The 56,339-nt window shown below is 61.2% G+C and carries 53 protein-coding genes, 1 tRNA gene and 1 pseudogene (1 of these 55 cut by a window edge); 35 read left to right on the top strand and 20 right to left on the bottom strand.

What is annotated here, in order from left to right:
- Nucleotides 1-111, top strand: the 3' end of a protein-coding gene (gene ypfJ / locus CRO46_RS04595; RefSeq protein WP_097105455.1) for a KPN_02809 family neutral zinc metallopeptidase. The gene continues 801 nt to the left of window position 1, outside the view; the window shows 111 of its 912 coding nt (coding positions 802-912); the start codon falls outside the window, past its left edge; the stop codon is at nt 109-111.
- A 427-nt stretch (nt 112-538) separates the two neighbouring features.
- Entirely contained in the window at nt 539-2,791 is a 2,253-nt protein-coding gene (locus CRO46_RS04590; RefSeq protein ID WP_179758949.1) for a methyl-accepting chemotaxis protein, read from the top strand.
- Between the two features lie 130 nt (nt 2,792-2,921).
- On the opposite strand, the gene CRO46_RS04585 is transcribed toward CRO46_RS04590, so the two are convergent.
- Nucleotides 2,922-4,244, bottom strand: coding sequence for a mechanosensitive ion channel family protein (locus CRO46_RS04585; RefSeq protein WP_097105451.1), 1,323 nt, complete (start codon nt 4,242-4,244; stop codon nt 2,922-2,924).
- Between the two features lie 150 nt (nt 4,245-4,394).
- Here CRO46_RS04585 and CRO46_RS04580 point away from each other — a divergent pair, with 150 nt between their 5' ends.
- From CRO46_RS04580 to CRO46_RS04570, 3 genes are all read left to right on the top strand, one after another.
- Complete coding sequence (locus CRO46_RS04580; protein WP_097105449.1) at nt 4,395-5,783, top strand: MATE family efflux transporter; 1,389 nt, start codon at nt 4,395-4,397, stop codon at nt 5,781-5,783.
- Between the two features lie 113 nt (nt 5,784-5,896).
- Nucleotides 5,897-6,478: a hemerythrin domain-containing protein gene (locus tag CRO46_RS04575; protein WP_097105448.1), complete on the top strand. Its 582-nt coding sequence runs from the start codon at nt 5,897-5,899 to the stop codon at nt 6,476-6,478.
- Nucleotides 6,479-6,628: 150 nt separating this feature from the next.
- Nucleotides 6,629-7,015 carry a hypothetical protein gene (locus CRO46_RS04570; protein ID WP_097105446.1) on the top strand — a complete coding sequence of 129 codons (387 nt, stop codon included), beginning with the start codon at nt 6,629-6,631 and terminating at the stop codon, nt 7,013-7,015.
- A 143-nt stretch (nt 7,016-7,158) separates the two neighbouring features.
- On the opposite strand, the gene CRO46_RS04565 is transcribed toward CRO46_RS04570, so the two are convergent.
- The 3 genes from CRO46_RS04565 to CRO46_RS04555 form a co-directional block, all read right to left on the bottom strand.
- Nucleotides 7,159-8,451 (bottom strand): PQQ-dependent sugar dehydrogenase, encoded by a 1,293-nt coding sequence (locus CRO46_RS04565; RefSeq protein ID WP_097105444.1) that lies wholly within the window; start codon nt 8,449-8,451, stop codon nt 7,159-7,161.
- Nucleotides 8,452-8,729: 278 nt separating this feature from the next.
- The gene (locus CRO46_RS04560) at nt 8,730-9,104 is read right to left on the bottom strand and encodes a c-type cytochrome (RefSeq protein ID WP_097105442.1); all 375 of its coding nucleotides are present in this window, start codon (nt 9,102-9,104) and stop codon (nt 8,730-8,732) included.
- Between the two features lie 265 nt (nt 9,105-9,369).
- Nucleotides 9,370-10,143 (bottom strand): helix-turn-helix domain-containing protein, encoded by a 774-nt coding sequence (locus tag CRO46_RS04555; RefSeq protein WP_097106498.1) that lies wholly within the window; start codon nt 10,141-10,143, stop codon nt 9,370-9,372.
- Nucleotides 10,144-10,261: 118 nt separating this feature from the next.
- Between CRO46_RS04555 and CRO46_RS04550 the strand changes: the two genes are divergently transcribed.
- Complete coding sequence (locus CRO46_RS04550) at nt 10,262-10,687, top strand: hypothetical protein (RefSeq protein ID WP_097105440.1); 426 nt, start codon at nt 10,262-10,264, stop codon at nt 10,685-10,687.
- A 372-nt stretch (nt 10,688-11,059) separates the two neighbouring features.
- Here CRO46_RS04550 and CRO46_RS04545 read toward each other — a convergent pair whose 3' ends face one another.
- Complete coding sequence (locus CRO46_RS04545) at nt 11,060-12,136, bottom strand: hypothetical protein (protein ID WP_097105437.1); 1,077 nt, start codon at nt 12,134-12,136, stop codon at nt 11,060-11,062.
- Between the two features lie 403 nt (nt 12,137-12,539).
- Nucleotides 12,540-13,736, bottom strand: coding sequence for a glutamine-hydrolyzing carbamoyl-phosphate synthase small subunit (gene carA / locus CRO46_RS04540; protein ID WP_097105435.1), 1,197 nt, complete (start codon nt 13,734-13,736; stop codon nt 12,540-12,542).
- Nucleotides 13,737-14,041: 305 nt separating this feature from the next.
- On the opposite strand from carA, the gene CRO46_RS04535 reads away from it, so the two are divergent.
- From CRO46_RS04535 to CRO46_RS04505, 7 genes are all read left to right on the top strand, one after another.
- Entirely contained in the window at nt 14,042-14,491 is a 450-nt protein-coding gene (locus tag CRO46_RS04535; RefSeq protein WP_097105432.1) for a GatB/YqeY domain-containing protein, read from the top strand.
- 187 nt (nt 14,492-14,678) lie between these two features.
- Nucleotides 14,679-15,143, top strand: a complete 465-nt coding sequence (locus tag CRO46_RS04530) for a PAS domain-containing protein (protein WP_097105430.1) — start codon at nt 14,679-14,681, stop codon at nt 15,141-15,143.
- Nucleotides 15,144-15,146: 3 nt separating this feature from the next.
- Nucleotides 15,147-15,887: a helix-turn-helix transcriptional regulator gene (locus CRO46_RS04525; protein ID WP_143438952.1), complete on the top strand. Its 741-nt coding sequence runs from the start codon at nt 15,147-15,149 to the stop codon at nt 15,885-15,887.
- 270 nt (nt 15,888-16,157) lie between these two features.
- Nucleotides 16,158-16,973 carry a helix-turn-helix transcriptional regulator gene (locus CRO46_RS04520; RefSeq protein ID WP_143438950.1) on the top strand — a complete coding sequence of 272 codons (816 nt, stop codon included), beginning with the start codon at nt 16,158-16,160 and terminating at the stop codon, nt 16,971-16,973.
- Between the two features lie 155 nt (nt 16,974-17,128).
- Complete coding sequence (gene dnaG / locus CRO46_RS04515; RefSeq protein WP_097105423.1) at nt 17,129-19,120, top strand: DNA primase; 1,992 nt, start codon at nt 17,129-17,131, stop codon at nt 19,118-19,120.
- 432 nt (nt 19,121-19,552) lie between these two features.
- Nucleotides 19,553-21,598 (top strand): RNA polymerase sigma factor RpoD, encoded by a 2,046-nt coding sequence (gene rpoD / locus CRO46_RS04510; protein WP_097105420.1) that lies wholly within the window; start codon nt 19,553-19,555, stop codon nt 21,596-21,598.
- A gap of 206 nt (nt 21,599-21,804) precedes the next feature.
- Nucleotides 21,805-22,704 (top strand): mechanosensitive ion channel family protein, encoded by a 900-nt coding sequence (locus CRO46_RS04505; protein WP_210421476.1) that lies wholly within the window; start codon nt 21,805-21,807, stop codon nt 22,702-22,704.
- Between the two features lie 72 nt (nt 22,705-22,776).
- On the opposite strand, the gene CRO46_RS04500 is transcribed toward CRO46_RS04505, so the two are convergent.
- Both CRO46_RS04500 and CRO46_RS04495 read right to left on the bottom strand, forming a co-directional pair.
- The gene (locus CRO46_RS04500; protein WP_097105417.1) at nt 22,777-23,400 is read right to left on the bottom strand and encodes a glutathione S-transferase family protein; all 624 of its coding nucleotides are present in this window, start codon (nt 23,398-23,400) and stop codon (nt 22,777-22,779) included.
- Nucleotides 23,401-23,608: 208 nt separating this feature from the next.
- Complete coding sequence (locus tag CRO46_RS04495) at nt 23,609-24,283, bottom strand: SDR family oxidoreductase (protein WP_097106495.1); 675 nt, start codon at nt 24,281-24,283, stop codon at nt 23,609-23,611.
- Nucleotides 24,284-24,534: 251 nt separating this feature from the next.
- On the opposite strand from CRO46_RS04495, the gene CRO46_RS04490 reads away from it, so the two are divergent.
- The 4 genes from CRO46_RS04490 to CRO46_RS04470 all read left to right on the top strand — a co-directional run bounded on the left by CRO46_RS04490 (nt 24,535) and on the right by CRO46_RS04470 (nt 28,634).
- Nucleotides 24,535-25,764: a DUF930 domain-containing protein gene (locus tag CRO46_RS04490; protein WP_097105415.1), complete on the top strand. Its 1,230-nt coding sequence runs from the start codon at nt 24,535-24,537 to the stop codon at nt 25,762-25,764.
- Nucleotides 25,765-26,960: 1,196 nt separating this feature from the next.
- Nucleotides 26,961-27,374: a ketosteroid isomerase-related protein gene (locus CRO46_RS04480; RefSeq protein WP_097105411.1), complete on the top strand. Its 414-nt coding sequence runs from the start codon at nt 26,961-26,963 to the stop codon at nt 27,372-27,374.
- 11 nt (nt 27,375-27,385) lie between these two features.
- The gene (locus tag CRO46_RS04475; RefSeq protein ID WP_244577761.1) at nt 27,386-27,988 is read left to right on the top strand and encodes a GNAT family N-acetyltransferase; all 603 of its coding nucleotides are present in this window, start codon (nt 27,386-27,388) and stop codon (nt 27,986-27,988) included.
- 274 nt (nt 27,989-28,262) lie between these two features.
- On the top strand, nt 28,263-28,634 hold the full coding sequence (locus CRO46_RS04470) for a hypothetical protein (RefSeq protein WP_097105408.1): 372 nt from the start codon (nt 28,263-28,265) through the stop codon (nt 28,632-28,634).
- A 205-nt stretch (nt 28,635-28,839) separates the two neighbouring features.
- Here CRO46_RS04470 and CRO46_RS04465 read toward each other — a convergent pair whose 3' ends face one another.
- On the bottom strand, nt 28,840-29,592 hold the full coding sequence (locus CRO46_RS04465; RefSeq protein WP_097105406.1) for an SIMPL domain-containing protein: 753 nt from the start codon (nt 29,590-29,592) through the stop codon (nt 28,840-28,842).
- Between the two features lie 346 nt (nt 29,593-29,938).
- Between CRO46_RS04465 and CRO46_RS04460 the strand changes: the two genes are divergently transcribed.
- From CRO46_RS04460 to CRO46_RS04450, 5 genes are all read left to right on the top strand, one after another.
- Nucleotides 29,939-30,015: transfer RNA gene (locus tag CRO46_RS04460), tRNA-Ile, on the top strand.
- A gap of 120 nt (nt 30,016-30,135) precedes the next feature.
- Nucleotides 30,136-30,915, top strand: a complete 780-nt coding sequence (locus CRO46_RS19810; protein ID WP_143438948.1) for a hypothetical protein — start codon at nt 30,136-30,138, stop codon at nt 30,913-30,915.
- Between the two features lie 7 nt (nt 30,916-30,922).
- A complete protein-coding gene (locus tag CRO46_RS19805; RefSeq protein WP_143438947.1) occupies nt 30,923-32,530 on the top strand; it encodes a trypsin-like serine peptidase in 1,608 nt (535 codons plus the stop codon).
- A gap of 378 nt (nt 32,531-32,908) precedes the next feature.
- Nucleotides 32,909-33,655 carry a (S)-ureidoglycine aminohydrolase gene (gene allE / locus CRO46_RS04455; RefSeq protein ID WP_097105403.1) on the top strand — a complete coding sequence of 249 codons (747 nt, stop codon included), beginning with the start codon at nt 32,909-32,911 and terminating at the stop codon, nt 33,653-33,655.
- Between the two features lie 23 nt (nt 33,656-33,678).
- Nucleotides 33,679-34,650: an aldo/keto reductase gene (locus CRO46_RS04450; protein ID WP_097105401.1), complete on the top strand. Its 972-nt coding sequence runs from the start codon at nt 33,679-33,681 to the stop codon at nt 34,648-34,650.
- A 73-nt stretch (nt 34,651-34,723) separates the two neighbouring features.
- Here the strand turns inward: CRO46_RS04450 and CRO46_RS04445 are convergent, their stop codons facing one another.
- Both CRO46_RS04445 and CRO46_RS04440 read right to left on the bottom strand, forming a co-directional pair.
- Complete coding sequence (locus CRO46_RS04445; RefSeq protein WP_097105399.1) at nt 34,724-35,701, bottom strand: zinc-binding dehydrogenase; 978 nt, start codon at nt 35,699-35,701, stop codon at nt 34,724-34,726.
- Nucleotides 35,702-35,771: 70 nt separating this feature from the next.
- Nucleotides 35,772-36,359, bottom strand: coding sequence for a TetR/AcrR family transcriptional regulator (locus tag CRO46_RS04440; RefSeq protein ID WP_097105397.1), 588 nt, complete (start codon nt 36,357-36,359; stop codon nt 35,772-35,774).
- 372 nt (nt 36,360-36,731) lie between these two features.
- Between CRO46_RS04440 and CRO46_RS04435 the strand changes: the two genes are divergently transcribed.
- From CRO46_RS04435 to CRO46_RS04420, 3 genes are all read left to right on the top strand, one after another.
- On the top strand, nt 36,732-37,763 hold the full coding sequence (locus CRO46_RS04435) for a Fe(3+) ABC transporter substrate-binding protein (RefSeq protein WP_097105395.1): 1,032 nt from the start codon (nt 36,732-36,734) through the stop codon (nt 37,761-37,763).
- Between the two features lie 403 nt (nt 37,764-38,166).
- Nucleotides 38,167-39,327: an Acg family FMN-binding oxidoreductase gene (locus CRO46_RS04425; protein ID WP_097105390.1), complete on the top strand. Its 1,161-nt coding sequence runs from the start codon at nt 38,167-38,169 to the stop codon at nt 39,325-39,327.
- Entirely contained in the window at nt 39,324-39,776 is a 453-nt protein-coding gene (locus CRO46_RS04420) for a MarR family winged helix-turn-helix transcriptional regulator (protein WP_097105388.1), read from the top strand. Before CRO46_RS04425 ends, CRO46_RS04420 begins: the two co-directional genes overlap by 4 nt.
- Before the next feature lie 36 nt (nt 39,777-39,812).
- Here CRO46_RS04420 and CRO46_RS04415 read toward each other — a convergent pair whose 3' ends face one another.
- Entirely contained in the window at nt 39,813-40,289 is a 477-nt protein-coding gene (locus CRO46_RS04415) for an Lrp/AsnC family transcriptional regulator (RefSeq protein WP_097105385.1), read from the bottom strand.
- Between the two features lie 171 nt (nt 40,290-40,460).
- Here CRO46_RS04415 and CRO46_RS04410 point away from each other — a divergent pair, with 171 nt between their 5' ends.
- The 4 genes from CRO46_RS04410 (at nt 40,461) to CRO46_RS04395 (ending at nt 44,913) form a co-directional block, all read left to right on the top strand.
- Nucleotides 40,461-41,504 carry a pyridoxal-phosphate dependent enzyme gene (locus CRO46_RS04410; RefSeq protein ID WP_097105383.1) on the top strand — a complete coding sequence of 348 codons (1,044 nt, stop codon included), beginning with the start codon at nt 40,461-40,463 and terminating at the stop codon, nt 41,502-41,504.
- Nucleotides 41,497-42,660 (top strand): M24 family metallopeptidase, encoded by a 1,164-nt coding sequence (locus tag CRO46_RS04405; RefSeq protein ID WP_097105381.1) that lies wholly within the window; start codon nt 41,497-41,499, stop codon nt 42,658-42,660. The genes CRO46_RS04410 and CRO46_RS04405 overlap by 8 nt, the downstream gene beginning before the upstream one ends.
- Nucleotides 42,660-43,409 carry a maleate cis-trans isomerase family protein gene (locus CRO46_RS04400; RefSeq protein ID WP_097105379.1) on the top strand — a complete coding sequence of 250 codons (750 nt, stop codon included), beginning with the start codon at nt 42,660-42,662 and terminating at the stop codon, nt 43,407-43,409. The genes CRO46_RS04405 and CRO46_RS04400 overlap by 1 nt, the downstream gene beginning before the upstream one ends.
- 196 nt (nt 43,410-43,605) lie before the next feature.
- The gene (locus CRO46_RS04395) at nt 43,606-44,913 is read left to right on the top strand and encodes a GGDEF domain-containing protein (protein ID WP_097105376.1); all 1,308 of its coding nucleotides are present in this window, start codon (nt 43,606-43,608) and stop codon (nt 44,911-44,913) included.
- Between the two features lie 80 nt (nt 44,914-44,993).
- On the opposite strand, the gene CRO46_RS04390 is transcribed toward CRO46_RS04395, so the two are convergent.
- Entirely contained in the window at nt 44,994-45,398 is a 405-nt protein-coding gene (locus tag CRO46_RS04390; RefSeq protein WP_097105373.1) for a thiol-disulfide oxidoreductase DCC family protein, read from the bottom strand.
- A 232-nt stretch (nt 45,399-45,630) separates the two neighbouring features.
- Here CRO46_RS04390 and CRO46_RS20330 point away from each other — a divergent pair.
- Nucleotides 45,631-46,266, top strand: a pseudogene (locus CRO46_RS20330) (HTTM domain-containing protein); the annotation flags it as partial.
- Nucleotides 46,267-46,299: 33 nt separating this feature from the next.
- Complete coding sequence (locus CRO46_RS20325; protein ID WP_425479232.1) at nt 46,300-46,905, top strand: hypothetical protein; 606 nt, start codon at nt 46,300-46,302, stop codon at nt 46,903-46,905.
- Between the two features lie 175 nt (nt 46,906-47,080).
- Here CRO46_RS20325 and CRO46_RS04380 read toward each other — a convergent pair whose 3' ends face one another.
- Both CRO46_RS04380 and CRO46_RS04375 read right to left on the bottom strand, forming a co-directional pair.
- The gene (locus tag CRO46_RS04380; protein WP_097105370.1) at nt 47,081-47,626 is read right to left on the bottom strand and encodes a YaeQ family protein; all 546 of its coding nucleotides are present in this window, start codon (nt 47,624-47,626) and stop codon (nt 47,081-47,083) included.
- A gap of 124 nt (nt 47,627-47,750) precedes the next feature.
- Nucleotides 47,751-49,421, bottom strand: coding sequence for an ABC transporter permease (locus tag CRO46_RS04375; RefSeq protein ID WP_179758947.1), 1,671 nt, complete (start codon nt 49,419-49,421; stop codon nt 47,751-47,753).
- Nucleotides 49,422-49,607: 186 nt separating this feature from the next.
- On the opposite strand from CRO46_RS04375, the gene CRO46_RS04370 reads away from it, so the two are divergent.
- The 3 genes from CRO46_RS04370 (at nt 49,608) to CRO46_RS04360 (ending at nt 50,816) form a co-directional block, all read left to right on the top strand.
- Nucleotides 49,608-49,853 (top strand): (2Fe-2S)-binding protein, encoded by a 246-nt coding sequence (locus CRO46_RS04370; RefSeq protein WP_097105369.1) that lies wholly within the window; start codon nt 49,608-49,610, stop codon nt 49,851-49,853.
- Between the two features lie 90 nt (nt 49,854-49,943).
- Complete coding sequence (locus CRO46_RS04365; protein WP_097105368.1) at nt 49,944-50,282, top strand: protein tyrosine phosphatase family protein; 339 nt, start codon at nt 49,944-49,946, stop codon at nt 50,280-50,282.
- A 117-nt stretch (nt 50,283-50,399) separates the two neighbouring features.
- Complete coding sequence (locus tag CRO46_RS04360) at nt 50,400-50,816, top strand: VOC family protein (RefSeq protein ID WP_097106491.1); 417 nt, start codon at nt 50,400-50,402, stop codon at nt 50,814-50,816.
- 89 nt (nt 50,817-50,905) lie between these two features.
- Here CRO46_RS04360 and CRO46_RS04355 read toward each other — a convergent pair whose 3' ends face one another.
- Both CRO46_RS04355 and CRO46_RS19925 read right to left on the bottom strand, forming a co-directional pair.
- Nucleotides 50,906-51,319 (bottom strand): thiol-disulfide oxidoreductase DCC family protein, encoded by a 414-nt coding sequence (locus CRO46_RS04355; protein ID WP_179758946.1) that lies wholly within the window; start codon nt 51,317-51,319, stop codon nt 50,906-50,908.
- On the bottom strand, nt 51,316-51,471 hold the full coding sequence (locus CRO46_RS19925) for a hypothetical protein (RefSeq protein WP_179758945.1): 156 nt from the start codon (nt 51,469-51,471) through the stop codon (nt 51,316-51,318). The genes CRO46_RS04355 and CRO46_RS19925 overlap by 4 nt, the downstream gene beginning before the upstream one ends.
- Before the next feature lie 271 nt (nt 51,472-51,742).
- Here CRO46_RS19925 and CRO46_RS04350 point away from each other — a divergent pair, with 271 nt between their 5' ends.
- Nucleotides 51,743-52,075 carry a hypothetical protein gene (locus tag CRO46_RS04350; RefSeq protein WP_097105364.1) on the top strand — a complete coding sequence of 111 codons (333 nt, stop codon included), beginning with the start codon at nt 51,743-51,745 and terminating at the stop codon, nt 52,073-52,075.
- 100 nt (nt 52,076-52,175) lie between these two features.
- Here CRO46_RS04350 and CRO46_RS04345 read toward each other — a convergent pair whose 3' ends face one another.
- The 3 genes from CRO46_RS04345 to CRO46_RS04335 form a co-directional block, all read right to left on the bottom strand.
- Nucleotides 52,176-53,840, bottom strand: coding sequence for a thiamine pyrophosphate-binding protein (locus CRO46_RS04345; RefSeq protein WP_097105363.1), 1,665 nt, complete (start codon nt 53,838-53,840; stop codon nt 52,176-52,178).
- Nucleotides 53,837-55,060 carry a CaiB/BaiF CoA transferase family protein gene (locus CRO46_RS04340; protein WP_097105361.1) on the bottom strand — a complete coding sequence of 408 codons (1,224 nt, stop codon included), beginning with the start codon at nt 55,058-55,060 and terminating at the stop codon, nt 53,837-53,839. The genes CRO46_RS04345 and CRO46_RS04340 overlap by 4 nt, the downstream gene beginning before the upstream one ends.
- 180 nt (nt 55,061-55,240) lie before the next feature.
- Nucleotides 55,241-56,221 (bottom strand): alpha/beta fold hydrolase, encoded by a 981-nt coding sequence (locus CRO46_RS04335; protein ID WP_342170784.1) that lies wholly within the window; start codon nt 56,219-56,221, stop codon nt 55,241-55,243.
- Nucleotides 56,222-56,339: the final 118 nt, after the last annotated feature.

Genomic DNA, 56,339 nt, shown 5'->3' with positions numbered 1-56,339 from the left:
GTGCCCGAAAGCTTCAACCACGGCACCTCGGCGCAACGCAAAAAATGGTTCGCCCGCGGTTTCGAATCTGGCCGCCTGGAAGCCTGCGACACGCTCAACAGCCCGGTTTAAGCCGACCGGAGAAGCATTGAAACGCTGCGGTGTCCGGCAGGCTGCCGTGGGATGTGGTCCAGCGGTGACGCCTGTGCGGGGACTGGGGAGCGGACACCATCCATGTCCGGCCGGAAACCCTGTTTACACTTCTGCAACTAGCTGGGAACCACCATACACTCTTTTGCATGTTTTGTGCACGGGATGTGGGGCAGGTCTAAGAAAACTACATTTGCCGTGAGAGAAAACACTTGTCTTCGGCAGCTTCTCAACTTCGCACCCCTTAAATCTTGCAGGGGGCGCTTAAGTGTTCATGAGCTAAACCAGTGAGATTTTTGGGGCAGGTGCCGACAGGGAAGACTGCCGGACAACTGTTGCAGCATGATGCTTCAAGCAAAAGGGACGATGAATGTTCCAAGTCCCGTCATTTATCTGCAGGTCCGCAACCATGACCCTTAAAACACGCATCTTTCTGCTCGCACCGCTCGCCATCCTTGGGATGCTGGTGGTAGGTTCAATCTTTTATGTCGGAGGCAGGATCGAGCAGAACTACCGCGCCGATCTCGCCACAATCCAGTCGCTCTACTCGCTCGATCAAAACATCGAGCTGGCATTACTGCAGGCGCGCCGCGCGGAAAAGGACTTCCTTCTCCGCAGCCGCGAAAGCGATGTCGTCCGGCACGGGGAAGTCACCGCAGCGGTGGCAACACAGATCTCGGATTTGCAGCAACTGGCCAAAGAGGAGTTTCCCGCCGAGCTCGATCAGCAGGTCGAAACTCTGAAAGCAGGGTTCGCCCAGTATCTGGCCGGCTTCAAGGCACTGGTAGAGAAAAACCTGGCGCTTGGCCTTGACGAGGATAGCGGTTTGCAGGGCTCGCTCCGTACCGCGGTGAAGGAGGCGGAATCCGTGCTGGATACGCTCGAACAGCCCGAGTTGAGCGTCAAGATGCTGATGATGCGCCGCCACGAGAAAGATTTCATCATGCGCGTCGACGAGAAATATGTCGGACGCCTGAATGACCGCGTGGCCGAATTCAAGCAGTTCCCGATTGAGCTGTTTGGCACAGCGGCCAACCGCGATGCCGTGTTTGAGCTGATTGATGTCTACCAGAAGGATTTCCAGGCCTTTGCTACCGCGACGCTGGAAGAGCGCGCCCTGAGACAGGAGCTTTCCAAGATCTATGCCGGCATCGAACCGGCTCTGGCGGAAATCCAGGCTTTTGTCTTCGAGCGCAAGGAAGCCACGGCGCAGGAACTCAATGCCGTCCAGGACAGCATTTTCCAGACCGTCATTCTGGTCACCGCTCTCGCCATCCTCGTCATCGGCGTGGTTGCAGTGCTCGTCGCACGGTCGGTCGGCAAGCCCCTGGCTTCGACTGTTGCCGCACTTCAGGCTCTTGCCCGTGGCGAAACCGGGGTGGTCATCGAGGGCAAGGAACGCAAGGACGAAATCGGCGATATTGCCGTTGCCTTCGATGCCTGCCAGGCGCTGGCTGTCGAAAAAGCCCGCCGCGAACAGGAAGAGGCCGATGCGCGCGAAGCCGGTGAGCGTGAACGACGGGCCGAGGAAACCCGCCGCGATGCAGAGCGCAAGCGTGATCTGGAAACCGCCATCAGGGCGCTTGATGCCGCACTCGGCAGGCTTGCCGATGGTGATCTCACGGCCAGCATTGCAGATCCCTTTGTCGGTGAACTCGACAATCTGCGTGTCTCGTTCAATGCGTCAGTGGAAAAACTCAACGAAACACTGACAGAAGTGAAGGCCAACACCGACAGCATCGCGGGCAATTCGGAAGAAATGCGGGCAGCTGTCGATGACCTGTCGAAACGCACGGAACGACAGGCAGCAGCGCTTGAGGAGAGTTCCGCAGCACTTGAGCAGATCAACTCCACGGTGGCGAGCTCGTCAAACCGGGCCCAGGATGCAACACGCAAGGTGTCGGAAGCCAAGACAGCCAGCGACGCTTCCACCCGTGTGGTGACAGACGCAGTCCAGGCGATGCAAAACATCAAGGGGGCTTCCGAGGAGATCTCAAAGATCATCGGTGTCATTGACGAAATTGCCTTCCAGACCAACCTGCTGGCGCTGAATGCGGGTGTCGAGGCTGCCCGTGCAGGCGAGGCGGGCCGTGGTTTCGCCGTGGTCGCGCAGGAAGTTCGCGAACTGGCCGGACGCTCGGCCACCGCTGCCAAGGAGATCAAGACCCTGATCAGCAAGTCTTCCGAGGCTGTTGACAGCGGTGTTGACCTGGTCAAGGCAACGGGCGATGCGCTGGCAACCATCGCCGGGCAAGTCAGCGACATCAATGATCACATTCATTCGATCGCCACGGCTGCCAAGGAACAGTCCACGGGGCTGCAGGAAGTCAGCTCCGCGGTCAGCCAGATGGACCAGGTTACCCAGCAGAATGCGGCGATGGTCGAGGAAGCCACGGCGCTCACTCACAGGCTGTCGGGTGAAACGGCCGAGCTTTCCTCGCTGGTCCAGCGCTTCCGGATTGCGGGGGCGGGCGCGAGCCTTTCGCCAGCCCAACCAAGCCATACGAGCCGCCCGGCGCCGCGTGTGCAGATATCGCCGGCCGCCGCCACTGCTGCTGCCCCGGCACGGCCTTCCCCGGCCAAGGCGATGGTCAACAAGGTGCGGCAGGCCTTCAGCTCGAACGGATCTGCCGCTGTCGAACAGGACTGGTCAGAGTTCTGATCCAACAGCGGGTTTCGACCTCGATTTTGCCGGGAGCTCCAGGGCTCCCGGCATTTTTGTGGCCGGTTCAGGGTCGGGCGGCAGGCGGATATGCAACGGAGGATTGGCTTTGCCGCCCCACTTTCCGGGGCTATTCGGCTTCCGGCGCGGTGCGGCTGACGACCTCCACCGGCGTGCGCATGATGATTTCCCGGTGCGGGAAGGGGATGTTGACGCCGTTTTCCTTGAACTCATCCCACATCGCAAGCAGCACCTTGCCGCGGACATTGGTCAGGCCCGCCTGCGGGTCGGCGATCCAGAAGCGCAGCTTGAAATCCAGTGACGACGAGCCGAATTGCGTCATCCAGCACACGGGAGACGGCGCATCGAGAACGCGGTCGATGGTACTGGCTGCGGCGATCGCCAGTCTGGTGACTTCATGCGGGTCGCTGTCATAGGCCACGCCGAAATCGACATCGAGCCGCACCAGCTTGTCGGAAAACGACCAGTTGACCACTTTCTGGGTAATGAAGTCCTCGTTCGGGATCAGGTATTCGCGGCCGTCGCGGGTGATCACCGAAACGAAGCGGGCGCGCAATTCGCGGATCCAGCCAAAGGTGTCGCCAAGCGCGATGGTGTCACCGGGCTTGATCGAGCGGTCCATCAGGATGATGACGCCGGAGATGAAGTTCGACACCACTTTCTGCAGGCCGAAGCCGAGCCCGACGCCGACGGCACCGGAAAACACGGTCAGCGCGGTGAGATCGATGCCGGTGGAAGACAGCGCCATCATCCCGGCAATCACGATCAGGCTGATCTTGACCACCTTGCCAGCCAGAACCCTGAACGAAGGAGACAGGTCCTCAAACGTGTTGATGCGGCTGTCGAAGAAATTTCCGGCCAGATTGGCGATCCAGAGAAAGCCCGCGGTAATCACCACGGTGCGCAGGACGAACAGCGCCGAGATGCGCAGGTCGCCAAGCTGGATGGCCATCTGCTCGAGAAACGCGGCGGCATCTGGGCGCAGTTCGAGTATCCCGAGCGCGACATAGCCGAACACCGCAAGCGCGATCAGCCGCGAGATGGTCCGGTTGTGAATGATGCGGCTCGAGACCGAGATCGCCAACCAGGCCCAGCCGAGCGCCAGCGCCAGCGCCATCAGATAGGTCCGTGACGGCCAGGTCAGTTCCAGTGTCACCAGCCGGATGAGCCACAGCAGGATCAGGAAGATGATCCAGTGGGTCCGGCGCATCACCGCGATGATGACGCGCAGCAGGCCGGGCTTTCCCTTGATCGTGCGGGCGCGGTCTTCAAGCCAGGGCTCGACCCTGCGCGATATCACCCAGCCGGCCGCATAGCAGCCCGCCAGAATCAGGATCTGATAGAAGGTCCAGGGCTGGGCGAGATAGGCGGAGGTCTTGTCCCAGAAGGTGACAAGGGTCTGCGCGGTTGCGGGGATGTCGATACTGTCCATCCCGCTAGTATGGGATCTTATGCGTGAATTGAGAAGCTCCCGTCTCGGCAATCCGGGATGGATGCAGCACAGAGGCGCGCCGCGTTGCAGAGCGGGTTGCCAAGTATTTTTCGCGGGCGCATAAGCGTTTTTCGAGGACGGGAGCATTTCATGAACGTGCAGTTGAAAACCGCCAGGGACGGGCAGAGCTGGGGCGCGCATATCTGGGCAACACTGGCGCTCGGCCTGCCGCTGGTGGGCACCCAGATTGCCCAGATCGCGATTGCCACCACGGATGTGGTGATGCTCGGCTGGTACGGCACGGAAGAACTGGCGGCCACCGTGCTCGGGTCGCAGGCCTTTTTCATCGTCTTCATCTTCGGCACGGGCTTTGCCAGCGCCATCCTGCCGCTGGCAGCCCAGGCCGAAGGCCGCAATGATCCCACTCATGTGCGCCGCTCGGTGCGGATGGGGATGTGGATCCTGCTCATCTATTCGGTGCTGGCAATGCCGTTCCTGTGGCAGCTGGAGCCGGCGCTGATCGCGCTCGGCCAGAAGCCGGAACTGGCGGCGCTGGCCAGCGATTACATCCGCATTGCCCAGTGGGGCATGTTCCCGGCGGTAATGATGATGGCCTTGCGGTCGTTCTTCGCCGCGCGTTCGCGGGCTGCGATCGTTTTGTGGTCGGCGCTGGTCGGCACGGTGGTCAATGCGGTCCTCAATTACGGGCTGATCTTCGGCAATTTCGGCTGGCCGGAGATGGGTGTGCGCGGCGCCGCCGTAGCTTCCGTTTTCAGTTCCAGCGTGATCTTCCTGATCATGGCGGGATGGGCGGCGCTGCATCCACGGCATTCCGAATACAATCTGTTCCAGCGCTTCTGGCGGCCGGAATGGCCGGCCTTCGTCGAAGTCTTCCGGCTCGGCGTGCCGATCGGTTTCACCATCCTGGCCGAGGTCGGGCTGTTCATGGCCGCCTCGGTGATGATGGGCTGGCTCGGCACCGTGCAGCTGGCCGCCCACGGCATTGCCATCCAGCTTGCCTCTATCAGCTTCATGGTGCCGCTGGGCTTGTCACATGCGGCCACCGTGCGGATCGGCCAGGCCTATGGCCGCGCCAACATGGAGGAGCTTGCACGGGCGGCGCACACGGTGATGGGGCTTTCGGTGGTAGCAGCGCTCGCCTCCGGTGCCTTGTTCTGGCTGATTCCGGAAGCGCTCGTCAGCCTGTTTCTCGACGAGAGCAATGCCGATGCGGCGGAACTCCTGGCCGTGGCCGTGCCGCTGCTCCTGGTGGCCGCCGCGTTCCAGCTGGTCGATGCCATCCAGGCGATCGGCGCCGGGCTGCTGCGCGGCATCAAGGACACCCGCATTCCGATGATCATGGCGGTAATCAGCTACTGGCCGGTGGGCCTGTCGGCAGCCTACGGGCTCGGTTTCGGCCTGGGCCTCGGCGGCCCGGGCATCTGGGCCGGCCTCGCCATCGGCCTGGGCGTCGCCGCGGTGCTGCTCAATTACCGGTTTACCAGGCGGGATCTGTATCTGGACGTTGCGAAGGCGTGAGGCGAAGCAGGAAAGGTAGGCGCGTTGGTGACGCTAAGGAAGGTGCAGGGTGGTGGCATTCGGGGCCGGGGAGAACGTCTCGACGTGGGCGATGTCAGGTCAATATATGCCGCATGACTGATCTTTCGAACCAGACGCTGGATGAACTCAGCGTCGATGAAGCTGCGCGGCCCAAGGCCCCACCGGTGCCCGAGGCAACGGAAATCCATCGTCGCCAAGGTGGTCAACTGGCTGCCATCCACCGCCATTACCTGAGGGAAATGGGCCAAATCGGCGCGATCCTCACGCGGATCGAAGCGCGGCATGCACCTCCGGAGCATCTGAAGCAGCTTGTGCTCTCCCTCGATATGGCCGAGAATTTTCGCGTGTTCGGCTCGCTCTGCGGCCGTGAATGCCAGGTGCTCAAGTTTCACCACGACATTGAAAGCTCAGACATGTTCCCCAGGATCGAGGCAGCGGGTGGCGGCAGGTTCCGCGAGGTCGTGGCGAAGCTGAAGGCGGAGCATGAGGTGGTGCACGAGTTGATCATCCGCCTCAACCATGCGGCAGAGGCCTTGGCGGAAGAGCCCTCGGAGGAAAATTTCTCTCAGGCCGGCGCCATATTCCGGAAACTGGAAGCGGTCGTGCGCTCCCATTTCGGCTATGAAGAAACCGAGTTGTCAGAGGCGATCGGTTACTACCTCGGATCGATCTGATGCGGTTTCGCGGTAAGGCTTTTCCCCGGGAAGGCCGTTGCTTTTCCGGTATCCCTGTCCCGGGCAAGGGCGGCCGCGTGCGGATCGGCTTCTTGCCAGCAGGCCGGACTTTGGCAACACTGGTGCAACGCCCCCTTTCGGAGTGAGGCAATGCGTAGGGACTTTCTGATTGTGCTGGTGATCACTGCACTGCTGCCGGGTGTTGCCATGGGTGACATCGCGACGGCAAATGACCGCGCGAAATCCGGCACGTTCGATGCCACCGGCGAGGTACGCTGCGCCCAGGAGGTTGGGCAGCCGCTCGAGCCTTGCAGCGCGGACGTCGCGCGTGCTGAGGACGCGGCTGCGGTGGTTGTCAGATTTCCGAACGGCTTTGCCCGCAGTCTGATGTTTTCGGATCGAGCTTTTCTGCGCGGCAATGCCACCATGTCAGGCACCGGCACCGACATGGATTGGCGCCTGTCCGGCGGCATGTTTCACGTAAGGGTGGATGACCAGCGTTTCGAGATTCCCGAAACGCTGGTCTTCGGAGACTGATGCTTGTCGCGTTCAGATGAATTCATTTGACCGATAACGTACATGCACCATTCCTAAGCGATACAGCGCGTTTTGCGCATCCGACTGGATGCGCGGCGCTGATATGCAATCCGCGCGAACCGGCCGCGCGGCACCGCCCGAGCTTAGCTGCCGGGTGTCAGCTTGTAGATCGTGCCTTCGTCGATCGCCGTATAGAGGCTTCCATCGGGCCCCATGACGACTGAGCGGAAACGCCCCGGTTCCATCGGCAAGGTCATCTCGGTCACGTCTTCGACGTCGGTGTTGTCGTCGTTGAACTGTATGACGTCGATCCGCTGACCGATCGGGGTCCCGCCAAAGCCGATGCCCATGATGCCGACGACCATGGCGCCATTCCAGTCTCCCCAGGCCTCGCCGTCGAGGAACGCTGCCGAGGATGTGCCCTGCGACCAGCCGTTGTTGTTCCAGATCGGCGGCATGGCATCGGGATAGGTGTCGAAATCCGTCATCGGCATCCATGCCGCACGCTCGTAGCGGTTCATGCCGCCTTCCTGGTTCGGGCTGTAGCCGCAATAGTCATCCGGGCAGTCGTCACGCCCGGCCATGTTCGGCCGCGGGTCCCAACCGGCATTGCCGCCGTTTGCAAGGATGGTGATCTCGTCGGAGTGCCACGGTCCGTGCTCGGCGGTGATCGCAGCGCCGGTTTCGGGGTGAAACGCGATACCCTGAACATTGCGGTGCCCGTAGGTATAAGTCCGCTTGTCAAATCCTTCCGGTGGGCTGTTGTCGGGATGGGCGTTCCCGTCGGTGTCGATCCGGATCACCTTGGAGCCCATCATCGTCGGGCTCTGGGGCACCTCGCCGTTGTGGGTGTCGCCGGTTGTCAGGTACAGGGCCCCGTCAGGGCCGAAGCGGACACGGCCGCCATTGTGCGCGCCCGGGCCGCCGAAGGGATGGTTTGAGGCCGCCATCTTGTAGGGAACGTCGTCGACGATATCGGTCCGGTCCGAAACGCTGGTGAAGTCATCGCTCAAGGTGAACCGCATCAACCGGTTGGTGTGGGGATCGGACATGTTCGAGGTTGAATAGACATAGATGCGGCGGTTGTTGCCGAAGTCCGGGTCGAAGGCCACGCCCATCATGCCCGCCTGGCCTTCGCAGAAGAGATCGGACCCGTTTGAGCTATAGCCCTCGGTATCGCCGACTCCGTAAAGCGCGTTGACGGTGCCGTCCGGCATGCGAACCGAAAGCCCCTTGCATTTTTCGGTGAACAGCATCGTGCCGTCATCGAGAAACGCCATGTCCCAAGGATTGTCCAATCCGTCGAGAACGACCTCGCTCATGAGGCTGGTGGTGTTCATTCCGCTCTGGGCAAAGGCCGGTAAAGCCGCCAGCGCAGATCCGGCGAGCAGCAGTGTTGCTGCCGGCAGCGTCAAAAAAGATGAATTGCAGGCCATGATTATCCTCCCTGGTATGGAGGTCTCCAACTGGTCTACGATACACTGGCGAAATTGAAGATGGTACGACATCATCATCGAGGCCATGGAGACCGAGACCTGCGAAGTATATCCCTCGCAGAAATACGGTCAACGGTAATCTGTTTCTGGTCGGTCGTGCCCACCCAGGCGCCGGAAATCAATCTTGGCGCCCGAAATTTACTCCAACAATTTGATTAAATACATGAATGTCGTGTCTCGATAAGAACCCGTCGAGCTTGCCTGCCATGCAGTCGTCTTCAGTCGAAAGCCGTGGCGACATAGACCGAAATGTTGGCGATATCCTCATCCGACAATTTCTTGGCGGGCTGGATCATGAGGATCGAGTTGGGCCCGATCTTCTCGCCCGACCTGTAGATCTCGAGCTTTTCCGCTATGTAGTCCGGCTCCAGGTGCGAGAGTTTAGGATAGCTTGCCGCACCTTGCGCCTTGTTTCCGTGACATGCGCGGCAGGATTTCTTGAAGATTTTCTCCGCCGCTTCCAGGTCCACGTCGTCCGTCGCGATCGCGGTTTCGGTCTCGTCGGCCCGGGCCAGGTTCGATCCGTAGCTGTTTGTCCAGGCCAGAACACCCAACAGGATCATCAAAGAGGTCAGCACGTGGCGTTTTACCATAGTAACGGTCTCCCCTGTGCGATAACGCTGTTCTTTCTAACCTGTTTCCGCTGCTCGTCCAACAACGGAGATCAAGCGATCGCCGTACGCCTCGCCGGGTTCACGGAACAGGGCGCATGCGGTGGCGCGATAGGTTCATCTCAGGATGTGGCGTTCTGACGTGAAACACAGAAGCCGCGGTGCAGGGAGGCTGTCATGCCTCGTCACCGGCCAATTCGGCGCAACAGTGGCTGCCACCCGCAGTCCGTGCATCCGGGCGAAGTGCTCAGCTGCCAGCAGCAAGTGTTTCCAGCACCTGCCGCGTCGCCTCGTCGGCCGGGAACAGGTGTTCGATCCTCCAATCGGCCAGCGCGATGTCTTCGGCGTTGGAGAACTGGCTCATGGTGGAAAACAGCGAAAGCGTCGTCTCTCCCAGCCTGTATCGGGTGGGCACGATGGCCTGGCTGCCATTCATCAGATCCGGTGTCGCGCATCCCGCCTGCGCGGTGAGTTTTGCGGCCATTTTCTCGAGATAGGCATCGCCGCCGAGATGGGCGGCTTCGGAGTGCAGCCGTTGAGCCAGATGCTGTGCCACCTCAGGCCAGTTCTCGATGTTGGCGGACAGGGCAGAGCCCTCCACCAGCGCCTCGATCAGGTTCGCGCCCTCGCCAAGCCTCATCTGCGCAAGCAGCATCTGCGCCATCTCATTGGCCTGCACGATCGTCCAGTGGCGGTCCAGCGCAAACGCCGGGTAGGGCATGTGGCGCTCGAGCATCCAGTCGAGTGCGGCCGTGACCGGTGCCATTTCCGCGTCGTCGAGCCCGCGTGCGCGATAGCTGGGCGCGAAGCCTGCCGCATGCAGCAGGGCGTTGCGCGAACCTCGCGGCACATCGAGCACTGTACCGAGATTGAGCACCATGGCGCGGCTGGGGCGGGCGCGCCCGGTCTCGAGAAAGGAAATGTGCCGCGCCGAAACATTGGCGCTGAGACCAAGGTCGAGCTGGCTGAGCTTTCTGGTCTCGCGCCATTCTCTCAGCAATCCGCCGAATTGAGTTGTCATGTCTGCCTCCGTGAGCCGCATCATAGGCGGGATGAAACTCCTGTCACTTACCTCAAAGGTAATTGATGGGTGCCGGGCGAGGCGCTTTTCTCCGCACATCAACAACGGAGTAGCAAACATGGAAAACGAACGTACACAGGCATGGGTAAAGACTGCTGCGGCTCTTGTGGCCGCATTCGGACTGGTGTTCGCACTTGCAGCCTGGCCGCCGCTGGCCGGCCCGGTGGTTTTTGCCGTCGACCTTTTCATCTGGCCGCTCGACGGGCAGCAAATGCTCGCCGCGCCTGAAACGCGCGTCTTCATTGCGATTTCCGGCGGGCTTATGGTTGGCTGGGGCGTGACACTGTGGAAACTGGCTGCGCATCTGATGCCGGTGGATCCAGCTGCTGTCCGCTCGATCACCATGACCGGGCTCTATTGCTGGTTCGCCGTCGATTCCCTGGCCTCGGTCATGGCGGGCGTTCCGGTCAATGCGGCGGCCAATGTCAGCTTCTTGGTGCTGTTCCTGGTTGCCTTCGGCCAATGGCGCGCGGCCCACGCCTAGTGTGCCGATCTCAAGCCCAAGGGTGCCGGTCCTGCAGCGGGACCGGCGCCGTTATTGCGGTGAGGTCGCAATCAATTACGGGGCAGGCGGGTTGCTCCATGGATGAGGCAACGGCCTGAGGCGGGTGGAGCGGGTGGTCCCGCTGTCCTGACAGGGTTTCAGGCTGACGTTATCGGCCTTTGCGGACATGCATTAGGTTGGGATTGCCACCTGAAGTCAGTTGCTGTGCCTCTGATGGATGCACAATCATGACACGCCGGACACCGCCCATCTTCCATGTTCAGAGCGTGTCGGCAAGTTTCCTTCCGAGGTCTTTCTTGGCGAGCGGCCTGGGAGAATTGGGTGGTCTAGCACTCCCGCCAAACGTCCGGTTCAGCTTGTTCTGCCGGTGTCGGCCATTATGTCGAACTTCTCACCAGGTCTGACCCGGACCGCGCCGGTGCGACCCGTCACGGTGTGTGTGTTGGCCAAGAGCCACGCGCTGTACGCCGCCAGGGTGAAGGCGATCACGGTCTCCCTCATTTCACCGATCTCGTAGCTGGACATGAGCTTATGCCCGAGAACGAGAAATGCGATTTGTGACCCGATCATCACAGTGCCAAGCGCAATCATCGACAGCCGGTTCAGCCCCTCGCCCGATTTGGCTGCAACCAAGGCGAGGAAGACGCCGACGAAGAAATACAGCTGATAGATAAAAATGCCCCAGTTTTCATACATCAATCCAGCTACGGGGATTGCAGCAAGTCCAAATGAAGCAGGGGGGATGAAAAACCGCAATCTCTCAAACTCCCGTATTTCTATTCTTCTTGCAACAACCGGCAGGATTACGAAGCACAGGAATGCCGCTGAATAATATGCAAACTCGAATCTGTTCGTGTAGAAATTGTGAATGTTGGTTTCATTCTGGATGTTTTTCTCGAATGCCTCCGGTGCTTCCCATCCAAACAAATGCTGGCCCCAGGATATTTCTTCCATCAAGAGCAGGAATACAGAAATCCCCATGAGACCGCATATCCACGCGGCCTTCAGGCCGAACACCGTCCGCAGATCGCTCTTGCGCAGGCTCCAGGCTGAAGCCATCAGCAAGATCAAGCCGGCCAGTATCATGAATTCCTGCGCCAATGCGATATGGCCCAATTCCTTCACGTTCCAGCCGAAATACTCGCGATAGAACATGATGAGCACGACAGCCAAACACGTAATGACGATATTGCCTGTCAGGAGCAGGTAACTCAGCGGAGAAAATTTTACGGGAGGCGCCGGTTTGAACTCCGAAAATCCCTGAATCAGGCCTCGGGCAAACAAGTAGGCGAACAGGCAGGTGGCAAGAAGCAGCGGGTATTCGACCAGCTCCCAATCATCGATCGCCCATCTTAAATGGTATTTCTCCAGAAAACGACGATCCAGGCTGAGCCAGAGGGCGACCGCAGAAATCAGACTTGCAGCCATGACTATATGGTAGATTCCGGGCCTGGTTAGCCGTCTCATGCTGAACACTCCTGTTCGAAGCCACATGGTAGCTGCCTCGCCTTCTTCATCAATCAGTATGTTAACAACTGGTTAATGCGCGGCAGCATCTGTTACGATTTCGTCGTCTCGAGCATGCACTTGAGGGATTCTGTGGTTTCCGTTCGCCAATTTGAATTGAGCCGGCACAGTGTTTTTTGGCGACCAGCTTTCTCAAGCAGGCTGTTTGCGCGCGAGGGGTGTGCCGCCCGGTCACACCGGCCGCGGGGTCCGGGCGCCTCAAAAAGTCAGCGTTTGCAGCAAGCATTCCGGCGTGCCTCTCGCGGCCGGTACTGTCTCCCGAAGGGGTACTGCTAACGGATCGGCCTCAGATCTGCTCTGATACTCAGCGTTCGGCGAGGGCAGGGAGCCCCTTGCGCTCGCCGACCATGTTCATGAAGCGGCGGAACAGGTAGTGGCTGTCCTGCGGGCCGGGCGAGGCCTCGGGGTGGTGCTGGACCGAGAACACCGGCTTGCCGACCAGCCGCAGGCCGCAATTGGAGCCATCGAACAGCGAAACATGGGTTTCCTCGACGCCTTCGGGGAAACTCTTCGCGTCGACCGCAAAGCCATGATTCATCGACACGATCTCAACCTTGCCGGTGGTGTAGTCCTTGACCGGGTGGTTGGCGCCATGATGGCCCTGATGCATCTTGACCGTGGTGCCGCCAAGCGCCAGCGCCAGGATCTGGTGGCCAAGGCAGATTCCGAATATCGGAATTCCTGTTTCGATCAGCTTGCGGATCACCGGGACCGCGTATTCACCCGTGGCCGCCGGATCGCCGGGGCCGTTGGACAGGAACACGCCATCGGGGGACATGGCAAGGATTTCGTCGGCACTCATGGTGGCGGGAACGACGGTCACCTTGCAGCCCAGGCCCGAGAACAGCCGCAGGATGTTGCGCTTGACGCCGTAGTCTATGGCGACGATGTGGGCCACCGGCTCGCCGCTTTGAGAAAAGCCCTTTTCCCAGACCCAGGGCGCCTCGGTCCAGTTCGAGGATTGTCCGGAGGAGGCGTCCCTGGCGAGGTCCAGACCTTCCAGCCCGCTCCACTCGGCAGCCTTGGCCGTGAGGGCGGGGATGTCGAAATTGCCGGAAGGATCATGGGCGATGACGGCATTGGGTGCACCGTTCTCGCGGATCCAGGCGGTCAGCGCGCGCGTGTCGACACCCGACAGGCCGATGATGCCGCGCGCCTTGAGCCAGGCATCGAAATGACCGGCGGAGCGATAGTTGGACGGCTCGGTGATATTGGCCTTGAACACAGCTCCAACCGCGCCGATGCGGCCGGCCGGGGTCAGGTCCTCGATGTCTTCCTGATTGGCGCCGATATTGCCGATATGGGGGAAGGTAAAGGTGACGATCTGACCGAGATAGGACGGGTCTGTGAGGATTTCCTGATAGCCGGTCAAGGCGGTGTTGAAGCAGACTTCCGCGCGCGCCTCGCCGGTGGCGCCGACACCATGGCCGTGGATCACCGTGCCATCGGCAAACACCAGCACGGCCGTCGGTTTCGTCTCGGTCCAGGGGGGTGTGGTCATGTCAACTCCGTTCACGGCTCAACAGCCGGTTCATCGCCGGGCTGGCCCCTTGATGTTGTGTCAGGGCATCGCCATCTAAGCTGCCGGAAGGCCAGCTGCGGTCAGCAGTTCCCGCACTGGATGGGTCTTCTCCGGTCTTTCAAAAGCCGGTAAATAGAGAAGGCGCAGGCTGCGGTCAATCAGTCCCGCGGCGTGGATCAGCTAATAAATAGCTTGAACATGATGCGGGCGAAGGGGTAATCCTTGAGCTTCCGCCTGCGCGGACCCAGACGGGTAATGATGGAACTGCCGGAGAAAGTTTGATTATGCGTGACCGTTTTACCGAAACGCTCAAAGACGCGATTCGCGCCAAGGATACGCGCCGTATTTCCACTCTACGGCTGATTCAGGCTGCGATAAAGGATCGCGATATCGCCAATCGCGGCGCCGGCAAGGATCCCGTCAGCGATGATGAAATCCTGCAGATCCTGACCAAGATGATCAAGCAGCGCGAGGAATCCGCTGCGATCTATGAAGAGAACGCGCGCCTTGAGCTGGCTCAGCAGGAACGCGACGAAATCGCCATTATCCGCCAGTTCCTGCCGCAGCAGCTGCCGGACGAAGAAGTGCGCGAATTATGCAAATCAGTGGTGTCGGAAACCGGTGCCTCGGGTCTGCGCGACATGGGCAAATGCATGAATGTGCTCAAGGAGCGCTATCCGGGCCAGATGGATTTTTCCAAGGCCTGCGGCATGGTCAAGGGCATGTTGCAGTAGGCAACCTGCACAGGCAGCAGATCTCAGCACAATCATCGAGCATGACGCGCGGCTGTAATTCGCCGCGCTTCATCCCTGCGTGATGGATATCCGGTTTCCTCCGGAGCATCTCGATATAGGCCCGTGCTGAATTGTGCAGTCACGATTCGCCCCGACCAGCCAGTAGGCATCACTCTGAGGAAAAGCAATGACGCTGAAGACCGGTTCGCAGCTCCATTTCGATCACGTTGACCGGCATTTTCTGTCGCAAAAACAGGATCATGTCGGCGTGTCCAGTGACGAAATACTCGGGCTCCTGGGGTCAGTGGGCCTCTTCGGCACCTGGAGGCTGGAGATCGACACCGGGCAGGTTTTCTGGTCCGAGGACGCCTCGCGCATCCACAGCATGGAGAAATCGGAAGGCCCGGTGAGCCTGAGCCATATTCTGGCCACGTATCACCCCGAAGACGCTGAGCTGGTAGAGCAAGTGGTTTCGGCTGCAACCTCCGAACGCAAGAATTTTCGTTTTGTCTTGCGGGTCAAGAGCAGCACGGGAGGCCACAAGATGGTTGCGGTGGCCGGCCGGTACCGGGCCAACAAGGGTGGCGAGCTGATCGGCTATTGCCACGAATTCAACGAGTCGGTGCGTTCCATCGTTTTTACAGGTGATTGACAGGTGACGTTTACTCCCAACCCTGCCCTCCAGACCGAGCCATTTGAGCTGATTGGCAACGTCCGCACGATGTTTGATGCCATGCAGGTTCTGCGCAAGACGTGTCTGAGCTACGGTTTTTTATATTTTTCGGTCATCACCTTGCCGATTGCACAGGCAAGCGAGGACAACTCGATTGCCCGTATGGCTATGATTTCGAGCTGGCCGCCGGAACTGATTGCTGAATATGATCGGTTGGGCCTTGCGCGCAACAGCCCTGTTTTCGACCGCTTGCGCAAGCAGATCACCCCGGTGGTGTTTGAGATTGATGCGGTCAACCATGCCCGTCCCGATCAGGAACAGGCAATGGCGGCAGAGCTGTTCAGACGCTTCGGGCTGACGGTCGGTGTCTATTTTCCGGTTCACGATAACCACGGTCTGCGCCATGCGGTGTCTTTCACCGGGGACCGGGCGGCCTTGTCAGTGGATGAGCTGTCGGCACTGTCAATGTTCGCAACCATGCTGATCGAACAGATTTCGATCATCAACTCCACCGATGACGCAGCGAAATCCGTTCTCAATGCACGCGAAACCGAGATTCTTAAATGGACTGCGGAGGGCAAGACCAGTCCGGAAATCGCCATGCTCACAGGCCTTTCCGAGCATACCGTCAATCATTATGCCACGATTGCCACTAAGAAGCTGGGATGCTCCAACCGCACCCAGGCCGTGGTCTACGCGATACGCCTGGGGCTGTTCAAATAGGGTGCCTCGGGATGCTGTGATGAAACCCGGCACCGGATGGCCGGCGAACAATGGTCCAAAACGACCTAAACTTAACACAGGTTAGTGAGTGCGGCGGCCAGTGGTGATAGCCGACCCGTCTGTTGTGATCGATTGTTGTTGCAGGCGATCTTGAAGTAAGCCGAAAAATTTCGCGCAAATCTGTATTTCAGATGCGCCGTTTTCTTTTGACGGTGAACTTTGGGTTGCTATCTGCGATACCTTGCGTGTTCTTGCAATCTCAGTGCTTCTGTGTATCGAACAGTTGCAGCATTCAGTTGTGGTAACCAGAAGCATTGGCCCTCTCCCATGTCCGATTCTCAAATGATGCCACACCTGAGCAACCCTGCCTTTTCGAACCCACTGCTGGAGTCGGTTGGCAGGATCCGAACGATCCATGATGCCAAGCAGGTATTGCGGGAAGCCTGCGCCCAGTACGGCTTTCGCCACTTTGTCGTGATCTCGCTACCCGGCACTATCTCTCGAACCCAAAGATCACTGGCGCAATTGGCTGTCGTGTCGAGTTGGCCGGCCGAGTTGACGGCTGAATTTGACCGGCTGGAACTGGCCAGCGACAGCCCGATGCTCAATGAGATGCAGACCAGAATCTCGCCGGTGCTGCTCGACATGAGCAAGCTGAAGCAGGAGCTGTCGACTCAGAAACTGATCGCCGCAATTCACCTGTTCTCGCGCTTTGAGTTGACTACAGGGGTGGGATTCCCGGTTCAGGATTCCGAGAGCAAGCGTTATGCGGTCTGCTTCCTGGGCGACCGCGAACCTTTGTCCGACGAGAAATTGTCGACGCTTGGCATGTTATCGACCATGTTGATTGACCGGATTTCGCAGATCTCTTCTGACAGGAATGAGCAGAAACCGGTGCTCAATGCCCGCGAGATTGAAGTCCTGCGGTGGACTGCTGAAGGCAAGACCAGTTCGGAAATCTCGCGGCTCACCGGGCTATCCGAACACACGGTAAATCATTACGCCACGATCTCGACCAAGAAGCTTGGATGCGCCAACCGCACCCAGGCCGTGGTGAAGGTCATGCGCATGGGGCTGTTCCGGTAAGGGGGCTTCGCAATCGTGCCGGAGGTTGAATGCCTTGCGCGCGGCTGTGCATAACGGGGAGGACGGATCCAGGGCCTTTGCCAGCACCTTTGGCCATGCCTATATAGGGACGATCTTCAACCAGACCCATTGCTTGCGCCGGAGGCGCGCCGATATTGCGGTTTTCACCGTCCTTCCTCGACGATATTCGTGAGCGCGTGCCGATCTCCGACGTGATCGGAAGGCATGTGACGTGGGACCGGAAAAAAACCAACACATCGCGCGGCGACTGGTGGGCGTGCTGCCCGTTCCATGGCGAAAAGTCTCCGAGCTTTCACTGCGAGGACCGCAAGGGCCGCTATCATTGCTTCGGCTGTGGGGTTTCGGGAGATCATTTCAAGTTTCTCACCGAGCTTGAAAACTTGAATTTTCCCGAGGCGGTCGAACGTGTCGCCGATATGGCCGGCGTTGCGCTGCCGGCGCCAGACCCGCAAGCCGCCCGGCGCGAACGCCAGCGCGCCACGCTTGAAGAGGTCATGGAAATAGCGGCGTCCTATTTCGAGGCCGAGCTTCAGGGGCCGCAGGGTGCAAAAGCGCGGGCGTATCTGCGTGACCGCGGGTTGTCCGGCCGGACAATCGCCGCCTTCCGGCTTGGCTACAGCAACGACAACCGCAGTGCGCTGAAGGAACATTTGGCTTCACGCGGGGTCGACAAGGACCAGATCGAGGCCTGCGGGCTGGTGGTTCACGGTCCCGAGATTGCCGTCTCCTACGACCGCTTCCGCGACCGCATCATGTTTCCGATCCTGTCGGCGCGCGAGCGGGTGATCGCCTTTGGCGGCAGGGCGCTGCAACCGGGCGCGCCGGCCAAGTATCTCAATTCCAACGAGACCGAGCTCTTTCACAAGGGCAATGTGCTGTTCAACTATGCCCGCGCCCGGCGCGCCTGCGGACAGGACGGCACGCTGATTGTGGTTGAAGGCTACATGGACGTGATCGCGCTGGCGCAGGCGGGCATCGACAATGTGGTGGCACCGCTTGGCACGGCTCTTGGTGAAAACCAGCTGAAACTGCTTTGGCGGGTGACGCCGCAGCCGGTCTTGTGTTTCGACGGCGATGAGGCCGGGCAGCGTGCGGCGCACCGCACCGTCGATCTGGCGCTGCCGCATATCGGACCCGGCCGCTCGCTCAGGATTGCGGTGCTGCCGGCGGGCAAGGACCCCGACGATCTGGTACGCCATGACGGGCGGGCGCCGTTCGATCAGGTCATCGCTGCGGCGCGGCCGCTGGCCGATGTGGTGTGGTCGCGCGAGGTGGGCAGCGGCGTGTTCGAGACGCCGGAAAGCCGGGCCGAGCTCGAGGTCAAGCTCCGGCAGGCGACCTCGCTGATCGCCGATGAAAGCCTGCGCCGGCACTACCAGCAGGACATGCGCGACCGCATGAACGCATTCTTCGGCGGGGCCCCGCGTTATGGCAACCGCGAGCCCGGCAAGTTCGCCGGCGGCGGTTACGGCCGCGGCGGGTTCGAGCGTGGTGGCGGGCGCGGCGGTCGGCCGGGCGAGGCGCGTGGCGGCGGCACACACGCGGCACGCGTGGCAGTCTCCGAGCGGCTGACCCAGTCGGGACTGGTGCGCGGCCATGGCGCCATGCCGTCGCTGCGCGAAACCGTTCTGGTGATGACGGTCGCCAACCATCCGCAGATGCTGCATGACGAGTTCGACGAGCTGGCGGCGCTGGAATTCGACGACAAGGGGCTCATGCGGGTGTGGCAGGTGATGCTCGATGCCGCCTCGGCGGGCGGTCGGTTCGACCGCGAGCGGCTTTATGCGGCACTGGAGGCGGACGGGCAGGGGGAGTTCATCGCCCGGCTTGAGACCCAGATCCGCAATGCGCGGATCTGGACGGCCACGGCTGAGGCGGCTGCGGAGGACGCGCGGGAGGGGTACAGCCAGGCGCTGGCGCTGCACAAGCGAACCCGCGATCTCAAATGGCAAAAGGCGGAGCTCGAGCGCGACATCATCGAGTGCGAGGACGCCGAACAGAGCTACGCCATCATCTCCACGCTGCAGCAGGTTCAGCTCGAAATTGCCCGGCTGGAAAACCAGGAGGCCATCATTGATGGCTTCGGCGTTCTGTCCGGCCGGATCAAGGGCGTCCGCGGCGGCTGAGGCGAGGCCGGGGCGCCCACCTATTCCAATGTGTCGCACTTGTGGAATCCAAAGCGCCACCTAAATAGGGTGATCTAGCGATGAAACCAGCAAAGCAGACATTTGCGCGCAAATCACCGAATCAGAGCGCTTTTTGCCCTCAAAGCCTTGACGGATAGGTTTTTTGTGGGAATCACCTGTCTGATGAAAAACATGCGGGACCATTCAGCTCGGCTTTATTGCGGCGAGATCGCAGTTTCCGGGGCGAACAGACCGCATGGCAAACGAGCGCAGAGTTGAATGTTCGGCATGGTTAATCGGGAATTAAGCATGCGTACGCCAAAACAATCCGGATGATTCGCTAAATCCGCCCGCCCGATCGGCGGACGGCAGGCGCCAAGGAACTGGCGCAGCTGATATCAACCGAATGAAATCCGGGGAAAGTGACTGCCCATGGCAAGCAAGGTAAAAGAAGCAGCAGACGACACCGAGACCGAGCGCGAAGGCACCACGCCTGACGGCCCGTTGCTCGATCTGTCGGATGATGCCGTCAAGAAGATGATCAAGACCTCGAAGAAACGGGGTTATGTGACCATGGACGAGCTCAATGCCGTGCTGCCCTCGGAAGAGGTGACCTCGGAGCAGATCGAGGACATCCTGTCGATGCTCTCCGATATGGGCATCAATGTGGTCGAGGAAGACGAGGCCGGCGAAGACAAGGAAGCCGACGACGATTCGGATTCCGAAAGCGAAGGCGGCGAGATCACCACCGCGTCGGGGTCTGCGGTCGCCACGACCAAGAAAAAGGAACCGACTGACCGCACCGACGATCCGGTGCGGATGTACCTGCGCGAGATGGGCTCGGTGGAGCTGTTGTCGCGCGAGGGCGAAATCGCGATTGCCAAGCGCATCGAGGCCGGCCGCGAAACCATGATCGCGGGCCTGTGCGAAAGCCCGCTGACCTTCCAGGCGATCATCATCTGGCGCGAGGAGCTCAACGAGGGTGCCACGCTCCTGCGCGAGATCATTGATCTGGAGACCACCTATTCCGGTCCCGAGGCCAAGGCAGCGCCGCAGTTCCAGAGCCCGGAGAAGATCGAGGCCGACCGCAAGGTGGCCGAGGAAAAGGAAAAGGTCCGCGCCGAGAAGGCCAAGTCCGACGACGTCACCAATGTCGGCGGCGAAGGCCAGTATGAAGAAGAGGAAGATGACGACGACGACGAGAACAATCTCTCGCTCGCCGCCATGGAGGCCGAACTTCGCCCGCAGGTGATGGAGACGCTTGACACCATCGCCGACACCTACAAGAAGCTCAGGAAGCTTCAGGACCAGCAGGTCGAGGCACGCCTTGCCGCTACCGGCACGCTGTCGCCGGCGCAGGAGCGCCGCTACAAGGAACTCAAGGACCAGCTGATCACTGCGGTGAAATCGCTGTCCTTGAACCAGAACCGCATCGACAGCCTGGTCGAGCAGCTTTACGACATCAACAAGCGGCTTGTGCAGAACGAAGGCCGCCTGCTCAGGCTGGCTGAAAGCTATGGCGTCAAGCGCGACGACTTCCTGACGCAATATTCCGGCGCCGAGCTTGATCCGAACTGGCTGAAATCGATTGCCAACCTGTCGGCCAAGGGCTGGAAGGAATTTGCCAAGTCCGAGCTGGACAACATCCGCGAGATCCGCGCCGAGATCCAGTTCCTGGCAACCGAGACCGGCATCTCGATCTCCGAATTCCGCCGCATCGTGCAGATGGTGCAGAAGGGCGAGCGCGAGGCTCGCATCGCCAAGAAGGAAATGGTCGAGGCCAACCTCCGCCTGGTGATCTCGATTGCCAAGAAATACACCAATCGCGGCCTGCAGTTCCTCGACCTGATCCAGGAAGGCAATATCGGGTTGATGAAGGCGGTCGACAAGTTCGAATACCGCCGCGGTTACAAGTTCTCGACCTACGCCACCTGGTGGATCCGGCAGGCGATCACCCGCTCGATCGCCGACCAGGCGCGGACCATCCGTATTCCGGTGCACATGATCGAGACGATCAACAAGATCGTCCGCACCTCGCGCCAGATGCTGCACGAGATCGGCCGCGAGCCGACGCCGGAAGAACTGGCCGAGAAACTCGCCATGCCGCTCGAAAAAGTGCGCAAGGTGCTGAAAATCGCCAAAGAGCCGATCTCTCTCGAAACTCCCGTGGGTGACGAGGAAGATTCCCACTTGGGTGATTTCATCGAGGACAAGAACGCCATCCTGCCGATCGACGCGGCAATCCAGGCGAACCTGCGCGAAACCACCACCCGCGTGCTCGCCTCGCTGACCCCACGCGAGGAGCGCGTGCTGCGCATGCGCTTCGGCATCGGCATGAACACCGACCACACTCTTGAAGAGGTCGGCCAGCAGTTCTCGGTCACCCGCGAACGCATCCGCCAGATCGAAGCCAAGGCGCTCCGCAAGCTCAAGCACCCGAGCCGGAGCCGCAAGCTGCGGTCGTTCCTGGACAGCTGATCAGTCCTTCTCTCCCTTGCGCGGAAGTGAGGGGCCAAGCCCCAGACTACAAAACCCGGCCATCGCGCCGGGTTTTTTGATGCGCTGGGTGCTCTTTGTCAGGCAGCCGCGCGAAGTTCTCGCGTCAGGTCCTGCACTGCATCGTGCTCCGGCTTGTTGATACTTGGCCACGCGTGTAGGGTTTTCACAAATGGGGAAAGTTTCCGGTGGATGAGATCACTGTCAATCCGGTTGAGATTTTGTTGAGCCAGCTCAACGGGATGATTGTCGGGACCGTCGCGGTTTTGCCTCAGATCGCGGTGGCCATCGCCGTCCTTTTTGTCACCTTTCTGGTATCCTGGGCGGCAAAGGCGATTTCAGGGCGGGTGTTGTCGCGATCGCGGATACGTCCGAGCCTAAAAAGTCTCTTTCAGATGCTTGTCGGGCTGGCGGTCTGGATCATTGGCATCATGATTGCCGCCGTCATCATCTTTCCCAATCTCACGCCGGCCAGCATTCTTGCCGGTCTGGGGATCGGGTCGGTAGCAATCGGTTTTGCCTTCAAGGACACGTTCGAAAACTTCCTCGCCGGCATCATAATCCTTTTTCGCAAGGAGATGCGGATCGGCGATTTCGTTGAATGCGAGGGCCTCGAGGGAAAGGTTGAAAACATTGCCGTGCGCGAAACCCATATAAGGCAGACCGATGGTCAGCTGGTGATTGTGCCCAACTCCATGCTGTTCAAAAATCCGATCACGATCCGTACCGATCTCGATCAGCGCCGCATTACCATTATCTGCGGTATTGCCTATGGCGAAGATGTCGCCCACGGGCGCTCGGTGATCGAGAACGCCGTCAAATCATGCGAAACTGTCATTGAGAGTACCGATCGCCCCGTGCAGATCTTTGCTCAGGCTTTCGGTGCCAGTTCGATTGACTTCGAAGTGACCTGGTGGACGGGAAGTAAGCCGCTTGATGTGCGCCGGTCGCGGGATGAAGTCATCGAAGCCGTCAAATCCGCTCTAGATTCCGCCGGCATCGAGATTCCGTTCCCCTATCGTACGCTTACCTTCGCCGAACCGCTGTCTCTCGTAAGCGACTCCGCGACGAAAGAGGGGGAAGCTTAGTCCGTTTTGGTGTCCTTTGTCGTGTCACTTGGAACACGGCGGGTTTCTCCAATTCTTTCGGGTTGGTCTGCCTTACGCCCCAAACCCATGATGCTGCCAGGCCGCGGCGACGGCGGGCTCCTGCAGCACTGCATTCACCAGAAGTGAGATTTCGGGCAGATCCTTGGCCGGATCGTGCCAGTCGGCCAGCATCGCCGCATAGACATCAGTGATGGTCATCGTCTGGCCCAGCAGGAACGGGCCCTTGATCCGGGCTGCAAGCTGGGCGAAATCGCGGCTCATGTCGCGGCCAGCCTGATTTCGGATTGCCTCGCAGGCTTCTAGTGTCGGCTGTGCTGTGTGGCGGTCGGGATAATAGTAGCGCAGGGCCGCGGGGTAGATGTTGGTGGCCATGAAGATCAGCCATTGCACCGCGGTCGCATGGGCGGGCGTACCACGCGGCGGCAACAGCCGCGCCTCGGGGAACAGATCGTCGAGCGCCAGCAGGATCGCCGCACTTTCGGCGATCACCGAGCCGGCGGCGCAAGCGAGCACCGGCACTTTGCCTGCCGGGTTGAGCGCCAGGAATTCTGCCCTGGCGCGCTCGGAGGTGTCGTCGACACGAACCTGGTCGAAACCGACGCCGATCAGGCGCAATGCCGCGTCGACCACCATCGAACCGGTGCCCGGCCGCCAGTACAATGTGTATCCGCTCATCTTGAAGCCCCTTCCGCCTTGCCTGCCGTGATGCCTGTCATGGCAGGATCAGGGCAGAGGGGCAAGCGGACGGAGAGGCGAGGCTCATCCGGAAGTGCCAGAAAAGGGCAAACGGGCAGGGCTCGCAGTGCGCGACTCACCGCCCTCCCAGAGGCGGATCCGCCAGCCGGAAGCAGAGGGCTCCCGGCTGATCAGCTTGGTCTGAAAATCAGTCCGCAGGCATCAGGAAGACTTCGCGCACGGCGTTGCGCGGCTTGGCCTCGAGCGCGAAGACCACGGCGTCGGCCACGTCCTCGGGCTGCAACTTGTCGGGCTTTTCCTCGTCAAAAAACGCGGTGTTGACCATGCCCGGCGCGATCACCGTGCAGCGGCCGCCCCATTCCTTCATCTCCTCGGCAAGATTGCCGGCATAGCCGTGGACGAACCATTTCGAGGCGCCATAGACGGAGCCCGGGATATGCGCCCGGCCGGCTGCCGAGCCGGTCATCAGCATGTGGCCCTTGCGCAGGCGCAGATGCGGCATCGCCGCCTTGGCGGTATAGAGCAGGCCCTTGATGTTGACGTCGACGAGCTTGTCCCACTCCTCGGGATCGCCGTTTTCGGTGCCTGCTGCCTCAACGCCCATCCCGGCATTGGCAAAGGCCGCATCGACGCCGCCATAGGTATGGCGCAGATTGGCCAGCGCCTGGTTCTGGTCATCCAGGCTGGTGGCGTCGCCCGGAAGCGCCAGCGCGCGGTCGCCCAGTTCCTCCACCAGCGCCAGCAGCTTGTCCTCGGAGCGGGCAAACAGCCCGACATTCCAGCCGGCGCGGCGCGCTGCACGTGCGGTTTCCGCACCGATGCCGCTGGAGGCGCCGGTGATAAAAAGGGTCTTTGCGGTCATGAAAAATGCTCCTTGGTCTTCGCTTGGTTGGTTTGCCAACGCCTGAACGTCGCAGCCGTTCCATCCCGCATGGCCCTGCCGGTGCGTTGCAACTGAACCGGGCCGCGCCGCATCATCGCGCCGCGCCGGTTCCCCGAGCTTCCGCGGCGCCTGTCCCGGCGCATTTCCAGGCAGTGCGGCAGGGCTGACAAAATTGTTGCCCAAGCCGGACTTCACCGTCGTTTGGCCTGATTTTCTGCTAAGCATCGCGCATGGTCGACATGGGCAAATTCAGGCTGAACGGGTTGGGCGCGGGCGTGCTGGTGTCGCTGCTCGCGCATGCCCTGCTGGCCGCAGCACTGCTGATTGACTGGCCCCGGCCGGTGATGGAGGCCGAGCCGGAGCCAGAAGTCGTCGCCGTCACACTCGTGCCGCCGCCCGAACCGGAACCGGCTCCCGAACCCGAGCCTGCACCCGAACCACCGGCCACTCCGGAGCCGGAAGAGGAAGAGCCCGACGCCGCGCCGGAACCCGAGGCGGCACAGGACGAGGCCGATACCGCGGGGGGCGACCGCGCGCCGATCCCGGTGCTCACGCCCGTGTTCCAGTTTGGCGAGGAAGAGTCCGGGCCGGAGATTTCGCCTGATGGCGGCGCTAGCGAGGAGCCTTCCGATGAGGCATCCGCACAGGAACGTGAAGAAGAGCAGGAGCCGCCCGCCGATGATCCGACCCTCGAAGAACCGGCGCCCGAGGAACCGGCTCTCGATGACGTGGCCGGGACGCTGCCGGAGCCCGCAGCGGAGCCGGAGAAGGAACCTGCCGAAGCCGCAGAGCAGGATCAGCAGCCGAACGAGATGCCAGGAGAGCAGCCGCCCGCCGCTTCCGCCCCGACGCTTGCCATGCCGGACGACATCACCCTGCCGGATGCCGAGATCAGCGGGGATATCCCCGGCGCCCTGCCGGAGGCGGCCTCCGAGACCGAGCTGGTATCGTTGCCCGAGGGCCTCGATCCGGCGGCAGTGCCCGTGCCACAGCCAAGGCCTGCCCCTCCGGCAAGCCCCGACACAGTGCCAAATCCCGGCACGCCCGCCACCACCGGAGGCGCACTGCCGGCGGTGACAGCGCCTGCGCCCGACAATGGCTTGCCTGGGGTGCGGCAGCTGGCCTCCAGCGTCAACACCGGTCACGCGGTGGCAACGACCGCCATGCGCGACATGCCCCGCAATGTCCGCGGCAGCATGCTGTGCACCACCGAGCTGCGCGAGCAGCTGCGCCGCGCGCCCGGACCCTATCAGCCCGAATTGCTGCCGTCCTACTCGCTGCCCGGGGGCACCGTGCTCGCCGTCCCCAACGCCGCCTTCCGATCCGGCGGCGCCTGGTACCAACTCGATTTCCGCTGCACCGTCGACGACGACGCGCTGAAGGTCATGGACTTCAGCTTCAAGGTCGGCGCCCCGATCCCCCGCAGCGAATGGCAAGCCCGCGGCTTCCCGGAATATTGAGTTGAGTGGTCTCAGGCTCGGCACACACTCTCCAGCTTAGTGGGTGAGAATGCGGACACAGCAGCCTCCGTCGTCATCCTCGGGCCTGATCAAGACAAGCCTGGCGACGTCGTTGCCTCCGAGGATCCAATCCGCGATGCTCCGGTCCAGCCGTGGCCGGGACAGATCACGGTGTGGATCCTCGCCGCATGGGCAGGCATGACGAAAGACGGGATCAGCCAGAGACCGGAGGACCGGAGAGCGGGGTCGCGCGAAGGCTGTTGAAGCTGCTTGGTTCAGCCAAGCGCTGGAAATTCCTAGAGAGGGGGTAGGCTTTGGGCACAGGATTTCCCCTCCCTGAAACATCCATGACTTGGCGCTCACGCACCAAGATCATGATTTTTCTTCCTCTCCCGCAAGGGCGAGGAAAAACCGCCCCGCCCTAGCGCAAAAAACTCCCCGCAATCTTTTCCACACCCCGCCAACCGCATGTCATCATCATCGCGCTTCCGCTGCCGGATGGATCGCGAACGCTTCGGTTCAGGCGGAAGGGGTGCCCTTTTGGCCTTGCCGTGACGTGCGGCAGGGAAGGAAGGGAGGCGGTGGCCAGCGTGGCTCCGCCGGCGTTCCCGGTTCCCCTTCAGGGCAAGCGGGTTCAGCCGGCCACCGGGACGGTATTTCGGATTTCGGCCTGTCACAATGACGGGACTTGCAATCCGAAAACGCTCCGGGCCTGTGGCGGGTCGCGGCCCCTCAAGAAGGGGGCGCGGCGCGTGCCGGAACCCACGTGGACAGGTCTCACGCCGCAGCCCCTGTCCGGGCTTGCGGCCCGGGGAACCCCGGAGTCCCCGCGTCGGGTAAAAACCCTCAAGCGGGGGAAGCTGAAACCGCTGCTGCCTGTCGGATGCGGACATCATCCGGCGAAGTTCGGGCCCGCGCGCGGACCGCGCCAGCCATTGCACATACCCATATTCAGAGGCGACGCCCGCGCGCGGCCCTCCGGAGCCCGATTTCCTCACCAGCCTGCCGGTTCAGTCTGCCGGCGGGGGATTTGCCATGCCTGATGCAAGTCAAAGGCCTCTGCAGGGTGGAACCGAACCTGCGGCGAAGTGTTGGGGATGAAAGGGACTGCGCCGCAATCGCGTCCCGGTTTTTCTTGCCCGCCGCTGGCTGCCTGTGGCACCTGTGGGCGATCGATTTTCATAGGGAGCGCCGCCATGAGCCGAGACACGACAATTGCCCTGATCCGCCGCTATCTCGACGCCTTCAATGCCAAGTCTTCCGAGGACATGCTGGCCTGTCTCACCGAGGACGTGGCACATGACATCAACCAGGGCGAGCGCGAGATCGGCAAGGAAAAATTCCGCTGGTTCAACGCCAGGATGAGCCGGCATTACGATGAGGAACTGGGCGATATCGTCATCATGACCGACGAGAGCGGCACCCGTGCCGCGGCCGAGTTCACCGTCCGCGGCACCTATCTCGCCACCGATGAGGGCCTGCCCGAGGCCAATGGCCAGCGCTATTCGCTCCAGGCCGGCATCTTCTTCGAGATCGACGACGGTCTGATCAGCCGGGTGACGACGAGCTACAATCTCAACGACTGGATCGCGCAGGTCAAAGCCGGCTGAGGGGCGGCACGGTGTCCTCGCGACCGGATCTGAGCTTCTCTGTCCTCACCGCTGACGAGATCGAGCAGGCGCTTGCCGATCTGGCCCGGCTCCGGATCGCGGTGTTTGCCGACTGGCCCTATCTCTACGACGGCGACGCGGACTACGAAGCGCGCTATCTGCGGAAATTCGCCGCGTCGCCGGGCGCCGTGGTGGTGGCGGCACGCGATGGCAATGGCGGCATGGTGGGAGCGGCCACGGCGGCTCCGCTGTCAGACCACGCCGCCGAGTTCGCAGCCCCCTTTGCACAAAACGGGCTGGACCCCGGCGATTTCTTCTATCTGGCGGAATCGGTGCTCCTGCCCGCATACCGGGGCCAGGGGGCGGGGCGTGCGTTCTTCGCCCTGCGCGAGGCGGCCGGGCGGGCGCAGGGCTTTGAAAAGGCGGTGTTTGCCTCGGTGATCAGGCCCGATGACCATCCGGCCCGGCCGGCGGACTATGTTGCGCTGAATGGCTTCTGGCAGCGTCTCGGCTACGCGCCCTATCCCGGCCTGCAGGTGGAGTTTTCCTGGCGCGACCAGGGCGAGACGCAAGAAAGCGTCAAGCCGCTGCAGATCTGGGGGCGCGATCTCTAATGCATGTGGCGTTCAAACGGATTCATTAGAACGATAACCTACATGCATCACTTTAAGGTGTCGCAGCGAGTTTTGCGCATCCGATTGGATGCGCGGTGCTGAAGCCGGGCAGGGCCCGGATTTTCATGAATGCAGGATGAACGCGAGGTTCCGCTTCGGTTCAGGCGGGCCGGACTAGTGTGAGGTCAATCGAGAGGAACAACCGCTCGAGACGAGATCGAAACAAGGAACATCCACGCAAAGGCGTAAGCGCCGCCAAATCTGGAGAACAGCCATGAACACCTTCATCCGCAATACACTCGCCGCCCTCGTTGTCGCAGCTGCCGGGGTCACCGCTTCCGCTCCTGCCGCCAATGCCGGAGGCTTTGGTTTCGAGTTTTCGTTCGGAGGTCCCGGCGGAGGTGTCGTGATTCACGACTATGGTCGCCGCGGTGGCTGGAACCGGTTCGAGGGGCATCGCCGCCACCGCGATGTCTGCCGTCCGCACCGCGCCATCAAGAAGGCACGCCACATGGGCGTCCGCCGGCCTGACGTGGTCCGCCTCAACAACCGCCGTGTCGTGGTGCAGGGCGTCCGCCACCACCGCAGTGTCCGGGTGGTCTTCGCCAATCAGCGCCACTGCCCGGTGATCCGCATCCGCCGCTAGTGCATGTCGCGTTCAAATGGATTCATTTGAACGATAACGTACATGCACCATTTTAAGGTGTTACAGCGAGTTTTGCGCATCCGCTTGGATGCGCGGCGCTGTAGTCCCGGTCAAGACCGCAGAAGCAAAAACCCCGGAGGCCTGGCCTTCCGGGGTTTTTGCTGTTCTGGGCCGCATTCATCACACGGCGCGGCAGCAGTCGATCCTACTGGTCGATTTCCCAGGTGACGTTGACCGTGACGCGGTACTCGTTCTCGCCTGCGGCGACCGGCACGGCGTCGGCGGCCTTCGACATCATTGCCATTTCGGCGCGGACCATCGGCATCGGCGGGGCGGAACCGGAATTCTCCGAGATCTGTGCGATGCGGCCGAGCGAGACGCCGAGCGCACTGGTCATGGCTTCCGCCTTGGCTCTCGCCTGCTTCATCGCGTCGAGCCGGGCCGTTTCGCGGATCGCCTCTTTGTCGTCATTGGTAAACATCACATCACCGCCCTGGTTGACGCCAAGACTGACCGAGCTGTCAAGAATGGCGCCGAGGCGGCTCAAGTCACGGATGCGCACGGTCAGCGTGTTGTTGACGGTATAGCCGACAATCTCGGGTTTGCGGTTCTCGTCATCGTTCCTGGGGTAGACCCAGCGCGGCTGCACCGAAAAACCGCCGGTCTGCAGGTCGCGCTCGGCAATGCCATCGGCTTTCATGGCAGCCAGCACATCGGCCATCGCCGCGTTGTTGGCGTCAAGCGCCTCGCGCGCCGTTTCGGCCTCGCGCAGCACCGTGAGCGAGATCACCGCCATGTCCGGGGCGGCCGTCGCCACGCCTTCGCCGGAGACAGTGATCACGCCGGGTTCGTTCGTCTTGGCCTCATCGGCGCGCGCCGGGTTGGCCAGAAACAGGACGAGGGCTGAAAGTGCTCCGGCTGCGGCCAGGCCGCTGCGGGCGGGGAAAAAAGCGGTCATGAAAAGTCTCCGATCTGGTGTCAAATGTCCCGACATGGATGTAATGGCCGTCGATTGTGGGCGCAATGCGGCGGCGCGCGGGCACCGCTTCGGTCGATTTTGTGCAGACCGGCGGATCGCATCGTGGCGGGCAAGCGACCGCAATCTCCCCGGTCCCCGGAGGGCGCGATACGGCTCCCGGGCAGGCTCCAATCCTCCGCAGCACACACGCCACGGCAACGGCTTGTGAAGGCAGATGTTTTGGGCTAAACCGCCAACGTCCGGACACCCAGTCCGGCCGGGGACAACGCCGGCAAGCGCCAGGTTTGCAGGCAACGCGCAGCACGAGATCGCGCGGGGTTCCTCCGGGCCTGTAGCTCAACTGGTTAGAGCCGTCCGCTCATAACGGATTGGTTGGGGGTTCAAGTCCCTCCGGGCCCACCATTTTCTTGTAATTCCTGTTTGCACTGTAGATCTCAAAGCACTAGGTGCCAATTTGCGGTAAGAAGTGTTTCGTACTGAAACGCAAAATTCTATCTCAAGTACTTGACTCCTGGTCTTTCATTGCTGAAAGTATATGTTAACTTATTGTATGAACAGGGGGCGCTCATTGTTGAGTATTTGGGCGGGGTGGCAATGCGTCTGTTGTGTCGGTCAATATCGGTTTTTGTTTTGATTTTGACGCTGTCGGGCTGCGTAAATAGCGCATCTGTCGGCATCAAAGAGATTGAAACTTACAAAAGACTACTCAATGCGTCAAAAGACGAGAAGGCATTCAATACACTGACAGGAAGAGTCAATTATACCAACAATTTGGCAGACCTCTATATTGTTGAGGCTGACCGGGCGTCTCTTTCGCAAGATGCAATTGCTCTCACAGTGATTGGGGCCGCTGCTACGGGCGCCGGCGCCCTTGTCTTTGACGGCAGTACTGATTTACTTAAAGGAGTTGGACTTGCGGCTGGGACGACGTCTGCCGTGGGAAGCTATTTTCGACCACAAGAAACGTCCTTAGCGCTGCTCAACGCAGCCGAGCAACTTGTTTGTATGGCGGGTGCAGGTCGATCCGCTAGAAACGAATTAAATGCACTTGGACTGGCCAACTCGGAAACGCTCAGTGAGCCTATCGAAATAATGGATACAGGTGTTCGTCAGGTCAGGCTGAACCTGAGGAAAGCCCTTGCAAAAACTCGACCTGACTACAGCACGGTACTTGCAAGTCTAGTAAATGCCAGTCGCGCAAATGGCGGCTTGGGAACCGAAAGTACAGCTTCGACGGAAGAGATAATAAACAAGCTAAGAGTGGATGTAACGAAGTGTGCACTTGAAGGCATTTCTGGGTAGATTCAACATGATCTTTTTTCTCAGGGTGTTTTTCTTAGTCGGCCTTGCACTAACCGCTCAGGCTAGTGCAGCGACCACGAGAATCGTCCTGGATAGCCGATCAGATAAAGTCGCTTTGGGAATTCAAAGGCTGAATATCGCTGGTTCCGGCGTGCTGCCCCTTCTACATGGGTTTGGCGGCGGTCGGTTCTCCATTCAGGCGGTAAATCAAAACGATACGCCGATTGATGTTCGTATTTACAACCTAGCGGAAGAACGCGTCCTTCTACTTCGATCAGTGACAGGTGGAAATCAAAGCGTTGCGCGGGAGATCTTTGGCGAGGGCTTTTACATCAGCGTGGACTCTGGCGGCTCCACCGACCCGAGAGATTATGATTTTAGGTTGACTGTGGAGGCCATTGGGTTTCTTTCAGAATCTCTTGAACATGGTATGGAGGCGGTATCAAGTACAAGACCTCCAACATGGTTTGGGCCTGAACAAGTCTCAAGCTCATTCTTAAGCGCGGAACGAAAAACAACTATCAATAAACTGAGGCGAGGCGTGGTCAGGTTGCATACGCCTATCGCCGCCCAGTGTCGCAGTTACGTCGGCGGTTCCCGTATTGATAGTGAGGGCTGCACTGCTTGGCGGGTAGCAGATAACCTGTTTGCTACAGCTTGGCATTGCTTGCCGGAGTTGCAAGATAGTTGCGATCATGCGTCCATAACATTTGGCTACTCGCCGCGGAAGGTGCTTCAGGAGAAGGACAGCACTGAATGGGGTTTTGCAACAGAATCCTGCACTACGGTGGAGTATGCTAACGACCAGCTGGATTTTACGCTGTTTAGAGTTTCAGCTCGGGAGATTGAAAAATGGAAGAACACGCCAAAGTTAAGAGTGTTGCCTGGCGATTTGTCTTATCCGCAAACCACAACGGCAACCCAGAGAACAGGTGACCGACTGGCGTTGATCCATTTCCCAGCGCTGACGACCTGTAAAGATTTCGATTCACGTGACGCTAACCCTTCTTTACCGGGTCGAGATACGGCGGCATATAACCGGAGAAAATACCAAACCTCGCAGAAGATTAGCGCGTTTGATGCTTCAGCGAATGCTCAATGCCGCGCATGGGTCGTACAGACTGGGAAGAATAGCGATCAACCGATTTACAAGCTGCCATCAAGTGGAGATCCCGAGTTCGACGTAATGGCCCAAGTAGGAAGGAATCATAAGCCAGAAGGCTCGTTTTGCAGTCGGTTACTACCCGACCCCGCCCCGAGGATAGGGCTGCTTCATCGATGTGAGACCTGCCAGGGAAGTTCAGGGGCCCCTTTGATCTCGTTAGAGCCTAGACCGAGCAGTGGGTTAGGCCGACACGGTACTGTCGTTGGAATACACTCTGGGTATTATCCAAAGCGCAATCGAGGAAGAAGAGATTTCATCGGCAACTTTGCCATCCGAATGTCGAAGATCACCGAGTGCTTGGACATGGCCGCGATCCGCGAAACCAACAAGATCGTTTATTCCGGATCAGCCAGTTCAAAAGCTGTTTGCAAAGCGCTCCATCCGAGGAACGCTCCTCATCTAAAATGTAACTCTCTCAACGATGCTGACTGCGTATTCTATTTCGACTGATTGCAGCAACAGCCGAAATGACCTGAGCCCCCGAACCGGCTCGCCCACTCGGCAGCAGTTCCTTGCCGTTCAGGGCTTCAAGAGCAACCTTCGCCTTGAGCTCAGGCGCGTGCTGTTTGCGTTTGGACATTTCTGATCTCCTTTTATTAGAAGTCCAGCAGACTGCAAATCGTAGCTCCTGTCAGTGTCCAAATTTCGGGGGTAGCTCACACCAACAGCATTGAAACCTTGCCTCGTGAGCAGCACCAAACATGTTGACGCGAAACTTGAAGGCCCTCCGGTTGCGGGTTGCGTGGCAGGGCGATGGGCAGGGGTGGACATTGCGTTGTGGCGTCTTAGCCGGTACCGGTCAATCATCTTGCCTTGAGGGGATCGGCCGTGAGACGACAATTTGGGGAAACGCGCTCGGCGATGGCCCGGCGGCATGCGCTGATTTCAGCCGACAGCCACGAGGCCACGCCGATGCCGGGATGGCCCGGATCGCGGATCGTGGTGGCGATCTCGCCGCAGATGGGGGCGCAGTTTTCGCAGTTCTTCGCCGGCATGCCCGAGGGCGCCATCGGCCGTGCCCCGGCCGATGGGGTGGAGCGCTTCGTCTTCGTGCTCGAGGGGGTGGTGTCGCTGCAGACCGGTGCTCGAACCGAGCGGCTGGAGCCGGAAGCCTATGCGCTGGTCCCGGCCGGCATGGCACATGAGATCAGGGCGGAAACCGCAGCCCGGCTCCTGGTGCTGGAAAAACGGTTCGTGCCGCTTGCGGGTGCTGCTGATCCGGAACTGGTGACCGGCACGGTCGACGCGCAGCCGCAGCGGGTGATGTCGGAAGATGGCTTGCTGGCTGTGCGCAAACTCATTCCGGCCGACGAGCGGTTCGACTGCGAGGTTAATGTGATGGAATTCCAGCCCGGCGGCAGCCTGCCCTATGTGGAGACGCATTTTGTCGAGCACGGCCTGCTGATGCTTGATGGCAGCGGGATCTACCGGCTCGAGGATGCCTGGTATCCGGTGGCCGAAGGCGACACGATCTGGATGGGGCCCTATTGCCCGCAGTGGTTTGGCGCGCTGGGGGCGACGCCGTCACGCTATCTGATCTACAAGAACTGGAACCGGGATCCGCTGCCCGGCTGAGCGCAGACGAGGGAGGAACTGCGATGGAATACAGGCAACTGGGCCGGACCGGGGTTCAGGTTTCGCAATTGTGTTTCGGCACCATGTCGTTTGGCGGCGATGCCGACGAGGCGGAATCGGGGCGGATGTATGCGCGTTGCCGGGAGGCGGGGATCAATTTTTTCGATTGCGCCGATGTCTATTCCAACGGAGCGGCGGAAGCGATCCTCGGGAAACTGGTCAAGGGACACCGCGACGAACTGGTGGTCACGACAAAATGTTTTTGTGCGATGGGGGATGACGTCAATGCCGGCGGCGGCAACCGGCGCCACATCCTGCGGGCGGTGGAGGCCAGCCTGAAGCGGCTTGGCACGGACCGGATCGACGTTCTGTTCATGCATCGCTGGGACAAGCAGGTGCCGCTCGAGGAAACGCTTCGGGCGCTGGAAAAACTGGTGGCCGACGGCAAGGTGCTTTATCTCGGCGCCAGCAATTATGCGGCCTGGCAGATCGCCAAGGGGCTGGGGATTTCGACGAAGAACAACTGGCCCCGGTTCGATGTGATCGAGCCGATGTATTCGCTGGTCAAACGCCAGGCGGAGAGCGAGATCTTCCCGCTGGCGCTGGCGGAAAACCTCGGAGTGATCACCTATTCGGCCGTGGGCGGCGGGTTGCTCTCCGGCAAATACGGCAGGCAGACGCGGCCCGAGCAAGGCCGGATCATGGCAAATCCGGAATATATCAAGCGCTACAGCGAGGACTGGGTGTTCGAAGTGGCGGAAGCCTTCACCGAATTCGCCCGGGATATGGGGGTGCATCCGGTGTCGCTGGCTGTTGCCTGGGCGGCGGCGCATCCGGCGGTGACCTGCCCGATCATCGGCGCCCGCAATGTTAGGCAGCTGCAGCCGTCACTGGATTCCGTCAAGATCGAGATGACACCGGAACTGCATGCCCGGATCGCGGCGCTGTCGCGCACCCCGCCACCGGCAACGGACCGGCTGGAAGAGCAGCTGTAACAGCCGGGCAGATGCAAAAAAAACCCGCGCCGGAGCCGTTCCGGCGCGGGCCTGATTGATCTGTCAGTCAGGATCAGGGGCGGATCAGGATCTTGCCTGACTTGCCTGGCGTCAGCGATGCCTTGACGGCACCGGTGACGTCGTCGAGGCTGAACTCACCGCCGGACGACAGCTTGAGCTTGCCGTGGGCTGCGAGGGTGACCAGCTCGGTGATCAGGCGGGTTTTCTCGTCCGCGGCCATCTCCGAAATGATGCGCGAGCCCCAGAAGCCCTTGACTGTCAAATGGTTGGAGATTACCGAGCCGGCACGCAGTTCCAGCGGAACCCCGGTGGCGGTACCGAATACCACCAGCAGGCCGTTGAGGCCGAGCAGATCGGCAAGATCGGCGACGATCGGTCCGCCGTCGGAATCGATCGCCGCCCGGGCGCCGTCCTTGCCGACGATGTCACGGGCGCGTTTCTGCCAGCCGTCCTCTCCTGTCGAGAGCACGTTTTCCATGCCCAGCGCTTCCAGCTCGGCAACGGCTTCCGTGCGGCGGACAAGATTGATTGTGGTGATGCCGCGGGCGCGGGCGAGATCGGCGAAAATCTTGCCGACGGCCCCGTTTGCCGCGGTCTGAATGACGGTGTCGCCTTCCTTGACGTCGAGGAACTCGAGCAGCGCGATGGCGCTGAACGGCATGGCGAGCAGCTGCGCGCCGGCCTCGTCGGAGATCACGTCGGGGAGCGGCAGAACGCCGGCTGCGGAGGCAGTGAAATACTCGGCCCAAGTGCCGATCTTGCCGGCATTGACAACGCGTTTGCCGATCATTGATGCCTCAACGCCTTCGCCGACGGCCTCAATTGTGCCGACTGCCTCCGAGCCGCCGAGCGCAGGGAGTTCGGGCTTGTAGCCATAGGTGCCGCGAATGGTCCAGAGGTCATGATTGTGGATCGGCGACAGGATGGTGCGGATGAGCACTTCACCCGGCTTGGGTTCGGGGCGGGCGATATCTTCGACTGTGAGCACGTCGGCGGGTTCGCCGAATTTTGTATAAGTTGCGGCTTTCATGATGATGTCCTTTGCAGTGTTCTCCGGACGCAATGTCCGCGATGGTGGGGATGTAGCTGTGAAGCCGGGATCAGGTGAAAAACCGGGCCCGCGTGTCGGCATGCGCCTGTTCCAGCGGCCCGGCGCTGTGCGACAGCTTGGCGATGATCGCAGCCCCGAGCCACTGGCTGTAGAGCAGGGCGGCGGTGGCTCCGGGGTCGGCTTGCGGGACAATCGATCCGTCCCCGGCGCCTGCGCGGAGGAGCGCGGCAAGGCGTTCGCAGACCGCGGAGACGCCTTGATCGAGGATCCGGCGCATGTCTTCCGACAGGTCGGCGATCTCGGCGGCGAGCTTGACCACCAGGCAGCGGTCGGCCATCGAGCCGGCCTCGCCGTCAAGGGCTGCACTGAAAAAGCTGTCCATCCGCTCGGCTGCCGAAACCGGGCGGGCGATGATGGTGTCGAGCGCTGCCAGATAATCGGCGACGTAATCATCGAGCATTTCGCAGCCAAACGCCTCCTTGGAGGCGAAATAGTAATAGAACGAGCCTTTCGGCACGCCTGAGGCGGAAAGCAGGTCCGTCAGTCCAAGGCCGCCAAAACCGCTGGCGAGCACAAGGGCACGGCCTTCGGAGAGGATGCGGGAACGGGTCAGCTCTGATTTTTTCGGCGAAGTCATGGCGCTGCTCTAGTTCATAATAGACCGGTCGTCTAGTAACGACTATGTGAGCTGCCAGAGCGGCTTCGCAACCGGCCTCCATTGAAATCGGCATTCCCATTGGTGGCGTAGCACCAATCCGCGCATTCCTCAGCGGATCGGCTCCCGCTGGCGGCATGCGATGAGGAAGATTGGCGGATGTGAAGACTGGTACGCCTGCAAGCGGGACGTCCGGACGTGACCATCGCAAGACCTCGCGGCAGCGGCCAAGTGTGCCCGGAAAATCCTTCAGCAAACACTCAACTTATTCGCTGCAGACCGGTTGACAGCAAATCGGGGCCTGAATAAACATGATCGCGACAGTCATGTTTTACCAAACCCAGGGGGTTCCAAATGGCCATTTCGGCACCGCGCATGCTCGCGCTTTTCGCCTCAGTCGCGGCTCTTGCCGCCGTTGCTGCACCGGCCCAGGCCGACGATGTCGTCAACATCTATTCTTCGCGGCACTATGAGACTGATGAGCGGCTCTACAATGACTTCACCGAAGCCACCGGCATTGAGATCAACCTGATCGAGGGCAAGGAAGACGAGCTGATCGAGCGCATGAAGGCTGAAGGCGTCAACAGCCCGGCCGACGTCTTCATCACCGCCGATGCGGGTCGTCTATGGCGCGCCGACGAGGCTGGCCTGTTCCAGGCGGTCGACTCGGAAGTGCTCAGCGAACGGATCCCCGAAAGCCTGCGTCATCCGGACGGCCACTGGTTCGGCATCTCCCAGCGTGCTCGCGTGATCTTCTACGACAAGGAAAAGGTGAGCGAGCCGCCGCAGACCTATGCCGCGCTGGCTGATCCGAAGTACAAGGGCCTGCTGTGCGCCCGCTCAAGCTCCAACATCTACATGCTGTCGCTGCTTGGCGCCTATATTGCCCATAATGGCGAAGTGGCGGCAAAGGAATGGGCGCAGGGTCTGAAGGACAATCTGGCGCGCGAGCCGCAGGGAGGCGATACCGACCAGCTTCGCGGCATTGTTTCGGGTGAATGCGGCATTGCGATTGCCAACACCTACTACTTCGCCCGCGGCGTCGCAGGTGATGTCGAAGGCCTCACCTCAGGCATCGACAAGATCGGCATCGTCTTCCCGGATCAGGATGGAAACGGCACCCATGTCAACATTTCCGGTGCCGGTGTGACCGCACATGCGCCCAACCGCGACAATGCGGTCAAGCTGCTGGAATACTTCACCTCCGATTCGGCTCAGTCCTATTTCGCCAACGGCAACAACGAGTACCCGGTGGTGCCATCGGTTGCAGCATCCTCGGTGGTCGAGGGTCTGGGCGAGTTCACCGCCGACACGCTCAACCTGAACGAGCTTGGCAAGAACCAAGCCCGCGCCCAGGAAATCTACAACGAGATCGGTTACAAGTAAGCCGACAGCCATACAGCCGGGGGATCTATGACCTGTCCCCGGCCTATGAAAAGGCCCGGACATTTGGCGTCCGGGCCTTTTTCGTTTTCGCTGGTGGTGTGGTTCTCGGCCGGTTTCCCATAGGCCGCGGCTCCGGGGAACATCAGATGCCAAAGCATGTTGCCGTAAGCGGATAATAGGCTGGATGGCCACCACATCGTTTTCCAAACCGGGCCTGCAAGCGCTTTGGCCTAGCTCCGTATGCGTGATCGAAAACGGACCCTACGACCCGGGAAACAGCCGCGTGAAAGCCTGATCTCCTGATTAGCCGAGGACGAACGGCATCGACATGAAGTCCGGCGGGCTTGATATTTGGTTTATCGGTAAACTATATAGTTTAGCGCTAAACCAAATGGAGTTGACCATGACCAGCAGACGCAAATTCATGATGATCCTTGGCGGCGGTGTGATTGTCGCCGCAGCGGGAGTGGGAACCTGGGCGAGAACCCGCGACCCGGCTCGTGCGCGCCAGCCCTGGGAAGCAGCCAGGGGAATGGAATATGAAGCAGATAGCGATCCGCGCATCTTTGCGCTCTCCCACGCGATCCTGGCCCCCAATCCGCATAACCGCCAGCCGTGGATTGCCGAGCTCTCCACCCCGGGCGAGGTCATGCTCTATTTCGACACCAAACGGCGGCTGCCCGAAACCGACCCGTTTGACCGTCAGCTGACGATCGGGCTCGGCTGCTTTGTCGAACTGCTGGCAATGGCGGCAGCTGAAACAGGGCACCGTGCCGATGTGACGCTGTTCCCGGAGGGTGCGCGGCAGCCCTTGCTGGATCAGCGTCCGGTGGCGCATATCCGTCTGCTGGCTGATGAGACAGTGCAGCCCGATCCCTTGTTTGCGCAGATCTTTCATCGTCACACCAACCGGCAAGCCTATGACATCGCCCGCCCGGTGGATGCGGCCACGCTGGATGATGTTGCCAGGGCTGTGCGCTCGGTGCGTGTAGATCGTGCAACCGAGGTTGAACAGGTCGCTGCGCTGAGATCGCTTGCCCGGGAGGCGATGGAGATCGAGCTGCGCACCTACCGGGCGATGAAGGAAAGCGTCGACTTGATGCGCATCGGCAAGGCCGAGATCGAGGCCAATCCGGACGGGATCAGCCTTGGCGGTCCGCTGAACGAGGGGCTGGACCTGCTCGGCATCATGGACAGACAAGCCATGCTCGATACGAACTCGATGGTGTTCGGTGAAGTCCTGAAGGCGCAGAAGGTCCAGTTCGACACGGCGATGGGGTTTCTCTGGCTGACGACACCGAGCAATACCAGGGCCGACCAGATTGCTGCAGGCCGTGATTATGTGCGTATGCATCTGGCCGTGACCCAGGCCGGGCTTGCGCTGCAGCCCTTCAGCCAGGCGCTGCAGGAGTATGAAGAGATGGCCGGGATGTATGCCGAAATGCGCAAGGGGCTGGGGATTGGCAAGAGCGAGACACTGCAAATGCTAGTGCGTCTGGGCTATGGTCCCCGGGTAAAGGCGTCGCCGCGCTGGCCGCTGCACACCCGGATAAGGATTGCATGAGCACAGACAGGAGCCAAATGGAAGCCGCGTTCGGCTTCTTCAACGAGATCGGCATCATCGCGCAGCTCTCCGGCATGGCGCTCGAAAACGCGATGCCGGAGGGCATGACGCTGGCGCAGTTCTCGGTGCTCAATCATCTCAGCCGGATGGGCGAGGGCTGGACGCCGCAGCGCATTGCGCAGGCCATGCAGGTGACCAAGGGCGCCATGACCGGCACGCTGAAGCATCTCGAAGGCAAGGAGCTGGTGGTGATCGTCCCCGACGAGAGCGATGGCCGCGTCAAGCGGGTGAGCATCAGCCCCGAAGGCCGGGCGATGCGCGAGGCCTGTATCGCTGCCGTCGCCCCCTTGATGCAGGAGATGATGCAGGATCTCGACATTAAGAACATCGCCAGGACCGTGCCGGTGCTGGCTGCGGTGCGGGCCTGGCTCGACGCGCGGCGCAACTGATATTGACCTTCCCGCCGGTTGGCCCGGCCAACAGGCTCACTTGCCGGGCTCGCCGGCAAAGGGCAGCGGGATCGAGAAGCCGGTCTTTACACGGTCCATCACCACGCTGGTGCGAAACCTCATGATGTTCTCCTCGGCGAAGAAATAGCGGCGGGTGAAGGCTTCGTAATCGGCCATGTCGCTGGCCGACAGGATAAGCAGGAAATCGCTGGCGCCGGTGATATAGTAGCACTGCATCACCTCGGGTGCTGTCTTCATGGTTTCGCGAAACCGGTCGAGATCAGCAGGGCGCTCCGAGGTCAGCGCCACCTCGACAATCAGTATCAGGCCGCGGCCGAGCTTGGCCGGGTTCAGGATCGCGATATCGGCATCGACATAGCCCTCAGTGCGCAGCTTCGCCAGCCGCTTGCGGCAGCTGTCGGGCGACAGGTGCACCAGCTTTGACAGCGCCTCCGCGGTGAGCCGGTTGTTGCTCTGGATGGCGTCGAGAATGGCTGCGTCGAATTTGTCCATGGGATAGTCTTGCCGAAATCCGGGTCGGCGCCAAGAGTTTGCGAGACGAAGGTCCGCAATCCGGAATAATTGACTGGATCTGGTCTGAAAACCGGACCGTGCCGGGTGGTTAAATCCGGGAACGCGCGTCCCATTGCCGCTATCCTGACTGAAGCACGAGGGGAGTGAGGCATGATCAAATCATTGGCAAACCGGTTCCGGGGCAGGGGGCTGCCCGAACTTCAGCCAATGCCGGGCGCGGATGCCAAGGCCGTTGCCGCACTACTCACGCAGTGCCCGGCGCATGCGCCGACACCGCTGCTCGAGTGCCCGGATCTGGCGGCCGAGGCTGGTGTTGCGAGGCTCTCGATCAAGGATGAGCGCGGGCGGATGGGGCTTGGCAGTTTCAAGGCGCTGGGGGCGGCCTATGCGATTGCGCGCGAGGCGGCGGCGGTTGGCGGTGATCTGTCCCGGGCGCTGAGGGGGCGCACCTACGCCACCGCCAGTGCCGGCAATCACGGCATGTCGGTTGCGGCCGGGGCGCGGATCTTTGGCGCGGCAGCCGTGGTCTATTTGTCGGAAGCCGTGCCGGAAGGCTTTGCCCGGCGGCTTGCGGCAAAGGGTGCGCAGGTGGTGCGGGCGGGGGCTGATTACGAGGCCAGCATGCAGGCGGCGCTGGCGGCCTCACAGGCCAATGGCTGGACACTGCTGTCGGACTCGTCCTGGCCGGGCTATGTCGAGCTGCCGTTCAGGGTGATGGAGGGCTACCGGCAGATGGCGACCGAGATTGTCGCCGGGATGGATGCGGTGCCGAGCCATGTGCTGCTGCAAGCGGGCGTCGGCGGGCTAGCCGCGGCGATCGCCGCGGAATTGCGGCTCGCCTGGGGGGATGCACCGCAGATGATCGTGGTCGAACCGGAAGCGGCCCCGGCGCTGATCGAGAGTGTTCGCGCGGGCCGGGTGGTCGAGACGAAGGGGCCAGATTCGGCGATGGGGCGGCTTGACTGCAAGACGCCCTCGATGCTGGCGCTGGCCGTTCTGGCGCGCGACGCCGACCTGTTTGTCACCATCAGCGAAGAAGAGGCGGCAGCGGGCGCTGCGGCGGTGGCCGGTGCAGGGCTTGCCTCCACGCCCTCCGGAGCTGCCGGCGTGGCCGCACTGCTTTCGGGGCTGGAAGGCGTCGGACCGCACGCGCATGTGCTGTGCATCTTGAGCGAAGGACCGGAAGATGCCTGAGACATCGCTGATCTTTCCGGCTGACGAATACCGCCGCCGAACAGAGGCCTTGCAGCGCGAGATGGCGCGGGGCGGGCTTGATGCGCTCATGCTGACCACGCCGGCGGATGTGTTTTACACCACCGGATTTCTGACAAGGTTCTGGGAAAGCCCGGCGCGGCCCTGGTTCGTGGTGGTGCCGGTCGCGGGCGATCCGGTGGCGGTGATCCCGGCGATCGGGGCGGAACTGATGCGGCGCTGCTGGATTTCAGACATTCGGACGTGGAACGCGCCGGACCCAATCGATGACGGGGTCAGCCTGCTGGCCGACACGCTTGCCGGGCTGGTGCCTCGAGCGGGCCGGATCGGCATTCCGATGGGGCTCGAAAGCCATCTGCGGATGCCGGTGGCGGATTTCCTGCGGCTGCAGGATCTGATCGCGCCGCGCCGGATCGTCGATGGTACGGACGCGGTCTACCGGGTGCGCGAGATCAAGTCCGAAGCCGAGATCGAGAAGATCCGCGCCACATGTGCGGTGGCGGACGCGGCCTTTGTCCGGGTGCCGGAGTTTGCGCGTGCGGGTGTGCCGCTCTCCCAGGTGTTTCGCGATTTTCAGGTGGCGCTGCTGCAAGAGGGGGCGGACTGGGTCAGCTATGTTGCGGGCGGGGCCGGTCCGGGCGGCTATGGCGATGTGATTTCGCCCGCCGATGAGCGGCCCTTACAGAACGGCGATGTGCTGATGCTCGACACCGGTGCGGTGCGTGAGGGCTATTTCTGTGATTTCGACCGCAACTTTGCTATCGGGCGCGCGGCCGACGATGTGCGACGGGCGCATGGAAGCCTCTATGCCGCCACCGATGCCGCTCTGGCCGAATTGCATCCGGGCATGCTGGCGCGGGATCTGCACCGGATACTCGCGGAAGCGCTGGAACGAGAGGGCGCGGTTGTCGGCGGTGGCAGGCTGGGGCACGGGCTGGGGCTGGCGCTGACGGAATGGCCCTCGGTCACGCCGCTGGATACGACCGAGCTGCGCGAAGGCATGGTGCTGACGTTGGAGCCCGGCGTCGAGATCGCGCCGGGGCGGATCCTGGTGCATGAGGAAGATGTCGTGCTGCGCGCAGACGGACCGGAGCTTTTGTCACGCCGCGCACCAGCCGAGATGCCGGAGATTATGTGATGAAACGGGCAGGCTTCGAGCTCACCGGCCCGATCGGGGCCAAGGCGACACTGGGGCTGGTGGTGCTGCAGGCCGACGAGACGCTGGAGCAGGATTTCCGGCGGCTGTTTCCGGACCGTGAGGTGGCGATTTATGTGAGTCGGATCCCGTCCGGCGAGGCGCTGTCCGCAGCCTCGATTGCGGCGATGGAGGCGGAGCTTGCGCGCGCCGCCATGCTGCTGCCGCGGGCAGCGCGGTTTGACGCGGTTGGCTATGGCTGCACCTCGGGCACCACGCTGATCGGGGCCGCGGCGGTGGCGGAGATGCTGCGGAAGGGTGTTACGACGCCGATGGTCACGGACCCGCTGACAGCATCGCTTGCCGCGCTCAAAGCGCTCAGCGTCAAGCGGCTCGGCCTGGTCACGCCCTATGTCGAGACCATCGCAGCTCCGGTGCGCGACGTCTTCATCGCGGCAGGTTTCGAGGTCAGCGAGGTGCTGACCTTCGGTGAAGAGATCGAGGCGCGGGTGGCGCGGATTGCACCTCACTCGATCATGGCTGCAGCGCAGGAAGCGGCCAGAGGCGCGGACGCGGTGTTCCTGTCCTGCACCAATCTGCGCACGCTCGATGTGATCGATTCGCTGGAGGCCGCGCTCGGCATTCCGGTGCTCAGCAGCAACCAGGTTCTGGCCTGGCACCTGGCCAAGACCGCCGGCGCGCCGCTGGCCGGAGATGCTCCGGGACAGGTGATGAAGATGGTGAGGGGGTAGCGGGTGTGTTCGGGCCCGAAGCCGCCGTTTGATCAGGTCATTCACAGCCCGTGGATCGAGACAAGTGGTAGACCGCGGCGCTCGGGAACCGGTGTCAAAAGATTAAGACATTATGAGTAAAAACAAGTCATTACCGTAAGCAAGTCTTCATACCATCGTGCGATGCTGTACCGTTATCTCGAACTGGATAGCTCGAATGGTCAAACGCAAAAAAGTGATTTTCAGTCCAGCGATAGCGGCGGACCGGGCCTACCTCGGCGTGCATAACGACCCGGTCGTCTCAGCTGAAGTGGAGCGGCTTCTTTCGCACCGGACACGCGACATACGTCTAAACGACGAACTCAACCGGCTGTTCAGGGAGCGGATTTGGCCGCAGACAGCCAAGATCATTCGTGCCTGGATGATCTGGGTGGCGATTCTGGGTGTATTGACCCTGGCCCTCAATATGCTGTTGCTTCCACTCGATATTTTGAAATCCATCATATTGCCAAGCGCGGTTCTGCCGCCAATTGCGCTTGCCTTGGCTCTGGTGTGGCGAAGACCACGAGCGCCTTGGCTGCAAGGGAGCCTGCTGATTGCCGGCGTGTTCGGCATTCTTCTGTCGATCGCACTGGTCGGCCTCAATGCCGGCGGAGAATTCTACGAAAGGCACTTGAACATCATGCTGTTCGTGGCGATCACCGCGATCATCATATTTGGTATTCCATTGGCCTGGACGGTTACTATCGCCGCCTTGGCGCTCAGCCTCTATTACGTGTTTCAGCTGACGAACCCGTCGCTCGAACTCGGAAGCGCCCTGGCTTCCACGCTGTTCTTCACAGCGGGTGTCTTCGCCACTGTGGCGGCGCGGCGCAACATGACGCTTCTCGCCCAGAAATCATTTCTCTTGGAATTGCGCGATCGGCACAGGGTTTTCGAACTGGGAGAAGTCAACGATCGGCTGGAGTCTCTGGCAAGGACCGATCCGCTCACGGGCGTCGCCAACCGCCGCTGGATGGAGGAAATGCTGGTCCGCCTTTGGGACAAAGAAAAAAAGAGCCCCGGCCAGGTCGCCATGCTGATGTGCGACATCGATGAATTCAAGAAGCTTAACGATCATCTGGGCCATGCCGAAGGTGATCGCTGCCTGGTTCAGGTCGCCAACATCATCGAGAAACATGTAAGGCGCAATCTTGATGTGGTAGCGCGCTATGGCGGCGAAGAGTTTCTCGTCATCCTTCCACAGTTGAGCGAGGCCGAAGCCCTGCTTGTGGCTGAACGGGTCCGAGAAAGCGTCGAAGCTGCATCCATGCCCAATCCGACGTCCAGTGTCTCCCGTTACGTCACATTGAGTATCGGGATAGCAGTCCAGGGAGCAGGCAGCGAGAACCTGTCATCAGAGCAACTGCAGCAACATGCAGACGCCGCACTCTACCGGGCGAAACAATCCGGGCGAAATCGCGTGGTGATACATCGACCGCAGACATCGAGTCTGGATGATCTCGCAGAAGAAAATGCTGTGTAATTGATCGGACCGCGTGCGGACCCAGCGCCGAACATGTAAGCGCAGAAGTGGACCGGCATGGTACCCGACCGCACAATTGGTCATCGTTCGGAGGGAGTATCCCTTGCAAGGCTGATCAGTGTCTTGCCCGTCAGCCGCAGATAGAAGCGGCGTCCGACTGCCAATAGCGGGTAAATCCACGCGGCTCTCCTGGGCGAGGCGAAAAGCCAGCGTTGAACAGTGTTCAAGCCCCCGCCGTCGCCCGAAAGCGTCGCCAGCAGATGAACCGCATCCTGTCCGAAAAACTGCCGTTCGTCCCACAGCACAACCATGCCCCGGTTCAAGTCATGTCCTGCGTTGATGGCACTTCTTGTGCGCGCATCGCCAGACCGCGCGTCCACCAGTTCCACGGTTTTGACCGTATCCCGCAAACGCAAAAGTGATACGTATGATGAGCAGAATGGGCACTCTCCATCGTAGATGATGGTAAGTCTCGCATCATTCATTAGCGTTTCCTTGACGATCACCCAGCATGATCCTTGAGTCAGTTGATGCCATCCAAGTCAAGCGAAAACACCCTCCATGAACAAAGTCTTGCGCTAACTGTCCGCCGAAGTGTCGGGGCTTTCGCTTGCCGTATTTCGAATAGCCTTGGGCGCGCTGCTTGTCATCGATTGTTGGCGCTTCATCGTCCACGACCGCATTCGCCGCTATTACGTCTAGCCTGAGTTTTTCTTCACTTTCGAAGGGTTCGGTTGGGTCAAACCCATGCCGGAACCCTGGATACATATCGCATGGTTGTCGGTCGGCTTGTTTGCGCTGTTGGTGATGCTGGGCCTGTTCTATCGCGTCGCCATTGTAGCGTTGACACTGGTGTTTTCCTATTTCTTCCTGCTGGATCAGGCGCAGTATCTGAACCACTTCTATCTCGTCATCCTGTTCCTGATGCTGATGTGTTTTCTGCCGGCGAACCGGAGGCTTTCGCTTGACGCAAAACTGTGGGGCAGGGAAGCAGACACCACTGTTCCCTATGCTGCCGTTTTCATTCTGCGTGCCCAAATGGAGATCATGCTGGTTTATGCCGGACTGGTGAAACTGACACCGGACCGGCTTGCGGGCGAACCACTGGGGCAATGGCTGCGGCGGCAGGCGGATGACTTTCCATTCGGCTTCCTGTTCCACTACGACTGGGTGATCCTTGCTGGTGCCTGGGGCACCATTTTCATCCATGTGATTGGAGCGCCGCTGCTGCTGTGGAAGAAGACCCGTCTTTACACCTTCATCGTCTATTGCGGGTTCCACACGGCGAATTCGATGTTCTTCAACATCGGTATCTTCCCGTGGCTGGCAATTGCGGCGACGACCATATTCTTCGCACCGGACTGGCCGCATCGGGTTGCCCGCTTTGTGTCCGGCGGACTTAAGATTTTGCCCGGTGCGGGTGAGCCGTCTCACAGGGCTCCCGTGAAACCGGTGTCCGCATTTGCCCTTGTAGGCATGGGTGTCTGGCTGATACTGCAAATCGCACTGCCTGCACGCGCCTGGTTCATACCCACCGAAGTGCGTTGGACGGGCGATGGCCACCGCTATTCCTGGCGTATGCGCATTTATGACCGCGTTGCCGTGGGAAGGTTCATCGTCACTGCGGATGGGCAGAGGTGGATTGTTGATCCGGCCGATCATCTTAGCCACCGGCAAGCACGCATGATGCTTGTTCGGCCGGATATGATTTACCAGTTCGCCCACTATTTGAAGGCTGACCGGGAAAAAGCCGGTTATACCAGCATTGCTGTACAGGCCGACATCTGGAAGTCACTCAATGGACGTCCAATGCAGAGATATATCGACCCTGACGTCGACCTGATCACTGCCCCTTTCTCGCCGATTGGTTCGAATTCCTGGGTGTTGCCGCTCGACATTCCGGTGTGGGGCGTGCTTCGACCAAACCGGTCCAGCTGGCGCAGCCATGAGTCGCCTTTGGCGCCCGCCACGATATCCTCGTTGACCTGGTAACAACCAGCCGGCGGATGGGAGCCGAAGTGAACGCGTTTGTTGAAGCCGAACGTCTGTCCACTCCGCTATTTCCGACCAGATGCCTTGGCAGGTGAAGGGGCATTGTGAGCCTCATCTCACAGCAATGCATGCAACCGATCAGCTTGAGCTCGATCTCGCGCCAGAACCCCACGCCTCAACCCGCACTCTTCCACTCCACCGGCGTCACGTAAACGATGCTGTCGCCGGTGCTGACCATCACTTCGCCGTCCTGGATGTTGACCTGGAGGGTCATGGCGCGGGTTGCGAGCTTGGCGAGTTCTTTGGTGTCTTTTTCGGAAAAGCTGGTGACCTGGAGGTTGTCGAAGCGGGTGGTGGTGGTCTTGATCTTGTCCCACCACATTTCGGCGGTCCTGCCGCCGTACGCGTAGATCACGACCTTGGCTGACTTGCCGCAGGATTGGCGGATGAGCTTTTCGCTCGGCAGGCCGAGGGTGATCCAGACGTCCAGTTCGCCGCTCAGGCTTTTCTGCCAGATGTCGGGCTCGTCCTCAGTCGAGAGGCCCCTGGTCATCTCGAGCTGTTCATGGGCGTTGAGCGCAAAGGCGAGGATGCGCAGCATCAGCCGTTCATCGGTCTCCGAGGGGTGCTTGGCCACTGTCAGCTTGTGAGTCTCGTAATAGTGCCGGTCCATGTCGGAGACGGTGAGTTCGACCTTGTGAATGGTGGCATTCTGCGCCATGGCGTGTTCCCGGGGACTGAAGGATGCGGATGCTTACTGCGTCTGCTGCGATTGTAAAACCCGATTAGACTGCCAGGCTTAATGGCGGCGTGTCAGGCCCGGGTGATGGCCGGTGTTGGCCGGTTCAGGCCGATGGTACCAGCGCGTCTGCCCGGGGGCGGATGGTGTGGGTGGGGCGGCCGGATCTGCCGATGGTGTGGCAGAGCAGGACGACCGGCAGCAGGCCGAAGCCGACGATCATCAGCGAGGGCAGGGCAGCTTGCTGCAGCCGTTCGTCCGAGGCCAGCCGGTAGGCCTGGACGGCGAGCGTGTCGAAGTTGAAGGGCCGCATGATCAGGGTTGCCGGCAGTTCCTTCATCACGTCGACAAAGACGATCAGCAGCGCGGTGAGCAGGCTGGGGCGCAACAGCGGCAGGTGGATCTCGAACAGCATGCGGCCGGAAGTGCGGCCCAGGGTGCGGGCGGCGGCATCGATATTGGGCTTGATCGCCGAGATGCCGGTGTCAAATGCACCGAGGGCGGCGGCGATGAAGCGGACCATGTAGGCCACCACCAGAAGCCCGATCGAGCCGGTAAAGAATAGGCCGGTGGAGACATCGAAATTGGCCCGTGCCCAGGCGTCGATCATGTTGTCGAGGGCCGCAAAGGGAACCAGCAGGCCGACGGCGATGACACCGCCCGGCACGGCATAGCCGATGCCCGCGGCGGCGGCGGAAAAGCGCGCGGCCAGGCTTGGCGCGATACGGGCGCAAAAGCCGATGATGACCGCGCCGGTGACGGTGACCACGGCGGTGATCGAGGCAAGGGTCAGCGAGTTCTGGACATAGCCGAGATAACGCGGCGAGAATGGCGACTTTCCAGCGCCGATCGCCATGTCGGCGAGCACCGCAAGCGGAATGGCAAAGCCGATGGCGACGGGCAACAGGCAGGCGGCAAAGGCGCCTGCGGCATGCCAGCCGTGCAAGTGATGCCGCTCCATGGTTTCCAGCCGGGAGCCTGCGGGGAAGCGCTTGGCGGCGCCGCGCTGGGCGCGTTCGAGCAGGGCGAAGGCCAGCGCCACGACGAGCAGGCAAAGTGCGAGCTGCGAGGCGGCCATGCGGTCGCCCATCGAGAACCAGGCCGAGTAGATACCGGTGGCGAAGGTCTGCACGCCGAAATGCGCCACGGTGCCGAAATCGGCGATGGTTTCCATCAGCGCCAGGATGACACCGCCGGCAATGGCAGGCCGCGCCATCGGCAGGCTGACGCGCCAGAACGAGGACCAGGGCGTGTGGCCAAGCGTGCGGGCGGCGAAATAGGCCGTCGGCGACTGCTTGATGAAAGCTGCGCGGGCAAGCAGATAAACATAAGGATAGAGCACGAAGATCAGCATCGCGCTGGCGCCGCCGAGCGAGCGGACTTCGGGGAACCAGTAGTCCTGCGGCCCCCAGCCGGTGATGTTCCTCAGCGCCGTCTGCACGGCACCGGGATGGTCGAGCAGGTCGGTATAGGCATAGGCGAGCACATAGGCGGGGAAGGCCAACGGCAGCGCCAGCACAATCTCGAAGGTGCGGCGGAATGGAAACGCGCAGGTGGTGACCAGCCAGGCGGTGCTGGTGCCGACCACCGCCGTGCCAACGCCGACCAGAACCACCAGCTGCACCGTGGTCCAGGCGTAGCCCGGCAAGACCGTCGCCATCAGGCTGTTCCAGGTGTCGAGCGTGCCCGACACGGCAGCCAGGGCCACCGCGACGATCGGTGCGAGGCACAGCAGCGAGACAATCCAGGCAGCAATCTTGAGTGCGCGTTCGCCCACGGGCGGGTTTATCCTTGTGCGTCTGGCCAGCTCGTTGTGAGCAGAACCGGCCATCATTCCCGGAGGAAGCCATCTGGTGTTTGACAGAGGAAGGCGGCGGGGTCAAAGATTGTGGAGTAATTCATACAGGTTTTAGCGTCAACCGGCTGGTCGGGCCGGCAGGTGTGCATCTCACAGAGAACTTCCATGATTGTCTGCCTGTGCAACCTTCTGTCGCAGGGCGAGATCGAGGCTGCCGTCGAAAAACTGCTCGCCGAAGACCCCTGGCAGTTGATCGTGCCGTCCAAGGTTTACCATTCATTGCGGATCCGCGGCCGCTGTTGCGGCTGCTTTCCCGATGTGGTGGAGATCATCGGTCGGGTCAGCGAACGGGTGAGGGCCGGCATAACCCAAGACCAGACGGAGATGGCGCTGCAGCGTCGCGCGCATTGACGTGCTCACGGCCATTGCTTAAGTCAGTGGGACAGATCGAATTTTGGCGCCACCGCAAAAGCTGCGCCCTACTCAAAGGCAGATGACGTCATGGATCTTCGCCCCGTCACCCACACCTATTCCGTCGCCGGCCAGATTTCGGTCGAGGATCTGGCCGCCATCAAGGCTGCAGGTTTTCAGTCGATCGTCTGCCACCGTCCTGACGGTGAAACCGATGACCAGCCTACGTTCGAAAGCATCAGGCAGGCGGCCGAAGCGCTCGGCATCGAAGCCCGTCACATCCCAGTCGGCCCGACGGGCGTGACCGCCGAGGCGGTGCGGGAGATGGTGGACGCGATCGAGGAAATGCCGCAGCCGATGCTCGGCTATTGCCGCTCGGGCGCGCGCTCGACCGCGATCTACAAGCATACCGAACACATGCGCAACTGACCGGGCGGGCCTGCTGCGACGCTGACCCCGGACTTATGTTTCAACACCCACCGCGGGCGTCGAACTTTAGCGCATGCAGATTTTCTGAAATCAGGCTTTATGGAAGGAACACGCAGCATGATTGCCTATGTCACCGTCGGTGCCGATGACTTGGCTGCTGCAAAACGTTTCTACTCTGCGGTGCTGCCGGCTCTCGGTTACGGACTGAAAGAGGGCCAAGACGGGTTGAGCTACGCGCTGCCGGTGAAGCCGGGGCAGTCGCTCATTCCGCCGGATTTCTACGTCAAGCCGACCTTTGACGGGAAGCCGGCATCGGCAGGCAACTGTACTATGGTCGCTTTCGAGGCACAAAGTCAGAAGCAGGTTCGTGAGCTGCACATGGCAGCACTTGCTGCCGGCGGATTTGACGAAGGCCAGCCCGGCTTCCGCGCGCCTTACGGGCCGCATTTTTATGTCGGCTATCTTCGTGATCCGCAAGGCAACAAGATCGCCTTGTTCTCCAGCGATCCGAACGAACCCGGACGAGATGGGTAGCGGTGCCTGGGCCGCTACCGGCAAGATAGGATGGAAGCAACGCAGCCATGCCGGTTCGTTTTGCGGGGCCGAGGTTGCGGATAATGTCCTCAGGTCCGTAGTTCGGGCGTTTCGACTGCAGCCGTGGCGCCAGTTCGCCGGGCGCGGTGATGGCGCTGCCACTTGAGAAATCCAAGATAGGCGATCTGGGCGACTTGCCGGATGACGGGCAGGCGGAAGACAAAGGCGAACCATTTCAGCACCGGCAGCCGCTGCCAGATGGCGGCGAAGGCGTCGACGCCGATCTGCCAGCGACCGCCCGTGGCGCGGGCATGGAACTTGCCGAGCAGATCCTCACGGGTCTTGCCCGCCGGCAACTCGTTGTCGGCGAGGGCAACGATGTCGATCCAGCTGATCAGCTTATTGCGGTCGATGCGGTTGTAGAGCGCGACTTCCTGCCGGCAAACCGGGCAGTCGCCGTCGTACCAGACAGACAGGGCGGATGGTTCGGCGGGTGACATCATGCTTGATATCTGGCGCGCACAGTCGCCAGAACAAGTGCGGCAAGTCCGACATGCCCGTTTCTTAGCCCCAATGCCGCCTGCCATAATCTGAGCGGCGGAGTGGTCGCCTGATCGAGGATTGCCGGCGTACCGATGGCGACCCCTGACTTCATTTTTCGCTCTTCGGGCCCCGGTGCCGAAAACGTATGGATGCCAGTACCTCTTCACGGAACGCAGAATCCATCAAGCTGTTACTCTTTTCCATGATGCCATCCTTCCAAGACAAGGCTGATGCAATTGCAGATTCAGGCGATGTGTCCGATTGATGACCTTTAATTGTCACGAACTGCGACATGGCCAGGCAGAACTTTGTTTGATTTACATCAATGTATGCGCTCCGGAATGTAATATGATGCAGTTGTTTCGCGAAAAAAGGGGGGTAATATGGCTGAAATACTGGTGAATAATGAGGTGTGGGAACCTCTTACTGCTCAGGAGAAAAGCCTGGTAACGAAGACCTTGAGGGAGTCCGGCGGAATAGGTCCCCATGATACGATCAAGGCCAGTGCGGATGCCGAGAAGCTCGACAGTCAGATGATCTTTGAGAGTGTCAGCAAGCGGGCTTCGACTGCGTGTCAGGTTGCTTGCGGTACGGCCGCTGTAGGTGCGGCTGCAGCTTGCTCGCTCATGGCCCCGCATCTTGCTCCGGCTTGCCTGGAAGCGGCCGCGGCCGGTTACGATCAGTGCATGAAATATTGCGATCAGGAGCCGCATTAATGCGCACAGAAGACATCGTGCGTTGTCAGAGCCGGATTTGTCAACGGGCAGGGATGCCTGCCAAGTGGGCATCTACGAGGCTGGTGGGGAGTATCCAGCCCTATTGTTTTACGCCGGTGCCCGAGATCTGGGCAAGCGTCCTTGTCGGGGTGATGGCCTGCTGGTCGAGCTTGATCTCGATGATTGCGGGGATGCCGCTGGCCTCGGCGCGCTCGAAGGCGGCTTTGAAGTCAGCCGTGGTTTCCACCGTCTCGCCATGGCCGCCATAGGCCCGGGCAAGAGCTGCAAAATCGGGATTGGTCAACTCGGTGGCGCTGACGCGGCCGGGGTAATCGCGCTCCTGGTGCATGCGGATGGTGCCGTACATCGAATTGTTGACGACGATGACGATGATCGGCAGCTTGTGCTGAACGGCGGTGGCGAATTCCTGGCCGTGCATCATGAAACAGCCGTCGCCGGCAAAGGCCACGACGGTCCGCTCCGGAAAGGCCTGTTTGGCGGCGACGGCGGCGGGCACGCCGTAGCCCATCGTTCCCGATGTGGGAGCTGCCTGTGTTGCGAATTTGCGGAAGCGGACATAACGGTGCACCCAGGTGGCGTAGTTGCCGGCGCCGTTGGTCAGGATGGCATCCTCGGGCAGGTGGTCGCGCAGCCAGTCGATGATCGGCCCCATGTGGACATCGCCGGGACCACTCTCGGGCGGCGTCGACCAGTCGAGATACTGTCCGTGCATTCGGGCGGTCCGTTCGGCGCGCTCCGGCGTTGTCTCTACGTCGAGACCGGACAGGGCCTCCGCGAAGGAGGCGGGGTCGGCGTTGATGGCGAGCGAGGGCCGGTAGACACGGCCGAGCTCTGAGGCATCGGCGTGGATGTGGACCAGTTGCTGCGCCGGAAACGGCACATCGAGCAGGGTGTAGCCCGATGACGGCATTTCCGAGAAGCGCCCGCCGGCAAGGATTACCAGATCGGAATTCCTGATCTCGTCCGCAAGGGCGGGGTTGATGCCGATGCCGACATCGCCGGCGTAGCATGGGTGCAGGTGATCAAACAGCATCTGGCGGCGGAAGGAGCAGCCGACCGGGATCTGCGCCCGCTCGGCAAAGCGTTCGAGCTGGCGCACCGCCTGACCGGTCCAGCGAGTGCCGCCGAGGATCATCACCGGGCGCTCGGCGTTTGACAGCCGGTTGGCAAGGTCCTTCATCTCGGCAGCGCCGGGATGAATGGCGGGCACCGGATTGGGATGGATCTCGGCGGGCGGGTTGGCGACACCCTCGCGCAGCACATCCTCGGGCAGCGCCAGCACCACCGGGCCGGGGCGGCCGGACATGGCGACAGAGAAGGCGCGGTTGACGAATTCCGGGATGCGTGCCGGATCGTCGATCTCGCCGACCCATTTGGCGAATTCGGTAAAGGCGCGGCGATACTCGACCTCCTGAAAGGCCTCGCGTTCGCGGGCGTCGCGCTGGACCTGGCCGATGAACAGGATCATCGGGATCGAATCCTGCCGGGCGATGTGCAGGCCGGCGGTGGCGTTGGTGGCACCGGGGCCGCGGGTGACAAAGCAGATGCCGGGCTTGCCGGTCAAACGCCCCCAGCAATCGGCCATCATCGCAGCACCGCCTTCCTGGCGGCAGACCGTGACGCCGACGCCGGAATCCACCAGCGCATCGAGGACGGCGAGATAGCTTTCGCCCGGCACGCAGAACAGGCGCTCGACGCCATTGGCCTTGAGAGTGTCGACTATCAGCTGACCGCCGGTTTTCATGTGCGTTTTCCTTTGGATTTGATGGCCTCGAGTTCCGCCATGACTTCTTGGGTGTGTTCGCCCAGGCGCGGGCTTGGCCGGTCGTAATGCAGCGGTGAGGCGGGCAGGATGATCGGCGCGCGTACCGAAGGAATTTCGGTTCCGGCCCCGTCGGTCAGGTCCATGCGCAGGCCGCGGGCGATGATCTGCGGATCGGCAAACATCTCGGCGATGTTGTTGATCGGTCCGGCAGGAACGGCATTGGCTTCACAGGCGGCGAGAATATCAGCCTTGTTCCAGGACGACATCTCGGCGATGAGTTCGGCGCGCAGGCGTTCGCGGTGGGCGACGCGCAACGGATTGGTCTGGAACTCGGGATCGGCCGCCATGCCGGTGGCTCCGAGCAACTTGCAGAAGCGCTGGAACTGGCCGTCATTGCCGACAGCGATGATGACATGGCCATCGGACACCGGAAACACCTCATATGGCGCGATGTTCATGTGAGCATTGCCCATCTGCACCGGTGCCGAGCCCGAAACCAGGTAGTTGAGGTTCTGGTTGCCGAGAATCCCGGCCTGGGTGTCGAACAGCGCCATGTCGATCATCTGGCCTTCGCCTGTTCGTTCAGCGTGCCGCAGCGCAGCCTGAATGGCGATGACCGAGTAAAGCCCGGTGAAGATATCGGAAATGGCGACCCCGGCCTTTTGCGGTTCGCGTCCCGGTTCGCCGGTGATCGACATCATGCCGGTCATGGCCTGGATGATGAAGTCATAGCCGGCGCGCGGAGCGTAGGGCCCGGTCTGGCCGAAGCCGGTGATAGAGCAATAGACCAGGGCAGGATTGTCGGGTTTGAGACTGCCGTAATCGAGACCGTATTTCTTCAATCCACCGACCTTGAAGTTTTCCAGCACCACATCGGCGCTCGAGATCAGGTCGCGCGCGGCCTTGGCGCCTTCGACGGTGGCAATGTCGATCGTGACCGAGCGCTTGCCGCGGTTTGTGGAGTGGTAATAGGCCGCCGACAGGTTTTCGCCATCGGCGCCCTCGACAAAGGGCGGGCCCCAGCGGCGGGTATCATCGCCGCCTTCAGGATGCTCGATCTTGATCACGTCGGCGCCCAGGTCCGCCAGCAGCTGACCTGCCCAGGGCCCGGCGAGAATGCGCGCCAGCTCGATGACCCTGATGCCTGCAAGCGGTGCGGCGGCGGTGTCTGCGGCGGTTTCGGTGTCGAGGTCAGGCATGGGGATTCCTGTTTGAAGAGCGTTCGGGCGGTTCGGGATCGTGGATTGCATTGGCACGAAGCCTTGATGATCACCTGCCATTCCGAACTGCCTGTTAGCAGAAATTTGCTGAGCCTGTCACCTTCGCAGAACCGTCGGGCGGGGTCGTGATGCGGTAGGGCGAGCTGCTATCTCACAGCATCAGGCAGCGCCGGGGAGGACCTTGTCGAGCCAGTTGACGAAGTCCGCCATCGACCGGTCGCGGTTGATCTCGTTGAGGGTTTCGTGCCTTGTTTCGGCCAGGACTTGCAATGAAACTTCCGTCATCCCGATCTTCTGCATTTCGCCGGCAAGCCAGCGCAAGGCTTCGCCCTTGTCGGTGGCCGGATCATCGGCGCCGCCGAGCAGGTTGACGGGGAGGGTTTTGGGCAGTTTCGCCAGATTGGCTTCGTCGCCGCCGGCGTAGATCAATCTGAACACATCCTGCCACATGCTCACCGTCGCATCCCAACCGCTCAGCGGATCAACGACATAGAGATCGACCTCGACGGGATCGCGCGACAGCCAGTCGAAATCGGTGCGGCGGTCCGGCATCGCCTTGGCCCAGGCCTGGAATGTGAGTCGGGGCAAAATCGCGCTCGGGGTGTCAGAGCCCTTGAAGAAGGCTTCGAGCCGGAGGGCCAGTTGTCCGGCGCGGCCGGCGAGACCGGCATTGAAATTCGCATTCCATACCGCCAGGGCGGCGCTGGCCTGCGGGTGAGCCTCAGCGAAATTGAGTGCAATCACGCCACCCATGGAGTGGCCAAATGTTACGACTGGCAGGCCCGGATGCGTCTTGCCGATCAGCGCATGGATGGCGGCGACGTCGTCGATCACCTTGGCGGCGCCATCCTTGCTGGCAAATGCGCCGGGGATGGAATCGGGCGCCCTGGTGGCGCCATGGCCACGGTGATCATGAGCGTAGACATGATAGCCGTGAGCCGAGAGCAGGCGGGCGTAGCGCTGGTAGCGGGCCGCATGTTCGGCCAGCCCATGATTGATCTGCACCACACCGCGGGCGTCGCCGCCGGCCGGCATGTGCCGGACAGCCAGCTCCGCGCCGGTCGGGCTGTTGAGGGGGAAGGGTGAGAAGCTCTGATTGGTCATGCCGGCCAGATGATCGGCTGCGGGCGCTGCCGTCAAGCGGCAGGCCGAAGAATCCCCAGCCGGGCCAAGGTCACGGTCTGGCGGCTCTGCACCTGTGCAGTCTCGTGGCGGCACCAGCACCGGCAGGGGCGGGAGAGGAGCCGGAGCGGACCGA

Source organism: Parahoeflea halophila (assembly GCF_900220985.1).
Classification (GTDB): Bacteria; Pseudomonadota; Alphaproteobacteria; order Rhizobiales; family Rhizobiaceae; genus Hoeflea; species Hoeflea halophila.
Note: the sequence above shows the minus strand (reverse complement) of the source record. Positions and strands in the feature narration are given on the sequence as shown.

Coding starts and splice junctions, on each gene's coding strand:
- CRO46_RS04590 (WP_179758949.1), top strand. CDS start 539: ATGACCCTTAAAACACGCATCTTTCTGCTCGCACCGCTCGCCATCCTT.
- CRO46_RS04585 (WP_097105451.1), bottom strand. CDS start 4,244: ATGGACAGTATCGACATCCCCGCAACCGCGCAGACCCTTGTCACCTTC.
- CRO46_RS04580 (WP_097105449.1), top strand. CDS start 4,395: ATGAACGTGCAGTTGAAAACCGCCAGGGACGGGCAGAGCTGGGGCGCG.
- CRO46_RS04575 (WP_097105448.1), top strand. CDS start 5,897: ATGACTGATCTTTCGAACCAGACGCTGGATGAACTCAGCGTCGATGAA.
- CRO46_RS04570 (WP_097105446.1), top strand. CDS start 6,629: ATGCGTAGGGACTTTCTGATTGTGCTGGTGATCACTGCACTGCTGCCG.
- CRO46_RS04565 (WP_097105444.1), bottom strand. CDS start 8,451: ATGGCCTGCAATTCATCTTTTTTGACGCTGCCGGCAGCAACACTGCTG.
- CRO46_RS04560 (WP_097105442.1), bottom strand. CDS start 9,104: ATGGTAAAACGCCACGTGCTGACCTCTTTGATGATCCTGTTGGGTGTT.
- CRO46_RS04555 (WP_097106498.1), bottom strand. CDS start 10,143: ATGACAACTCAATTCGGCGGATTGCTGAGAGAATGGCGCGAGACCAGA.
- CRO46_RS04550 (WP_097105440.1), top strand. CDS start 10,262: ATGGAAAACGAACGTACACAGGCATGGGTAAAGACTGCTGCGGCTCTT.
- CRO46_RS04545 (WP_097105437.1), bottom strand. CDS start 12,136: ATGGCTGCAAGTCTGATTTCTGCGGTCGCCCTCTGGCTCAGCCTGGAT.
- carA (WP_097105435.1), bottom strand. CDS start 13,736: ATGACCACACCCCCCTGGACCGAGACGAAACCGACGGCCGTGCTGGTG.
- CRO46_RS04535 (WP_097105432.1), top strand. CDS start 14,042: ATGCGTGACCGTTTTACCGAAACGCTCAAAGACGCGATTCGCGCCAAG.
- CRO46_RS04530 (WP_097105430.1), top strand. CDS start 14,679: ATGACGCTGAAGACCGGTTCGCAGCTCCATTTCGATCACGTTGACCGG.
- rpoD (WP_097105420.1), top strand. CDS start 19,553: ATGGCAAGCAAGGTAAAAGAAGCAGCAGACGACACCGAGACCGAGCGC.
- CRO46_RS04500 (WP_097105417.1), bottom strand. CDS start 23,400: ATGAGCGGATACACATTGTACTGGCGGCCGGGCACCGGTTCGATGGTG.
- CRO46_RS04495 (WP_097106495.1), bottom strand. CDS start 24,283: ATGACCGCAAAGACCCTTTTTATCACCGGCGCCTCCAGCGGCATCGGT.
- CRO46_RS04490 (WP_097105415.1), top strand. CDS start 24,535: ATGGTCGACATGGGCAAATTCAGGCTGAACGGGTTGGGCGCGGGCGTG.
- CRO46_RS04480 (WP_097105411.1), top strand. CDS start 26,961: ATGAGCCGAGACACGACAATTGCCCTGATCCGCCGCTATCTCGACGCC.
- CRO46_RS04470 (WP_097105408.1), top strand. CDS start 28,263: ATGAACACCTTCATCCGCAATACACTCGCCGCCCTCGTTGTCGCAGCT.
- CRO46_RS04465 (WP_097105406.1), bottom strand. CDS start 29,592: ATGACCGCTTTTTTCCCCGCCCGCAGCGGCCTGGCCGCAGCCGGAGCA.
- CRO46_RS19805 (WP_143438947.1), top strand. CDS start 30,923: ATGATCTTTTTTCTCAGGGTGTTTTTCTTAGTCGGCCTTGCACTAACC.
- CRO46_RS04450 (WP_097105401.1), top strand. CDS start 33,679: ATGGAATACAGGCAACTGGGCCGGACCGGGGTTCAGGTTTCGCAATTG.
- CRO46_RS04445 (WP_097105399.1), bottom strand. CDS start 35,701: ATGAAAGCCGCAACTTATACAAAATTCGGCGAACCCGCCGACGTGCTC.
- CRO46_RS04440 (WP_097105397.1), bottom strand. CDS start 36,359: ATGACTTCGCCGAAAAAATCAGAGCTGACCCGTTCCCGCATCCTCTCC.
- CRO46_RS04435 (WP_097105395.1), top strand. CDS start 36,732: ATGGCCATTTCGGCACCGCGCATGCTCGCGCTTTTCGCCTCAGTCGCG.
- CRO46_RS04425 (WP_097105390.1), top strand. CDS start 38,167: ATGACCAGCAGACGCAAATTCATGATGATCCTTGGCGGCGGTGTGATT.
- CRO46_RS04420 (WP_097105388.1), top strand. CDS start 39,324: ATGAGCACAGACAGGAGCCAAATGGAAGCCGCGTTCGGCTTCTTCAAC.
- CRO46_RS04415 (WP_097105385.1), bottom strand. CDS start 40,289: ATGGACAAATTCGACGCAGCCATTCTCGACGCCATCCAGAGCAACAAC.
- CRO46_RS04410 (WP_097105383.1), top strand. CDS start 40,461: ATGATCAAATCATTGGCAAACCGGTTCCGGGGCAGGGGGCTGCCCGAA.
- CRO46_RS04405 (WP_097105381.1), top strand. CDS start 41,497: ATGCCTGAGACATCGCTGATCTTTCCGGCTGACGAATACCGCCGCCGA.
- CRO46_RS04400 (WP_097105379.1), top strand. CDS start 42,660: ATGAAACGGGCAGGCTTCGAGCTCACCGGCCCGATCGGGGCCAAGGCG.
- CRO46_RS04395 (WP_097105376.1), top strand. CDS start 43,606: ATGGTCAAACGCAAAAAAGTGATTTTCAGTCCAGCGATAGCGGCGGAC.
- CRO46_RS04390 (WP_097105373.1), bottom strand. CDS start 45,398: ATGAATGATGCGAGACTTACCATCATCTACGATGGAGAGTGCCCATTC.
- CRO46_RS04380 (WP_097105370.1), bottom strand. CDS start 47,626: ATGGCGCAGAATGCCACCATTCACAAGGTCGAACTCACCGTCTCCGAC.
- CRO46_RS04370 (WP_097105369.1), top strand. CDS start 49,608: ATGATTGTCTGCCTGTGCAACCTTCTGTCGCAGGGCGAGATCGAGGCT.
- CRO46_RS04365 (WP_097105368.1), top strand. CDS start 49,944: ATGGATCTTCGCCCCGTCACCCACACCTATTCCGTCGCCGGCCAGATT.
- CRO46_RS04360 (WP_097106491.1), top strand. CDS start 50,400: ATGATTGCCTATGTCACCGTCGGTGCCGATGACTTGGCTGCTGCAAAA.
- CRO46_RS04355 (WP_179758946.1), bottom strand. CDS start 51,319: ATGATGTCACCCGCCGAACCATCCGCCCTGTCTGTCTGGTACGACGGC.
- CRO46_RS19925 (WP_179758945.1), bottom strand. CDS start 51,471: ATGAAGTCAGGGGTCGCCATCGGTACGCCGGCAATCCTCGATCAGGCG.
- CRO46_RS04350 (WP_097105364.1), top strand. CDS start 51,743: ATGGCTGAAATACTGGTGAATAATGAGGTGTGGGAACCTCTTACTGCT.
- CRO46_RS04345 (WP_097105363.1), bottom strand. CDS start 53,840: ATGAAAACCGGCGGTCAGCTGATAGTCGACACTCTCAAGGCCAATGGC.
- CRO46_RS04340 (WP_097105361.1), bottom strand. CDS start 55,060: ATGCCTGACCTCGACACCGAAACCGCCGCAGACACCGCCGCCGCACCG.